The sequence below is a fragment of the Citrobacter sp. KTE30 genome, assembly GCF_000398825.1.
In the GTDB taxonomy this organism is placed as follows: Bacteria; Pseudomonadota; Gammaproteobacteria; order Enterobacterales; family Enterobacteriaceae; genus Citrobacter; species Citrobacter freundii.
On sequence record NZ_KB976057.1, the window covers coordinates 57,672 to 115,342 of the forward strand.

The 57,671-nt window shown below is 52.6% G+C and carries 50 protein-coding genes and 5 pseudogenes (1 of these 55 only partly in view); 25 read left to right on the forward strand and 30 right to left on the reverse strand.

Features of this window, described 5'->3' with window-relative positions; translation table 11 throughout:
• Positions 1–133: 133 nt before the first annotated feature.
• Positions 134–1,117: a 2-keto-3-deoxygluconate transporter gene (gene kdgT / locus WC1_RS00505; protein WP_003028743.1), complete on the forward strand. Its 984-nt coding sequence runs from the start codon at positions 134–136 to the stop codon at positions 1,115–1,117.
• 41 nt (positions 1,118–1,158) lie between these two features.
• Here kdgT and WC1_RS00500 read toward each other — a convergent pair whose 3' ends face one another.
• Positions 1,159–2,055 carry a dihydrodipicolinate synthase family protein gene (locus WC1_RS00500; RefSeq protein ID WP_003847870.1) on the reverse strand — a complete coding sequence of 299 codons (897 nt, stop codon included), beginning with the start codon at positions 2,053–2,055 and terminating at the stop codon, positions 1,159–1,161.
• A 152-nt stretch (positions 2,056–2,207) separates the two neighbouring features.
• On the opposite strand from WC1_RS00500, the gene yiiM reads away from it, so the two are divergent.
• Entirely contained in the window at positions 2,208–2,882 is a 675-nt protein-coding gene (yiiM, locus tag WC1_RS00495; RefSeq protein WP_003028749.1) for a 6-hydroxyaminopurine reductase, read from the forward strand.
• 61 nt (positions 2,883–2,943) lie between these two features.
• Here the strand turns inward: yiiM and cpxA are convergent, their stop codons facing one another.
• Together cpxA and cpxR are read right to left on the reverse strand one after the other, a co-directional pair.
• A complete protein-coding gene (cpxA, locus tag WC1_RS00490) occupies positions 2,944–4,317 on the reverse strand; it encodes an envelope stress sensor histidine kinase CpxA (protein WP_003840485.1) in 1,374 nt (457 codons plus the stop codon).
• A complete protein-coding gene (gene cpxR / locus WC1_RS00485) occupies positions 4,314–5,012 on the reverse strand; it encodes an envelope stress response regulator transcription factor CpxR (protein WP_003028763.1) in 699 nt (232 codons plus the stop codon). The genes cpxA and cpxR overlap by 4 nt, the downstream gene beginning before the upstream one ends.
• Before the next feature lie 150 nt (positions 5,013–5,162).
• Between cpxR and cpxP the strand changes: the two genes are divergently transcribed.
• Entirely contained in the window at positions 5,163–5,663 is a 501-nt protein-coding gene (gene cpxP / locus WC1_RS00480) for a cell-envelope stress modulator CpxP (protein ID WP_003028767.1), read from the forward strand.
• A 188-nt stretch (positions 5,664–5,851) separates the two neighbouring features.
• Here cpxP and WC1_RS24585 read toward each other — a convergent pair.
• Positions 5,852–5,985, reverse strand: a pseudogene (locus WC1_RS24585) (site-specific integrase); the annotation flags it as partial.
• Here WC1_RS24585 and WC1_RS25150 point away from each other — a divergent pair.
• Positions 5,982–6,137: pseudogene (locus WC1_RS25150) on the forward strand (DNA adenine methylase); the annotation flags it as partial. The pseudogenes WC1_RS24585 and WC1_RS25150 sit on opposite strands and share 4 nt — an antisense overlap.
• Positions 6,136–6,573: pseudogene (locus WC1_RS0123055) on the forward strand (DNA adenine methylase); the annotation flags it as partial. The pseudogenes WC1_RS25150 and WC1_RS0123055, both read left to right, overlap by 2 nt.
• A gap of 42 nt (positions 6,574–6,615) precedes the next feature.
• On the opposite strand, the gene WC1_RS00475 reads toward WC1_RS0123055, so the two are convergent.
• The 3 genes and pseudogenes from WC1_RS00475 to WC1_RS00465 form a co-directional block, all read right to left on the reverse strand.
• Positions 6,616–6,990 (reverse strand): helix-turn-helix domain-containing protein, encoded by a 375-nt coding sequence (locus WC1_RS00475; protein WP_016151268.1) that lies wholly within the window; start codon positions 6,988–6,990, stop codon positions 6,616–6,618.
• A 185-nt stretch (positions 6,991–7,175) separates the two neighbouring features.
• Positions 7,176–7,442, reverse strand: coding sequence for a type II toxin-antitoxin system RelE family toxin (locus WC1_RS00470; RefSeq protein WP_016151269.1), 267 nt, complete (start codon positions 7,440–7,442; stop codon positions 7,176–7,178).
• Positions 7,443–7,905: 463 nt separating this feature from the next.
• Positions 7,906–8,942: pseudogene (locus WC1_RS00465) on the reverse strand (phage portal protein).
• 118 nt (positions 8,943–9,060) lie between these two features.
• On the opposite strand from WC1_RS00465, the pseudogene WC1_RS24890 reads away from it, so the two are divergent.
• The 8 genes and pseudogenes from WC1_RS24890 to WC1_RS00435 form a co-directional block, all read left to right on the forward strand.
• Positions 9,061–9,183: pseudogene (locus tag WC1_RS24890) on the forward strand (phage late control D family protein); the annotation flags it as partial.
• A gap of 38 nt (positions 9,184–9,221) precedes the next feature.
• Positions 9,222–9,470 (forward strand): Ogr/Delta-like zinc finger protein, encoded by a 249-nt coding sequence (locus WC1_RS24340; RefSeq protein ID WP_016151271.1) that lies wholly within the window; start codon positions 9,222–9,224, stop codon positions 9,468–9,470.
• Between the two features lie 226 nt (positions 9,471–9,696).
• Complete coding sequence (gene fieF, locus WC1_RS00460) at positions 9,697–10,599, forward strand: CDF family cation-efflux transporter FieF (RefSeq protein ID WP_003028775.1); 903 nt, start codon at positions 9,697–9,699, stop codon at positions 10,597–10,599.
• Between the two features lie 183 nt (positions 10,600–10,782).
• Positions 10,783–11,745, forward strand: a complete 963-nt coding sequence (gene pfkA, locus WC1_RS00455) for a 6-phosphofructokinase (RefSeq protein WP_003028778.1) — start codon at positions 10,783–10,785, stop codon at positions 11,743–11,745.
• Between the two features lie 203 nt (positions 11,746–11,948).
• The gene (gene sbp, locus WC1_RS00450; RefSeq protein WP_003840489.1) at positions 11,949–12,938 is read left to right on the forward strand and encodes a sulfate/thiosulfate ABC transporter substrate-binding protein Sbp; all 990 of its coding nucleotides are present in this window, start codon (positions 11,949–11,951) and stop codon (positions 12,936–12,938) included.
• A gap of 104 nt (positions 12,939–13,042) precedes the next feature.
• Positions 13,043–13,792 carry a CDP-diacylglycerol diphosphatase gene (locus WC1_RS00445; RefSeq protein WP_016151272.1) on the forward strand — a complete coding sequence of 250 codons (750 nt, stop codon included), beginning with the start codon at positions 13,043–13,045 and terminating at the stop codon, positions 13,790–13,792.
• Between the two features lie 73 nt (positions 13,793–13,865).
• Positions 13,866–15,170, forward strand: coding sequence for an SLC13 family permease (locus WC1_RS00440; RefSeq protein ID WP_003840496.1), 1,305 nt, complete (start codon positions 13,866–13,868; stop codon positions 15,168–15,170).
• 113 nt (positions 15,171–15,283) lie between these two features.
• Positions 15,284–16,756: a DASS family sodium-coupled anion symporter gene (locus WC1_RS00435; protein WP_016151273.1), complete on the forward strand. Its 1,473-nt coding sequence runs from the start codon at positions 15,284–15,286 to the stop codon at positions 16,754–16,756.
• Positions 16,757–16,795: 39 nt separating this feature from the next.
• On the opposite strand, the gene tpiA is transcribed toward WC1_RS00435, so the two are convergent.
• Complete coding sequence (tpiA, locus tag WC1_RS00430; RefSeq protein ID WP_003028783.1) at positions 16,796–17,563, reverse strand: triose-phosphate isomerase; 768 nt, start codon at positions 17,561–17,563, stop codon at positions 16,796–16,798.
• 111 nt (positions 17,564–17,674) lie between these two features.
• A complete protein-coding gene (locus WC1_RS00425; protein ID WP_016151274.1) occupies positions 17,675–18,271 on the reverse strand; it encodes a YiiQ family protein in 597 nt (198 codons plus the stop codon).
• Positions 18,272–18,371: 100 nt separating this feature from the next.
• Here WC1_RS00425 and WC1_RS00420 point away from each other — a divergent pair, with 100 nt between their 5' ends.
• Complete coding sequence (locus WC1_RS00420; protein WP_016151275.1) at positions 18,372–18,800, forward strand: DUF805 domain-containing protein; 429 nt, start codon at positions 18,372–18,374, stop codon at positions 18,798–18,800.
• A 57-nt stretch (positions 18,801–18,857) separates the two neighbouring features.
• On the opposite strand, the gene fpr is transcribed toward WC1_RS00420, so the two are convergent.
• The 4 genes from fpr to WC1_RS00400 all read right to left on the reverse strand — a co-directional run bounded on the left by fpr (position 18,858) and on the right by WC1_RS00400 (position 23,221).
• Complete coding sequence (gene fpr / locus WC1_RS00415; protein ID WP_003840504.1) at positions 18,858–19,604, reverse strand: ferredoxin--NADP(+) reductase; 747 nt, start codon at positions 19,602–19,604, stop codon at positions 18,858–18,860.
• 95 nt (positions 19,605–19,699) lie between these two features.
• Positions 19,700–20,710, reverse strand: coding sequence for a class II fructose-bisphosphatase (glpX, locus tag WC1_RS00410; protein WP_003840506.1), 1,011 nt, complete (start codon positions 20,708–20,710; stop codon positions 19,700–19,702).
• 135 nt (positions 20,711–20,845) lie between these two features.
• A complete protein-coding gene (glpK, locus tag WC1_RS00405) occupies positions 20,846–22,354 on the reverse strand; it encodes a glycerol kinase GlpK (RefSeq protein WP_003028792.1) in 1,509 nt (502 codons plus the stop codon).
• 21 nt (positions 22,355–22,375) lie between these two features.
• Positions 22,376–23,221, reverse strand: coding sequence for an MIP/aquaporin family protein (locus WC1_RS00400; protein ID WP_003028793.1), 846 nt, complete (start codon positions 23,219–23,221; stop codon positions 22,376–22,378).
• A 428-nt stretch (positions 23,222–23,649) separates the two neighbouring features.
• On the opposite strand from WC1_RS00400, the gene zapB reads away from it, so the two are divergent.
• Positions 23,650–23,895, forward strand: a complete 246-nt coding sequence (zapB, locus tag WC1_RS00395; RefSeq protein WP_088732415.1) for a septal ring assembly protein ZapB — start codon at positions 23,650–23,652, stop codon at positions 23,893–23,895.
• A gap of 206 nt (positions 23,896–24,101) precedes the next feature.
• Here the strand turns inward: zapB and WC1_RS00390 are convergent, their stop codons facing one another.
• From WC1_RS00390 to priA, 8 genes are all read right to left on the reverse strand, one after another.
• Entirely contained in the window at positions 24,102–24,845 is a 744-nt protein-coding gene (locus tag WC1_RS00390; protein ID WP_003840511.1) for an SDR family NAD(P)-dependent oxidoreductase, read from the reverse strand.
• A gap of 159 nt (positions 24,846–25,004) precedes the next feature.
• Positions 25,005–25,490, reverse strand: a complete 486-nt coding sequence (rraA, locus tag WC1_RS00385) for a ribonuclease E activity regulator RraA (RefSeq protein WP_003028798.1) — start codon at positions 25,488–25,490, stop codon at positions 25,005–25,007.
• Between the two features lie 92 nt (positions 25,491–25,582).
• A complete protein-coding gene (menA, locus tag WC1_RS00380; RefSeq protein ID WP_003028801.1) occupies positions 25,583–26,512 on the reverse strand; it encodes a 1,4-dihydroxy-2-naphthoate polyprenyltransferase in 930 nt (309 codons plus the stop codon).
• A gap of 67 nt (positions 26,513–26,579) precedes the next feature.
• Complete coding sequence (gene hslU, locus WC1_RS00375) at positions 26,580–27,911, reverse strand: HslU--HslV peptidase ATPase subunit (RefSeq protein ID WP_003028803.1); 1,332 nt, start codon at positions 27,909–27,911, stop codon at positions 26,580–26,582.
• A 9-nt stretch (positions 27,912–27,920) separates the two neighbouring features.
• Positions 27,921–28,451, reverse strand: coding sequence for an ATP-dependent protease subunit HslV (hslV, locus tag WC1_RS00370; RefSeq protein ID WP_003028805.1), 531 nt, complete (start codon positions 28,449–28,451; stop codon positions 27,921–27,923).
• A gap of 91 nt (positions 28,452–28,542) precedes the next feature.
• Positions 28,543–29,523, reverse strand: coding sequence for a cell division protein FtsN (gene ftsN, locus WC1_RS00365; RefSeq protein WP_003840513.1), 981 nt, complete (start codon positions 29,521–29,523; stop codon positions 28,543–28,545).
• Positions 29,524–29,616: 93 nt separating this feature from the next.
• The gene (cytR, locus tag WC1_RS00360; RefSeq protein WP_003028807.1) at positions 29,617–30,642 is read right to left on the reverse strand and encodes a DNA-binding transcriptional regulator CytR; all 1,026 of its coding nucleotides are present in this window, start codon (positions 30,640–30,642) and stop codon (positions 29,617–29,619) included.
• 156 nt (positions 30,643–30,798) lie between these two features.
• Positions 30,799–32,997 carry a primosomal protein N' gene (gene priA / locus WC1_RS00355; protein WP_003840515.1) on the reverse strand — a complete coding sequence of 733 codons (2,199 nt, stop codon included), beginning with the start codon at positions 32,995–32,997 and terminating at the stop codon, positions 30,799–30,801.
• A gap of 204 nt (positions 32,998–33,201) precedes the next feature.
• Here priA and rpmE point away from each other — a divergent pair, with 204 nt between their 5' ends.
• From rpmE to WC1_RS00340, 3 genes are all read left to right on the forward strand, one after another.
• On the forward strand, positions 33,202–33,414 hold the full coding sequence (gene rpmE, locus WC1_RS00350) for a 50S ribosomal protein L31 (protein ID WP_003028810.1): 213 nt from the start codon (positions 33,202–33,204) through the stop codon (positions 33,412–33,414).
• 337 nt (positions 33,415–33,751) lie between these two features.
• On the forward strand, positions 33,752–34,432 hold the full coding sequence (locus tag WC1_RS00345) for an oligogalacturonate-specific porin KdgM family protein (protein WP_003028811.1): 681 nt from the start codon (positions 33,752–33,754) through the stop codon (positions 34,430–34,432).
• A 78-nt stretch (positions 34,433–34,510) separates the two neighbouring features.
• Positions 34,511–35,935, forward strand: coding sequence for an MFS transporter (locus WC1_RS00340; RefSeq protein WP_016151277.1), 1,425 nt, complete (start codon positions 34,511–34,513; stop codon positions 35,933–35,935).
• A 52-nt stretch (positions 35,936–35,987) separates the two neighbouring features.
• Here the strand turns inward: WC1_RS00340 and metJ are convergent, their stop codons facing one another.
• Positions 35,988–36,305 (reverse strand): met regulon transcriptional regulator MetJ, encoded by a 318-nt coding sequence (metJ, locus tag WC1_RS00335; protein ID WP_003028816.1) that lies wholly within the window; start codon positions 36,303–36,305, stop codon positions 35,988–35,990.
• 264 nt (positions 36,306–36,569) lie between these two features.
• On the opposite strand from metJ, the gene metB reads away from it, so the two are divergent.
• Positions 36,570–37,730, forward strand: coding sequence for a cystathionine gamma-synthase (metB, locus tag WC1_RS00330; RefSeq protein WP_003028818.1), 1,161 nt, complete (start codon positions 36,570–36,572; stop codon positions 37,728–37,730).
• A gap of 2 nt (positions 37,731–37,732) precedes the next feature.
• Positions 37,733–40,165: a bifunctional aspartate kinase/homoserine dehydrogenase II gene (metL, locus tag WC1_RS00325; protein ID WP_003028820.1), complete on the forward strand. Its 2,433-nt coding sequence runs from the start codon at positions 37,733–37,735 to the stop codon at positions 40,163–40,165.
• 35 nt (positions 40,166–40,200) lie between these two features.
• Here metL and WC1_RS00320 read toward each other — a convergent pair whose 3' ends face one another.
• Positions 40,201–41,376, reverse strand: a complete 1,176-nt coding sequence (locus tag WC1_RS00320; protein ID WP_016151278.1) for a hypothetical protein — start codon at positions 41,374–41,376, stop codon at positions 40,201–40,203.
• Positions 41,377–41,509: 133 nt separating this feature from the next.
• Here WC1_RS00320 and WC1_RS00315 point away from each other — a divergent pair, with 133 nt between their 5' ends.
• Positions 41,510–43,066 carry a bifunctional metallophosphatase/5'-nucleotidase gene (locus WC1_RS00315; RefSeq protein ID WP_016151279.1) on the forward strand — a complete coding sequence of 519 codons (1,557 nt, stop codon included), beginning with the start codon at positions 41,510–41,512 and terminating at the stop codon, positions 43,064–43,066.
• Between the two features lie 38 nt (positions 43,067–43,104).
• Here WC1_RS00315 and WC1_RS00310 read toward each other — a convergent pair whose 3' ends face one another.
• Positions 43,105–43,482: a carboxymuconolactone decarboxylase family protein gene (locus tag WC1_RS00310; RefSeq protein ID WP_003028825.1), complete on the reverse strand. Its 378-nt coding sequence runs from the start codon at positions 43,480–43,482 to the stop codon at positions 43,105–43,107.
• An 89-nt stretch (positions 43,483–43,571) separates the two neighbouring features.
• On the opposite strand from WC1_RS00310, the gene WC1_RS00305 reads away from it, so the two are divergent.
• From WC1_RS00305 to katG, 3 genes are all read left to right on the forward strand, one after another.
• A complete protein-coding gene (locus WC1_RS00305; RefSeq protein WP_016151280.1) occupies positions 43,572–44,480 on the forward strand; it encodes a LysR family transcriptional regulator in 909 nt (302 codons plus the stop codon).
• Between the two features lie 157 nt (positions 44,481–44,637).
• Positions 44,638–45,525 carry a methylenetetrahydrofolate reductase gene (metF, locus tag WC1_RS00300; RefSeq protein ID WP_003028830.1) on the forward strand — a complete coding sequence of 296 codons (888 nt, stop codon included), beginning with the start codon at positions 44,638–44,640 and terminating at the stop codon, positions 45,523–45,525.
• 166 nt (positions 45,526–45,691) lie between these two features.
• Positions 45,692–47,872: a catalase/peroxidase HPI gene (gene katG / locus WC1_RS00295; RefSeq protein WP_003028832.1), complete on the forward strand. Its 2,181-nt coding sequence runs from the start codon at positions 45,692–45,694 to the stop codon at positions 47,870–47,872.
• Positions 47,873–47,958: 86 nt separating this feature from the next.
• Here the strand turns inward: katG and WC1_RS24805 are convergent, their stop codons facing one another.
• The 6 genes from WC1_RS24805 to argE all read right to left on the reverse strand — a co-directional run bounded on the left by WC1_RS24805 (position 47,959) and on the right by argE (position 57,003).
• Positions 47,959–49,062, reverse strand: a complete 1,104-nt coding sequence (locus tag WC1_RS24805; RefSeq protein WP_016151281.1) for a bifunctional L-1,2-propanediol dehydrogenase/glycerol dehydrogenase — start codon at positions 49,060–49,062, stop codon at positions 47,959–47,961.
• Positions 49,063–49,074: 12 nt separating this feature from the next.
• The gene (gene fsa, locus WC1_RS24810) at positions 49,075–49,737 is read right to left on the reverse strand and encodes a fructose-6-phosphate aldolase (protein ID WP_016151282.1); all 663 of its coding nucleotides are present in this window, start codon (positions 49,735–49,737) and stop codon (positions 49,075–49,077) included.
• 247 nt (positions 49,738–49,984) lie between these two features.
• The gene (locus WC1_RS00280) at positions 49,985–50,833 is read right to left on the reverse strand and encodes an AraC family transcriptional regulator (RefSeq protein WP_016151283.1); all 849 of its coding nucleotides are present in this window, start codon (positions 50,831–50,833) and stop codon (positions 49,985–49,987) included.
• A gap of 151 nt (positions 50,834–50,984) precedes the next feature.
• Complete coding sequence (locus WC1_RS00275; protein ID WP_003840540.1) at positions 50,985–52,718, reverse strand: phosphoethanolamine transferase CptA; 1,734 nt, start codon at positions 52,716–52,718, stop codon at positions 50,985–50,987.
• Positions 52,719–52,930: 212 nt separating this feature from the next.
• On the reverse strand, positions 52,931–55,582 hold the full coding sequence (gene ppc / locus WC1_RS00270; RefSeq protein ID WP_003840542.1) for a phosphoenolpyruvate carboxylase: 2,652 nt from the start codon (positions 55,580–55,582) through the stop codon (positions 52,931–52,933).
• Positions 55,583–55,851: 269 nt separating this feature from the next.
• Positions 55,852–57,003, reverse strand: coding sequence for an acetylornithine deacetylase (gene argE, locus WC1_RS00265; RefSeq protein ID WP_003028848.1), 1,152 nt, complete (start codon positions 57,001–57,003; stop codon positions 55,852–55,854).
• Positions 57,004–57,158: 155 nt separating this feature from the next.
• Between argE and argC the strand changes: the two genes are divergently transcribed.
• Positions 57,159–57,671, forward strand: the 5' portion of a protein-coding gene (gene argC / locus WC1_RS00260) for an N-acetyl-gamma-glutamyl-phosphate reductase (RefSeq protein ID WP_016151284.1). 492 nt of this gene lie beyond the right edge of the window; only the first 513 of its 1,005 coding nucleotides appear in the window; it begins with the start codon at positions 57,159–57,161; the stop codon falls past the right edge of the window.

A 57,671-nucleotide genomic window follows, 5' to 3' on the forward strand; every position in this document is an offset into this window, starting at 1 on the left:
TTATTATGCGAGTGGGATCACTTTTATAGTCTCTATGAATGTCTATCTTCTTTTCATCAAGACGGGCGCATCTCAAAGCAAGATGCAATCGCCCATAAAAATTGCCCCATTTTTATGTCTACAGGTGATGGAAATGCAGATCAAACGTACGATAGAGAAAATCCCAGGCGGTATGATGCTGGTGCCGCTTTTCCTGGGCGCGTTGTGTCACACCTTTTCCCCCGGCGCCGGGAAATACTTCGGCTCCTTTACCAACGGTATGATCACCGGTACGGTACCTATCCTGGCGGTCTGGTTCTTTTGCATGGGGGCGTCGATCAAGCTAAGCGCCACCGGCACCGTGCTGCGTAAATCAGGTACGTTAGTCATAACCAAGATTCTGGTGGCGTGGGTGGTTGCAGCGATTGCCTCACGCATTCTGCCGGAACATGGCGTAGAGGTCGGATTCTTCGCTGGGTTGTCTACGCTGGCGCTGGTGGCCGCGATGGATATGACCAACGGCGGGTTGTATGCCTCGATTATGCAGCAGTACGGCACCAAAGAAGAGGCTGGGGCGTTTGTCCTGATGTCGCTGGAGTCTGGCCCGCTGATGACCATGGTGATTCTGGGAACTGCCGGGATCGCGTCGTTTGAACCGCACGTATTTGTTGGCGCAGTATTGCCGTTCCTGATTGGTTTTGCGCTGGGTAATCTGGATCCTGAGCTGCGGGAATTCTTCAGTAAGGCCGTGCAGACGCTGATCCCGTTCTTTGCCTTCGCATTAGGTAACACCATTGATTTGAGCGTGATTGCTCAGACCGGCGTGCTGGGTATTCTGCTGGGCGTGGCAGTGATTATCATCACTGGTATTCCATTGATTATCGCCGATAAACTGATTGGTGGTGGCGATGGTACGGCGGGGATTGCGGCTTCCAGTTCTGCGGGGGCGGCGGTTGCTACGCCTGTGCTGATTGCTGAAATGGTTCCGGCATTTAAACCGATGGCACCGGCAGCAACTTCCCTGGTCGCCACGTCGGTGATTGTGACCTCCATTCTGGTGCCGATTATCACGTCTATCTGGTCGAAAAGGGCCAAAGCAAGGGCGGCAGAAATTGATCTTCGTGGCACCGTGAAGTAAGTCTCTTAAGCCGGATGGTCTGCACCATCCGGCCTAATTATTTACCCTTTGACGACAAACACCTCATCGATTGTTCTACACTCACTCTCGTTCAACTCTCCACCGGCATTACGTGACACGCCGGAGCAATAGCCAAACTTACGCGATACCACGGTTTTGATGGTGGTGACAAAATCTTCGCCGATGGCATAGATGGACATGTAGGTGCCAATCTGGTCCTGAATATCGCGAAGCGCTGCCAGGTCGCCCTGTTTAAACGCTTCCCGCGCGCTGACAAACAGTTCCGGCATGACGTTGTTCAACCCTGAAATAATCCCTGCGCCACCTGCCAACAGGTTGGGTATATAGTATTCGTCGTAGCCGGACAGCACGGCAAAATCCTCCCGCACGGCGCGGGTGGTCTGAATCATACTGCGAGTATGAGACTGGCAGTCGACGGTGTCTTTGATACCAGCGAAATTCGGGAACTCAGCGGCGAGGGAGGCAACCAGCTCTGGGGTTAAATCGCAGCCGGTGCGTGCCGGGAAGTTATAGGCAAACCATTTGCCGCTGAGTTTCTGCCCCAACTGACGGAAGTAGCTCAGCAGCTGTTTCGCCGTTTGTCCGTAGTAGTAGGGCGGCAGGATCATCACGGCATCGTAACCTGAGCGATACGCTTCCTGCGCCATCAACAATACATCATTCTGGCAGGTGGATGAGACGTTGGCGACCATCTTCAGCGAGCTCATGGCGCGGGCCTCGCGGATCAGCAACAGCCTTTCTTCGAGCGTAAAGGAAGCAAATTCCCCGATGCTGCCCATCAGCAAAATCACATCGATTTTGGCCTCGGTAAGGCGTTTGAGATGCTGGTTTAGACCGTTGAGATCGATCTTACCGTCATTGTCCATTGGCGTAATGGAAGGACACCAGACGCCAGCAAATTGCGATTGACCAGTCACGTTGTCGACTCCTTATTTGAAATGATGTTTCAAAACCAGCTTACATTGATAGCATGTGTCCCTAAGTTTCATGTGAACCGTGCTCTCATTTTGAGCGACTGGGGTAAAATAAATGTGGTGTAATGGGGGAAATTTATCGGGAGAGGGAACAGATGCGATATCCGGTCGATGTTTTTACGGGCAAAGTTCGGGACTACACGGGAAGCCGTCCCAGCGCGATTGCTAAAGTCCAGATTGACGGTGAGCTGATGCTGACCGAACTGGGGCTGACGGGAGATGAACAGGCGGAAGCGAAAATTCATGGCGGGCCGGATCGCGCGCTGTGTCACTATCCGCGTGAACACTATCAGCACTGGAGACAAGCGTTTCCGGAGCAGGCGGAGCTATTTGTCGCGCCCGCGTTTGGTGAGAACCTCTCTACTGAGGGGCTGACTGAAGAGAATGTGTATATTGGTGACATTTTCCAGTGGGGAGAGGCGTTGATTCAGGTCACGCAGCCGCGCTCGCCGTGCTTTAAGTTGAATTTCCATTTTGGCATCAGCGATATGGCCTGCCAGATGCAGGATGCAGGTAAGACGGGCTGGCTGTGCAGCGTCGTCGCGGCAGGGCTGGTATCTGCAGACGCGCCGTTGATCCTGGCGTCACGCGTGAGCGACGTCAGCGTGCGGGAGGCAATTGCTATCGCCTGGCATATGCCGTTTGATGATTCGCAATATCACCGTTTACTGTCGGCTGCCGGGTTATCAAAAAGTTGGACCAGAACGATGCAAAAGCGTCGTTTAAGCGGCAAGATCGAAGACAATTCCCGCCGTTTGTGGGGGAAATAATTCCCCCTGTCCGTGGAGGCCGGATGAGGCATTACGCCGCCATCCGGCAACACAGAGAGACTCAGGAACGCTTATACAACGGTAACCAAATTACCAGCCGTAAACCACCCAGCGGGCTGTCTTCGGCCTTCACCCAGCCACGATGCTGCTGGATTGCGGTTTCAACAATCGCCAGACCCAGACCTGTTCCGCCAGACTCGCGATCGCGTGCCTCATCGGTACGATAGAACGGACGGAAAATCTGTTCTCTGTCTTCAGGGCTTACACCTGGGCCATCGTCGTCCACGGTGATGGTAATCCCGTCGATATCCACCGCGAAGCCAACTTCAATCTTCGTATGTGAATAGCGCAGGGCATTGCGCACAATGTTTTCCAGCGCACTTTCCAACGCATTTGGGTTACCGTACAGCGGCCACGGACCCGGCGGGAAATTCACCGTGAGCGATTTACCCATCTGCTCAGCTTCAAAGGCGGCGTTATCCAGCACTTCGCCCCACAGCTGATTAGCTTTCACCGTTTCACTGACCAGCGCGTTTTTCTGCTGATTACGCGACATCACCAGCAGGTCGTTGATCATGCTGTCTAGTCGGTGTGCTTCTGTTTCAATGCGCTCCAGCTCTTTGCTCTCACCGCTACGACGGCGCAGCAGAGCGGTGCCCAGTTGCAGACGCGTTAGCGGTGTTCTCAGCTCGTGAGAGATGTCCGACAGCAAACGTTGCTGCGTGGTCATCATCCGTTCCAGCGCCGTCACCATCTGGTTAAAGCTGGCACCTGCCGCCAGAAACTCCTGCGGACCGGCTTCCAGCTCCGGATGTTGACGCAGGTTGCCCTGGGCCACTTCATCCGCCGCGTTTTTCAACTTACGCGCTGGTTTCGCCAGACTCCAGGCAAGCCAGAGCAATAGCGGAGAGCTGACTAACATGGTGACGATCAGCAATAACAGCGGTCGGTCAAACAGCAGGTTGATAAAGTCAGATTGTGAGCTGCTGGCTGGTCGAATGAGATACAGCTGGTAGTTATCTTCACCGTCTCTGACGGAGAAAGGCCCGACCATCTCAACGCGACCGTATTTTTTCTTTTGCGGATGGTCTGCGTTATCGGCCTGACCAATAAAGTTACGAATGATCTGCATTTCATTGCGTTCTGCGCCGATCACGCGTCCTTCCGTCGTAACAAGTAATAACCGCTGTCCTGGCGGCGCCCACTTGTCTATCGCCCGAAACAAGCGACGCCACCACATCAAATCGTTGGGTGGATCGTTCGCCAGTTCAGCTTCAACGTGTTGCTCAATCATTAACCCCTGGCGCTGCTCGCTGTCCAGTAGCTCGGTCATCTGGCGTGAGTCGAGCTTGGGTAACATCAGCACCAACATCAACACCAGTGCCAGCGTCAACCAGAAGATGGCAAAGATGCGCGCGGTTAAGCTCCCTATCATGAAGCGGAAACCATCAGGTAGCCGCGACCACGCAGGGTTTTAAACCACGGGTGTCCGTCTTTACGCTCTGGCAGCTTACGACGCAGGTTCGAGATATGCATATCGATAGCGCGATCGAAAGGCGTCAGGCGTTTACCCAGCACTTCCTGGCTCAGGTGCTCACGCGAAACCACCTGACCGAGATGCTGTGCCAGCAAATAAAGCAGGGTGAATTCGGTGCCGGTTAACTCCAGAATTTGCCCGTCAAAGCTGGCTTCCTGGCGACCCGGATTAAGGCTTAACGCATCTACTTCCAGAGTCGGCGAGCCGTTATCGCTGTTCTGCTGCTGTTCGCTCCAGTGTGAGCGACGCAGAATAGCGCGGATGCGCGCGACCAGTTCACGGTCGTTAAACGGTTTGGGTAAATAGTCGTCCGCGCCCAGCTCAAGGCCAAGTACGCGATCCAATTCGCTGCCGCGAGCGGTCAGCATGATTACGGGTGTCTGGTGTGTCTGACGAAGTGCTTTCAGCGTATCAATGCCGTTTTTCTTCGGCATCATGACGTCGAGCAAAAGTAAATCGATGCTGTCATCCAGAAGCTCAAGCGCCTGTTCCCCATCATAGGCAACCAGCACATCGAAACCTTCCATTTCGAGCAACTCCTTTAACAGGGAAGTCAGCTCTCGGTCATCATCAACTAACAGGATTTTATTCATTGTTTACGTACCTCCGAGGCAGAAATTACGTCATCAGGCGTCGCTAATCTATGACTTTACGTTGTTTTACACCCCCTGACGCATGTTTGCAGCCCGAATCGTAAACTGTCTCTCGTTGAATCGCGACAGAAAAGATTTTGGGAGCAAGTGATGGGCAAAGTTAGCGCTGCCGTCATGGCCTCAACGCTGGCACTTAGTACATTTAGCCATGCAGCTGAAGTCGTCACAGGCGATCACTGGCACCTGGGTGAAGGCTCATCGCAACGTAGCGTTCAGAGCCACATGTTTGACGGTATCAGTTTAACCGAACATCAACGTCAACAGATGCGAGATTTAATGCAGCAGGCAAGACACGAACAGCCTCCTGTTAATGTTAGCGAAATGGAGACAATGCATCGCCTTGTCACCGCAGAGAAATTTGATGAAAGCGCAGTGCGCGCTCAGGCAGAAAGAATGGCGCAAGAACAGGTTGCCCGCCAGGTTGAAATAGCCAGGATCCGCAACCAGATGTATCGCCTGTTAACGCCCGAGCAGCAAGCGGTTTTAAATGAGAAACATGAACAACGAATGGAGCAACTGCGCGACGTAGCGCACTGGAAAAAAAGCTCATCGTTGAATTTATTGAGTAGTAGCAACTCACGTTCCCAGTAGTAACCCTGTTTTCCTTGCCATAGACACCATCCCTGTCTTCCCCCACATGATGTGGGGGTTTTTTTTATCAATAACTTACGTATAACCTCAAGTAAAAACAGCTACTTATAAAAAGCTGGAGCCAGCCTGAGCCGTTTTGAATTTCCCAGAGTGTGGACACAATGTGGACACTCCGGGTCACTCCTATCTTAAAGCGATACGCCACCGGCAAGCGGATTTAGTGAGACAGCATTTGCAGATAGTCTGGCGACAGATGCGCGTAAACCATCGTTTGCTGGATGCTGGCATGTCCTAAGATCTGCTGTAGCGCGATAATGTTTCCGGTACACCATCCCTGTTGCTAGCCGCATATTTGAGCACACAGTAATTTACTGTGATCCGCCTTACCTGCCAGCGAGCAAAACGGCTGATTTTACCGCGTACGGTAAACCCTTCACTGTCGATGATCACCGTGACCTAGTTGAGTCGTTGATTACTTTACGTTGATCCGCCGTACCTGCTTGAAACCCGTACCAGTAACGCGCGCTATCGCTATGAATACTCGAAAGCAGATCATGAGCGCCTTTTGTCATGCCTGCTTAATTTGCCGGGTAACGTTTCCGTCATTTTGTCCGGCTACCCATCTCAGTTCTATGAGACGCGGTTAACTGAATGGCGTAGTAAGGAATTCTAGGTAATGACACGAGGCGGCGTTCGCACAGAAAAAATCTGGATGAACTACCCCGAGGGGCGCGCCTATTCCAGTTCATTTGCCGGAAAAGATTACAACGATCGCCAACGCATAAAGCGTAAGGCCGCGCGTTGGCGCGCAAAATATTCTGCGCTTCCACCGGCAGAAAGGCTGGCAATCATGGTGGCCCTCAGTGAGGTGGATGGAGGTGTGTGCGATTTGGCTGTTGAAGCAAGTTAGAAAGGATAAATAGAAATGCCCCGTTACCGGGGCATTTTTTTACTACTCGAGCGTTAGTTGCTCGGGACTGCATTTGTACAGTGTAGCTAGCCGTTCAAGGTTGTCTTTGCGAGGGCGCTCAGACTTTTCGAACTCGGACACTGTAGATTGCTTAATTCCCAATGCTTCAGCGACTTGTTTTTGTGTCAAGCCTCTGTAAACACGCCATGCAGCCTGCATGGTGCAACCCTTCTCAGAAAGAATGTTGATAACTTCGTTTGGGTATCGAACGTTATCAGATGTGCCGGTTTCGTTTTGAACAGGCTCGTATAACTCGGCGATATCACTATCACGGGTCAATTTTTCGAACAGTTCAATCGGCACGACAGCAGAAATTCTTTGCCCTCTACTGTCTGTGATGAATTGAATGTTAGCCATCACTATTTAGTCCTACGTAGATTGTTAAAAAATAATGATTTTTAACTTGTACATCTTCGACTGCCTAAACCGATAGGTATAATTTTTAACATGCAGTACTCCTCATCAATTAATTGAAATTTAAAATTTTTTCTCTTTAGCATCTACCGTTTGAGTTGACGGGGCGGGGTTTCCCCCGCCACACATCAATATGTCGTGGACGTTCGGCGCAAGATGCGCTGAATCTCGATCACTACAGGAGCATTGTTGCTTAAAGCGTACAACACTCTGTAGTTTCCAACCCTCAGTCGATACTGACCATCGCTATCAGTGAGCTTTTTAACATCAAGCCCCTTCAGGTCTGGATATGACTGCATCGCGTTGACCTTCTCGCGAACAGCTTTTTGATCTTTTGATGGTAGCGAGCGTAAGTCCTTAGCGGCCTTACCAGTCCATTGAATGTTTGTCGCCATGACGAACCTCAAAGGTAAATTGTTAAAGAACGCATCCCGAAAATCGGAATATCCACAATATAGGACTTCAACCCTATATTGTCAATAAACTCCTATATTATTCCCTATATTTATTTCTTCCCTATGCCAGCAAGGTTGTTGCACGACACTGCGCAAAATTGCACAAAAAAATCAGCTCTTTTTTGTGGATCTCCCAAGGACCTATGCTGGTTAGAGGTGAATCTGTAAGTGCACGAAAACACATGTGATCGCTGCGTGCAGGTGACGGGGGGAAAGCCCGCGCGCCGGGGTAGGCAGGGGCATCACTCAAATATAGGAAATTTGGCCCAATTCTGGCGCGCTGCTGCGTTCTGTGTATTGTGTGCGGGTAATGCGTGTTTAGATGGTGGGGCGCTGAGAATGGCGCTTGCGCGCCGTGTGTTGATATGCGATGAAGGCCGCCGCCAGAGAGACGGCGGGGTTGTTATGTGGATGATTCAAGTAGGGCGTAAGGTTTAAAGCGGATCACTTCTTCGCCAAGCCAGTCGTTGACGTGCTTCAGTGCTTCAGTGCTTCCATTGCTGGCATTAGTTCGTTGATGGCAAACACGCGCGCGGCCTTTTCCACGTCACCGAATGAGCCGTTGCCGTCCGGCATGGCTCCCATCAGTTGCGGTGGTACACGGTGTGCGGCAAGAATGTCATCACGCGTGACTGATTTGATATTTAAAAACTCATCCTTCGCAGATATCTGGCTGAAGGGCATCAGTTGCACCCCGTCTTTGCCGCCGCCTGGCGCGTGGATCACTACGTTCTTAAATGCGCCTTTGTTCCTGGCTCCTGCTAGGGTTTGCTGTATGACTTTTACGCCCGCGTCGTCAACCTGTGATGTGCCGATATACAGAATGCATCCGGCATGAGATCCGTTTTCGTAATACATCTTGCGGAACATATCCGCCGAGTGTGACAGGCTGGCTGACAATAGCGCGCCCATGTACTCCGGCATCCCGTAAATCTCCTGATGAATATCAGGATTCAACACATGGCAGACTGAGCCGGTTTTAAAAGCGCATTCGTCTTTCCACTGCCTGATAAACCAGTATGTGTCCAGGTCAGTGCCGCGCCGGGTGTACTTCGCCGGGGAATGACGGAGCGGTAGCCGCCCGCCTAGTCGGTTCTTTCGTTCTTCCAGGTAGAAGTTACCAAACACAAACCAGTCAAGCGCCAGGGCGGAGAACGTCTGGCGAGACAGTAGCGGGTGTGGGATAAAGCAGCCCGCCAGCGCGTTGCGCTTGAAGTACAGCGCTGACTGGCGCCAGGACGCTTTGCCAAATGAGCGAGCAAGCCCGTACCAGTCCACCGGCGTTTCGTAATATCTGCCGTTGTCGGCGCAATACATATTGTCGAGCAGGTCGTAAGCGTCAGTGACCTGGTATGGCCCATCAAAGGTGAAGGCGCTAAGGGCTGGATCGCGCTTCAGTGCTTCACCAATATCATGTTGCGGTGTACCGTCAGTAAGCATAGTCAGGCCGCTTTCGTGTGTTGTTGTGTTCATTAAAACTCCCTTACGGAACCGCCGCCGCTGCCGTTCTCGCGTCCAAGTGGCTCGTTGATGATTGCCAGCATATTTGCCCAGGCTAAGTCACCGTGACGCCCAGGACTGGATAATCAGCAAGGTACAGCATGACGTTGATAGCAATGGATTTACAACACAGCTTAACTTTGAAGCAAAAATATCTGACTGGATTGCAGAAACTGAATAGAATGGCGGTGAGTTCAACTCCCTAGGGGAGTCACCATTATGTTCAAATGTCCACATTGCGGCGCTACGGCTCGCACCCGCACCAGTAAGCCTCTCAGTGAAGTAACGATCCGTCAGTACCATCAGTGCCAGAACATGGAATGCGGCTTGTCATTCACGACGCTTAACAGCGTTGAAAAGATAGTCACGAAACGTGAGCGCCGCGAAGAGTTATCCCCTGATTTTATCCCTGCCGGTGTTTTTCCTGCCTCGCATTACGGACGCGATCAGCTAAATTTAGCGATATAATGAAGGCCCCGCAGATGCGGGGCTTTTTTTTCGATGTGGACGATGTGTGGACATCATATGAGACAAATCCTTTTGTTTCATTGCGTTATGGTGATAATTAAATCACCACCCATGTCTTCCCCCACATGATGTGGGGTTTTTTTTTGCCCAAAATTTGTCACTCGGTTATTGCCTGACTGTTTTACTTCATCCGTTATACTAGCGGCATATTCTGGCTGGAGTGTTTATGAATCATACCTATGGGCGGCTGGTGAGCCGGGCGGCAATCGCGGCGACCGTGATGGCATCACTGTTACTTTTGATCAAAATTTTCGCGTGGTGGTACACCGGATCGGTCAGTATTCTGGCTGCACTGGTGGATTCTCTGGTGGACATCGCGGCGTCGTTAACCAACCTGTTGGTGGTGCGCTATTCGCTGCAACCGGCCGATGATGAACATACGTTCGGACACGGAAAAGCGGAATCACTGGCGGCGCTGGCGCAAAGCATGTTTATTTCCGGTTCGGCGCTGTTTTTATTCCTGACCGGGATTCAGCATCTCATCCAACCGACGCCGATGAAAGATCCCGGCGTTGGGGTGGTTGTCACCATCATTGCGTTAGTGTGTACAATCATTCTGGTCTCGTTTCAGCGCTGGGTAGTGAAGCGTACGCAAAGTCAGGCCGTTCGGGCAGATATGCTTCATTATCAGTCTGATGTTATGATGAACGGTGCGATTCTCATTGCGCTCGGGCTGGCATGGTACGGCTGGCATCGTGCGGATGCCTTGTTTGCGCTCGGGATTGGCATCTATATTTTATATAGCGCATTACGCATGGGGTATGAGGCAGTGCAATCTTTGCTGGATCGCGCTTTACCCGATGAGGAACGTCAGGAAATTATTGATATCGTGACGTCATGGCCTGGGGTCAGCGGCGCTCACGATCTTCGCACGCGGCAGTCAGGGCCGACCCGCTTTATTCAGATTCATTTGGAAATGGAAGATAATCTGCCGCTCGTTCAGGCGCATTTAGTGGCTGAACAGGTTGAGCAGGCAATTTTACGGCGTTTCCCGGGATCGGATGTCATCATTCATCAGGATCCCTGTTCAGTCGTACCCAAGGAAGGCAAGGTGTTTGAGCTTTCATAATTCGTTGTAAAAAGTGAACCGGGCCAGCATTTTGTGTATAAATTACCACCATTTGGCCTGACCTGAATCAATTCAGCAGGAAGTGATTGTTATACTATCTGCATATTCGTTGGATCGTTTCGATATGCGGAATCGACTTCCGGCAGCAGATTTCATTTTGCATTCCAAAGTTCAGAGGTAGTCATGATTAAGAAAATCGGTGTGTTGACAAGCGGCGGTGATGCGCCGGGCATGAACGCAGCAATCCGTGGTGTTGTACGTGCAGCGTTGACGGAAGGGCTGGAAGTCATGGGGATCCATGATGGCTACCTGGGTTTGTATGAAGACCGTATGGTCCAGCTTGACCGCTACAGCGTATCCGACATGATCAACCGCGGCGGTACTTTCCTCGGTTCAGCTCGCTTCCCGGAATTCCGCGACGAAAACGTGCGTGCGGTGGCTATCGAAAACCTGAAAAAGCGTGGCATTGATGCGCTGGTTGTTATCGGCGGTGACGGTTCTTACATGGGTGCGAAACGCCTGACTGAAATGGGCTTCCCATGCATCGGTCTGCCGGGCACTATCGACAACGATATCAAGGGCACCGACTACACCATCGGTTACTTCACCGCTCTGGGTACTGTAGTAGAAGCGATTGACCGTCTGCGTGATACCTCTTCTTCTCACCAGCGTATTTCCATCGTTGAAGTGATGGGCCGCTACTGTGGCGATCTGACCCTGGCGGCTGCAATTGCCGGTGGTTGTGAGTTCGTAGTGGTTCCGGAAGTGGAATTCAGTCGCGACGATTTGGTTGCTGAAATCAAAGCGGGCATCGCGAAAGGTAAAAAACACGCAATCGTAGCGATCACTGAGCACATGTGTGACGTTGACGAACTGGCGCATTACATCGAGAAGGAAACGGGCCGCGAAACGCGTTCGACCGTGTTGGGTCACATTCAGCGTGGTGGTTCCCCGGTTCCTTACGATCGTATTCTGGCATCCCGTATGGGCGCATATGCTATTGAACTGCTGCTGGCAGGTCATGGCGGTCGCTGTGTCGGTATTCAGAACGAGCAACTGGTTCACCACGATATCATCGATGCTATCGAGAACATGAAGCGTCCATTCAAAGGTGACTGGCTGGACTGCGCGAAAAAACTGTACTGATTGTTTTTTGTTGCCCGGTGGCGCTTCGCTTACCGGGCCTACAGAGTGTACTCTTGTAGGCCGGATAAGGCGTAAGTCGTCATCCGGCACAACCTTCCTCATTTATTCCCCGAAGTTATAGCAAATCTTTTTTTATTCTTTAATGTTTGGATGCCTTTCTGGCACGCTTTGCTCATCACAACATCACATAAGAGAGCTGGGCGATGAACAAATGGGGCGTAGGGTTAACATTATTGCTGGCATCGACCAGCGTTCTGGCAAAGGATATTCAGTTACTTAACGTATCGTACGATCCAACACGTGAACTGTACGAGCAGTACAATAAAGCCTTCAGCGCGCACTGGAAGCAGGAGACGGGCGATAACGTCGTGATCCGCCAGTCACACGGCGGCTCTGGTAAACAGGCGACCTCTGTCATCAACGGTATTGAAGCCGATGTCGTGACGTTGGCACTGGCATATGACGTGGATGCCATTGCTGAACGTGGTCGAATTGATAAAAACTGGATTAAGCGCTTGCCGGATAACTCTGCGCCTTACACCTCCACCATCGTGTTCCTGGTCCGCAAAGGCAACCCCAAACAAATTCATGACTGGAACGATTTGATCAAACCCGGCGTGTCAGTGATTACACCAAACCCGAAAAGCTCAGGCGGCGCACGCTGGAACTATCTGGCGGCATGGGGCTATGCCCTGCACCACAACAACAACGATCAGGCCAAAGCGCAGGACTTCGTCAAGGCCCTGTATAAAAACGTTGAAGTGCTGGATTCCGGTGCACGTGGCTCAACCAATACTTTCGTTGAGCGTGGTATCGGTGATGTGCTGATCGCCTGGGAAAACGAAGCGCTGCTGGCAACGAACGAGCTGGGTAAAGACAAATTTGAGATAGTGACGCCGAGTGAATCTATTCTCGCGGAGCCGACCGTTTCCGTGGTCGATAAAGTGGTGGAAAAGAAAGACACCAAAGCGGTGGCGGAAGCTTACCTGAAGTATCTCTACTCTCCGGAAGGCCAGGAAATTGCAGCGAAAAACTACTATCGTCCACGTGATACAGACGTTGCGAAGAAATACGAAAATGCATTTCCGAAGCTGAAGCTGTTCACCATCGATGAAGAGTTTGGCGGCTGGACGAAAGCGCAGAAAGAGCACTTCTCTAATGGCGGTACGTTCGACCAGATCAGCAAACGCTAAATAAGTCTGTGATTTACCGACCCGGTGGCCTAACGCGACCGGGTTTTTTATTTGCCATGGTTTTGCGTTACTCTTGCCCTTCAATGGGATACAGGAAACGCGTAATGAAAAAAGCAGGCTATCTTTTACTGGCGGTGATTGTGGTCGCCGCCGCTGCAGGCATCGGGTACTGGAAATTCACCGGCAACCCGGACGCATTACGCCAGATCGTCCTTCAACAATGCTTGCCGCACCAGTTGCAGCAGCAGGATCCTGCACCATGCGCAGAAGTGAAGACGGATGCCGGATATGTGGTGTTCAAAGACCGTAACGGCCCTTTGCAATATTTGTTGATGCCCACTTATCGCATTAACGGTACGGAAAGCCCACTGCTGTTGAAATCAGGCACGCCGAACTTTTTCTGGCTGGCCTGGCAGGCGCGTAGCTTTATGAGCCAAAAATACGGCCAGGAAATCCCTGACAAAGCAGTCTCTCTGACCATTAACTCACGTAGCGGGCGTACTCAAAATCACCTGCATATTCATATCTCCTGCCTGCGAACCGATGTCAGAAAACAGCTGGATGACAACCTGGCGAAAATCAGCACCCGCTGGCTACCTCTACCAGGTGGGCTGCGCGGTCATGAATATCTGGCGCGTCGCGTCACGGAAAATGAACTGGCACAACGCAGCCCATTTATGATGCTGGCAGAAGAGGTGCCGGATGCACGTGAGCATATGGGCAGCTATGCGTTGGCGATGGTGCGTCAGAGCGATGAATCCTTTGTTCTGCTGGCTACTCAGCGCAATCTGCTGGCGCTGAATCTCGCCTCCGCTGAGGAAATTCAGGATCATCAATGTGATATTCTGCGTTAACCCCACCTAATCTGGCGTTTACTCCGCATGCCTGTCCCCGTATTCTTGTTGAAAAAAACAACAGGAGACAGGCATGTCGCTCTGGCTTACACACCCTCTGTTTATCCCCTCTCTGGTGGTTGGCATCACCATTCTGCTCTGGGCTACGTCGCTGCTGCCGGAGTTTATAACGGCGCTGCTGTTCTTTGCCGTGGCGATGGTCGCCAAAATCGCGCCTCCGGATGTGATCTTTGGCGGCTTTGCGTCCTCCGCATTCTGGTTGGTGTTTAGCGGCTTTGTGCTGGGTATCGCGATTCGTAAAACGGGGCTGGCGGACAGGGCGGCGAGGGCGCTGTCATCACGGTTGACCGACTCCTGGCCGTTAATGGTGGCGAGTGTGGTGCTGTTGAGTTACGCGCTGGCGTTTGTAATGCCATCCAACATGGGCCGCATTGCGCTGCTGATGCCGATTGTCGCAGCGATGGCGAAACGAGCTGGAATTAACGATGGTACGCGCGCCTGGTATGGTCTGGCACTGGCCGTTGGGTTTGGGACATTCCAGCTTTCTGCGACGATTTTACCCGCAAACGTACCGAATCTGGTGATGAGCGGCGCGGCGGAAGGCTCTTACGGCATCCACCTCAATTATCTTCCCTATTTGCTGCTGCATACGCCGGTTCTGGGTTGGCTTAAAGGCGCGGTTCTCATCGTGCTTATCTGCTGGCTGTTCCCTGGCAAGCCCCATGCGCCGCGCGATCTCACGCCGTCGGAACCGATGAGTGGAGATGAAAAACGTCTGGCCTGGATGTTAGCAGTGGTGTTGCTTCTTTGGGTAAGCGAAAGCTGGCACGGCATTGGCCCCGCGTGGACCGGGCTGGCGGCGGCAGTTATCACATTGCTCCCACGGGTTGGCTTTATCAATGGCGACGAGTTTTCCACTGGGGTCAACATTCGTACCTGTATTTATGTGGCGGGTATTCTGGGGCTGGCGATCACCGTCACGCAGACAGGTATTGGTAGCGCCGTTGGCGAAGCGCTGTTACAGGTGATGCCGCTGGATGCGGAAAAGCCGTTTACCAGTTTCCTCGCGCTGACCGGTATTACCACGGCGCTTAATTTTATTATGACGGCGAACGGTGTTCCGGCGCTGTATACCACGTTGGCGCAAAGCTTTGCCGATGCGACGGGATTCCCGCTGCTGTCGGTGATTATGATCCAGGTGCTGGGTTATTCCACACCACTGTTGCCGTATCAGGCTTCACCGATCGTGGTGGCGATGGCGCTCGGGAAAGTACCTGCAAGGGCAGGGATGCTGCTGTGTATCGCACTGGCGGCGGCAACGTATTTGATTCTTCTGCCGCTGGATTACGCCTGGTTTACGGTGTTGGGAAAACTGTAGCTGTATCAAAATGTTAATTTTATGTTTTGTGAGTGAGTGAATTGTATTATGCGCGGCAATATCGGTTAATGCCTGAGCGCAGATTTGCGCACTGGAAACTCAAGGATTGATTCATGGACAGTTTGACCCCCATCCGCCGCTGGCCTGCCATCATCTCGCTTGTGATTACGCTGACCATCTGGTTTGTTATCCCGTGTCCTCCTGACGTAACCCCGCAAGCATGGCACCTGCTGGCACTGTTTATTGGTACGATCGCCGCGATTATCGGTAAAGCTATGCCCATTGGTGCAATTGCGATTGTGGCGATTATGCTGGTGGCGATGACAGGCGTTACTAACCCAGGCAAACCCTCGGCGGCATTGAACGATGCATTGAGTGGTTTTTCTAACCAGCTAATCTGGCTGATTGGTTTATCCATTATGCTGTCGCAAAGTCTGTTAAAGACCGGCCTGGGCGCGCGTATTGGCTACGGGTTTATTGCGCTATTTGGTAAAAGAACGCTGGGTATTGCGTGGGCATTAACCCTTGCGGAAACGCTAATTGCACCCGTAACGCCAAGCAATACCGCGCGTGGTGGTGGCATTATCCACCCGGTAATGCGGGCGATTGCGGAGAGCCTCGGCTCGCAGCCAGGCCATGCCGAGAATGGCTCAACGGGCCGTTATCTCGCGCTGGTGAACTACAACATTAACCCGATCAGCTCGGCAATGTTCATCACCGCGACCGCACCTAATCCGTTAATCGTCAGTTTTTTGACAAAGGGGACGGATGGCGTGCTGAACATGACCTGGGGAATGTGGGCTATTGCGGCGCTTCTTCCCGCACTGGTATCACTGGTTGTTATGCCGATTGTAATCTGGTGGCTCTATCCGCCAGCTATCACGCGCACGCCAAATGCGCCGCAGTTTGCGCGGCAAAAACTGGATGCGCTGGGTCCACTTTCTTTGGCAGAGAAAATCACCCTGGGGGTGTTCATTTTGCTGCTCTGTCTATGGGCGGGTGTTCCAGCAATGCTGATGGGCAGTGCCTGGAGCGTAAACCCCACTAGCGCCGCGTTAATTGGATTGTCGATTCTATTGATGGCGGGTGTATTGAGCTGGGATGACATTCTTAAATGCCGCGGGGCATGGGATACGATAGTCTGGTTTGCCGCGCTGGTGATGATGGCGGATTTTCTCAGCAAACTGGGATTGGTGGGATGGCTGGCAACCAGCGTGGGTAGCGCAATCGACCATCTTGGCGTGCACTGGAGTGTTGCGACGCTGCTGTTAATCCTGCTTTACGTCTACTCGCACTACTTTTTCGCCAGCACAACTGCGCATATTACGGCTATGTTCGCTGCGTTCTTCGCCGCAGGCTTAGGCCTCGGCGCGCCGCCAGCGCTGCTTGGTTTAATGCTCGGTTTCTCCTCCTCCTTGATGATGTCGCTCACGCACTATGGCACGGGTACTGCGCCTATTATCTTTGGTTCGGGCTATGTCACGTTGGCGGAGTGGTGGAAAACGGGGCTGGTGATGAGTGTGGTCAACCTGACCATTTGGGGTGTGACCGGCGCCTTCTGGTGGCACTGGTTGGGATACTGGTAGTTAATACAGCGGGAGGAGGGTTCCTCCCGCCTTAACAACTTAAGCCTGTTTAGCGGCTTCTGCTGCTTTAACGATGACTGCGAAGGCGTCTGCTTTCAGAGAAGCACCACCAACCAGCGCACCGTCGATGTCCGGCTGAGCGAACAGTTCTGCCGCGTTAGCTGCGTTTACAGAACCGCCGTACTGGATGATAACTTGCTCAGCGATTTTCGCGTCAGCTTTAGCAATGTGGTCACGAATAAATTTGTGAACAGCCTGAGCCTGAGCAGGAGTTGCAGATTTGCCGGTACCGATAGCCCATACTGGTTCGTAAGCGATAACGACGCCTTCGAATGCTGCTGCGCCCTGAGTTTTCAGAACCGCGTCGATCTGACGTGCACAAACTTCTTCAGTTTTGCCCGCTTCGTTTTCTGCTTCGGTTTCACCGATGCACAGAACTGGAGTCAGACCCTGCTCTTTCAGCACGGCGAATTTTTTAGCGATCAGCTCGTCAGATTCTTTGTGGTAAGTACGACGCTCAGAGTGACCGATAATGATGTACTGCGCGCCGATGTCTTTCAGCATTTCAGCACTTGTTTCACCAGTGAATGCGCCAGACAGGTTCAGGTCAACGTTCTGCGCGCCCAGAATGATGTGGCTACCGGCAGCGGCGTGTTTCGCCAGGTCGATATACATTTCCGGCGGAGCAATCGCTACTGCACAGCCAGCAACGCCAGCCAGTTCTTTACGCAGGTTAGCAACCAGTTCGTTTACCATGTGGCGGCTGCCGTTCAGTTTCCAGTTACCCATCACTAAAGGATGTCGCATTTCATTTCTCCACGCTTGTCAGCGAATTAAGGAATATGGCCGCCCGTGAGGGCAGCATGGTCTGTGAAACAGTATAGAGATTCATCCCCTGAAAGGCTTTGCTTTTTGTCATCAATTCGCCTTCTCAAGACTTTCTGATAGTGCCAGCTTAATCGGTTCAACAGCGAAGGTCAGTCCTTTTTCACCGTTGTCAGCAACAACATAGCGAATTGCGCCTTCTGTTTCAGCGTAATAGCGCTTACCTTTGCCTGCGGCGAGCAGTTTTTGCAGCTTTTTCTGGCTCTGTTCCTTCGTCAGTAGCGGTGCGACGGTGCGGATGACGGCGGTCATGTATTCCAGCGCTTTCACTTTGGCTGCCTTTTGTTCTGGCCCCTGAATGGGTAACCAGGTTATCTGCATGCTTTTGATTTTAAGGGTGCCGCGTTCAAGAGCGGAAGACGCATACAGGTTTTCATTGATTTTACTGGCTGCGCGGGTGAGATTTGCTCGATCGCGACTGCTGTCGATGGCGCGGAACTCATTCAGAATAAGCTTCGGATTCTGCGTATTAAAGTTTTCACGAAACTGGCTAATCGACAGGTCAAAGGTCGGCGCGCCCGCCAGTAAATAGGGGGCCGTGGTTGCCGTCGATGGCTCTTCCGCCAGTACCGCAGTGCTCGCGGTTAAGGCTGAAAACAATAATAAAAACAGTGTAAATCCTTGCTTCATCAATCGTACCTTTCATTCTCATTGCTCACGATTAAAACGGTAACCGTCGAGCTTGTCAAAAGGGTAAACTGTTCTGGAAGGTAATAATAAAGGAACTTACATGACCATACAGCAGTGGTTATTCTCATTTAAAGGGCGCATCGGGCGCCGTGATTTCTGGATTTGGATTGGCCTATGGATCGTCAGCATGCTGGTTCTGTTTTCGCTGGCGAGCAAACAATTACTCGATATTCAGACCGCGGCTTTTTGTCTGGTGTGTCTGCTATGGCCAACGGCGGCAGTGACGGTAAAACGTCTGCATGACCGGGGGCGCTCCGGAGCGTGGGCGCTGTTGATTATCCTGGCGTGGATGCTGCTGGCCGGAAATTGGGCGATATTACCCGGCGTCTGGCAATGGGCGGTAGGCCGCTTTGTTCCAACGTTGATTCTGGTTGGTATGCTTATCGATCTGGGGGCGTTCATTGGCACCCAGGACGCAAATAAATATGGTAAGGATACGCAGGACGTAAAGTACAGAGCTGACTCGTAGGCCGGATAAGCGCCATCCGGCAAAATGCCCGGGTGTTTACCGGGCATTAAAACGTTCTTACCAGTAGTGCTCTGCGGTCATATGGCCCGGTCGACGGCGCAGGTGTTTGGTCATTTGCCGGGTCTCTTTCAGCAACTGCTGCGTGTCGCGTACCATTTGCGGGTTTCCGCACAGCATCACATGGCTGGTTTCTTTATCCATTGGCAACCCGACTGCTTTTTCTAGCTCACCGCTTTCAATCAACGCCGGTACACGTCCGGTCAGCGAATCTGCGGCTGTTTCACGGCTGACAACCGTCTGGATGCGTAATTTACCTTCGTAGCGTTTTTCCAACGCCTGCATCAACGGTAGATAGCTCAAATCGGCGGCATAGCGCGCGGCGTGGACCAGCACCAGATTTTTAAAGCGATCCAGGTCCTTGCCTAACTGCAGAATCGACAAATATGGGCCGATAGCCGTGCCGGTCGCCAGCATCCATAGCGTTTCGCAATCGGGGACTTCATCCAGCACGAAGAAACCAGCAGCTTCACTCACCACCTGCACTTCATCGCCTGGCTTCAGTGCTGCCAGACGAGGGCTGAGTTTGCCGTCGGGAACCGTCACCAGATAAAACTCTAAATCGGGGTTATCAGGGGCATTTACGTAAGAATAGGCGCGCTGGACGCGTTCGCCGTCGATCTCAAGGCCAAGTTTAGTGAACTGACCTGCAGTGAAAGGAAGAACTGGAGCTCGCACGGTCAAACTAAACAGGGCATCGGTCCAGTTTTGCACCTTTGTGACTTTGCCTGTTACCCAATCTGCCATGGTTTTCTCCTGTCTGTTTTGATTGCCTTATCTTCGTTCGTTGGACGAAAGATTTCCAGCCCATATGGGCTGGAAGGCTCTATTGATCAAATCAATTACAGGATGTGCGCCTGCACATCGGGATCTTTACGATCGAGGTAGTGAATCGACTGAATGCGACGGATCGTACGTGATTTGCCGCGGATCAGCAGCGTTTCGGTGGTGGCGATATTACCTTTGCGGCTAATCCCTTCCAGCAAATCGCCTTTGGTGATGCCGGTGGCGGAGAAAATGACGTTGTCGCTACGCGCCATTTCATCGAGGCGCAGCGCTTTACCCGCTTCAATGCCCATGGCGGCGCAACGAGCCAGTTCTTGTTCGCCAATGCGACGGTTTTCTTCGCTGTCGCCTTTGACGTCATGACGCGCCAGCAAACGGCCCTGCATGTCGCCGTCCAGTGCGCGGATCACAGCTGCGGAAACCACACCTTCAGGTGCGCCGCCAATGCCGTACAGCACGTCAACTTCACTGTCTGGCATGCAGGTCAGAATGGAGGCCGCAACGTCGCCGTCTGGAATAGCGAAGACGCGCACGCCCAGTTTTTGCATTTCGGCGATCGTTTCATCATGGCGTGGTTTGGCCAGAATGGTTACGGTCAGCTCACTCAGCGGTTTATTGAGTGCAGCGGCAACGTTATGCAGGTTGGCTTCCAGCGACAGGTTCAGGTCGATAGACCCTTTTGCGCCTGGGCCGACAATCAGCTTTTCCATGTACATATCTGGCGCATTCAGGAAGCAGCCTTTATCGCCCACAGCCAGTACGGCCAGCGCGTTTGCCTGACCCATTGCCGTCATGCGTGTGCCTTCAATAGGATCGACGGCGATGTCGACCGCATCGCCAAGACCGGTCCCGACTTTTTCACCGATAAACAGCATCGGCGCTTCATCAATCTCACCCTCGCCAATCACGATGGTGCCGTCGATGTTGACCTGGTTGAGCATAATACGCATGGCGTTCACTGCCGCGCCGTCAGCGGTATTTTTATCGCCGCGGCCCAACCATTTATAGCCAGCCAGCGCGGCCGCTTCGGTCACGCGTGAAAATTCAATGGCAAGTTCTCGTCTCATTGCAAACTCGTAGCTGAAAGGAATGGCGCGAAGTGTAGCACAGGGGAGGGGGCGAGATTATTGATGTGTGTGCGGGGTTGCCCCCGCACGAAGATTTTGCCGGATAAGCCAAAGTAGCCATCCGGCAATGACGTATTACTCGTCGTGATCTTCCCATGCCATGGCGCGTTTGACCGCTTTTTTCCAGCCGCTGTAACGGAAGTTACGCTCGGTGGTTTCGATGCCTGGACGGAATTCACGCTCGATGACCGCTTTCTCCTGCAACTCATCCAGATTCTGCCAGAAGCCTACTGCCAGGCCAGCCAGGTACGCTGCACCTAATGCGGTGACTTCGCGAACTTCCGGACGCTCTACGCGGGTGCCCAGAATGTCAGACTGGAACTGCATCAGGAAGTTGTTGGCGACCGCACCGCCGTCAACGCGCAGGGCGTGCAGACGAATACCGGAGTCAGCCTGCATCGCTTCCAGAACATCACGCGTCTGATAAGCGATAGACTCAAGCGTTGCGCGGATGATGTGGTTGGAGTTTACGCCACGGGTCAGGCCGAAGATGGCGCCACGTGCATACGGGTCCCAGTACGGTGCACCCAGGCCAGTAAATGCCGGAACGACGTACACGCCGTTGGTGTCTTTCACTTTGGTGGCGAAATACTCAGAGTCGAATGCATCGCTGATGAGTTTCATTTCATCGCGCAGCCACTGAATGGATGCGCCAGCCATAAATACCGCACCTTCCAGCGCGTAGTTCACTTCCCCGGTCGGTCCGCAGGCGATGGTGGTCAGCAGTCCGTTTTCGGACTTAACGGCTTTCTCACCGGTATTCATCAGCATGAAGCAGCCGGTACCGTAAGTGTTTTTCGCCATCCCTTCCTTTACGCACAGCTGGCCAAACAGAGCTGCCTGCTGGTCACCGGCGATACCGGAGATAGGAATACGAATGCCGCCTTTACCACCAATGTTGGTCTGACCGTACACTTCAGAAGAGCGACGCACTTCTGGCAGCATGGCGCGCGGAATATCCAGCGCATCCAGCATCGTGTCATCCCAGTCCAGGGAGTGGATGTTGAACAGCATGGTACGTGAAGCGTTGGTGTAATCCGTGACGTGTACGCGTCCCTGCGTCATTTTCCAGATAAGCCAGGTATCCACGGTACCAAACAGCAGTTCGCCGCGACGAGCGCGTTCACGCGAGCCTTCAACGTGGTCGAGGATCCATTTCACCTTGGTGCCAGAGAAGTACGGGTCAATCACCAGGCCGGTGTTGTTACGGATGTATTCTTCCATGCCATCGCGCTTGAGCTTTTCGCAGATATCTGCGGTACGACGACACTGCCACACAATGGCGTTGTAGATTGGTTTACCGGTCTCACGCTCCCAGACGATGGTGGTTTCACGCTGGTTGGTAATACCGATCGCTGCAATTTCATCGGAACTGATATCGGCTTTCGCCAGAACTTCAACCAGCGTAGAGCTTTGGGTTGCCCAAATTTCCATTGGGTCGTGTTCTACCCAACCTGCTTTCGGGTAGATTTGCTCGAATTCGCGCTGTGAAACGGCAACGATATTCGCATCGTGGTCCATTACGACCGCGCGGGAGCTGGTGGTGCCCTGGTCGAGCGCAACGATATATTTTTTTTCAGTCATAATTTTTGTCCCGTAGTCACATTACAGCGAAGCTTTTTGTTGAGTGTTGGCCGCCGCGTCTTTTTCTTCAATCACGCAGACATCGCACGGTAAATGGCGACCAATCAGTTTGCGATATGCCCATGCGCCCAAAATCGCGCCGGTAATCGGGCCAAACACCGGAACCAGGAAGTAAGGGATATCGCGACCACCTGTGAAGGCAATCTCACCCCATCCGGCCATCCAGGCGAAGAGTTTCGGTCCGAAGTCACGTGCCGGGTTCATCGCAAAACCTGTCAGCGGCCCCATGGAAGCACCAATAACGGCAATTAATAAGCCAATCAGCAGCGGTGCCAGCGGACCACGAGGTACACCGTTACCATCGTCGGTCAGAGCCAGAATCAGCCCCATTAGAATAGCGGTAATGACCATTTCAACCGCGAAGGCCTGCACAAAATTGATATGCGGATTCGGATAGGTGGAGAAAGTACCCGCCAGACCCAGGCTTTCGGTAGTGCCACGCACGATATGGTTGGTTTGTTCAAAATCGATGAAAAGATTGTAATAAAGCCCGTAAACCAATGCCGCTGCGCAAAAGGCGCCGGCAATTTGCGAAATAATAAAAGGAACAACTTTGCGTTTATCAAAACAGGCGAACAGCCAGAGTGCGATGGTTACCGCGGGATTCAGGTGTGCACCAGAAACACCTGCGGTCAGATAGATAGCCATCGCTACCCCCAGACCCCAGATGATACTGATTTCCCACTGACCAAAAGTAGCACCAGCTACTTTGAGTGCAGCGACACAGCCCACACCGAAGAAAATCAACAACCCGGTACCGAGGAATTCAGCAATGCACTGGCCTTTTAAGGTTGAGGTTTGACTCATAATCGGATCCTGAAGAGAGTTTAATGTTTATTGTGTGCGAGAAGGTCACTGACATCCCCGGAGCCGGTAGGCACACTGTTAATTTATCGTTAACGCTCAAAAACGAGAAATATCGAAATTAAAATGTGTGTACTGCATCAACAAAATGAGCGTTTTCGCGCCATTGTGCGGTATTTGTTATACAAAAATAGTGTGAGCTGAATCATTTCACTGATCAATCTGTTAACACTTAAGAGTTATGACAGTCATGTCACCAGGAGAAAGACTAAAAGTGTTGCAAACCGCAATCTGCGCGGGATGCCGCTGGACAGCGATGACGCGGCTTCATACAATCGGTGTTAAGTAGAGTGCGCTCGTTTTTATTAAGGCGTCGCCGGTTATCGGGACGAGGATTTTTATCCATCAACGCCTTGCAATTCAGGAGAGGTATGACGATGTCATTAGAAGTGTTTGAGAAACTGGAAGCAAAAGTACAGCAGGCGATTGATACCATCACGTTGTTACAGATGGAAATCGAAGAGCTGAAAGAAAAGAACAACTCACTGTCGCAGGAAGTTCAGACTGCACAGCAGCAGCGTGAAGAGCTGGAGCGTGAGAACAACAACCTGAAAGAACAGCAGAATGGCTGGCAGGATCGTCTGCATGCCCTGCTGGGTCGTATGGAAGAAGTCTAATTACGCTTCATCTTTCGTGCCGTAGCTGCGTTGGCTGCGCTCAGTTACCCCAGCCACGTAGTTAAGTTACTACGCTCCTGGGGATACCTTCGTTTGCCGCCTTGCTACAACACGAAATCTATTGCGTAATCGTTCCTGTGTAGGCCGGATAAGGCGTAAGCCGTCATCCGGCAATACAATCGTTTTACCGCAACACAACGTTAATTTCAGGCATTCAACCCCCCATCTACGTCCAGACCGGTGCCGGAAATCTGCCCAGCCGCTGGGCTTGCCAGAAACGTCACTGCCGCTGCAACATCCTCCGGTGTTCCGTAATGCCCTGTCGCAATAAGCTGTCGTTGGGATTCTGCCTGCTCGCCATCTGCCGGGTTCATATCACTGTCCGTTGGGCCGGGATGGACAAGATTAACGGTAATGCCTCGTGGGCCGAGATCACGAGCCAGGCCACGGGTTAGCGAGTTGAGCGCTGATTTAGTCATCGCGTAGACGGCAATCCCCGGCTGGGCGACGCGGTTGGCAAGACAACTGCCAATATTGATGATTCGCCCACCTTCAGGGAGATGCGGTAGCGCGGCCTGTATGGCAACTACCACGCCACGGATGTTCACGTTAATCAATGCGTCGATGTCTTCCAGTGACAGCGACTCCAGCGGGCCGCCGCGTGCGATCCCTGCGTTGTTGACCAGGATATCCAGTCCTCCGAGTGACTGTACCGTGCGGTTTACGGCATTCTGAATCGCCTGAGCGTCTGCACTGTTTGCCTGAATCGCCTCACCATGGCGGCCAAGTGCTGTAATTTCATCGGCAACGGCCTGGGCTTTCTCCGCGGATTTTTCATAGGTTATAACAACATCAGCACCGGCTTTCGCCAGCGACAGTGCAATGGCGCGCCCTAATCCACGACTGGCTCCGGTGACCAGCGCTTTTTTACCTGTCAGATCGATATGCATGATGACCTCGTGATGAGAGTGATGAGATTCATCATTAGGTATAGAGAGAGTTTTTTCTTCGTCAATGCGCTGGATGGGGGAATCGGAAGGGTGGTGTGGCAAAAAAAAGCCAGTCAGTTGTTTAACCGACTGGCATCACACCGAATTGCGGTGTTTTCTTTACTCGATATCGAGCGGGTCTTCGGAGAGGATTATCCCGGTGTTGTCGGCGTACAGGTGGTCTCCAGAGAAGAACGTTACACCGCCAAAGTTGACGCGTACATCGCTTTCTCCAATACCTTCCCCTGCGGCACCGACCGGAATGGCGGCAATCGCCTGAATGCCGATATCCAGTTCTTCCAGATCGTCTACCTGACGGACTGAGCCGTAGATGACCAGACCTTCCCATTCATTCTGTACGGCCAGTCGAGCCAGTTCGGCATCGACCAGCGCACGACGGACAGAACCGCCGCCATCGACCAGCAGAATGCGACCACGGCCGTTTTGTTCGAGCAGATCGTACAGCAACCCGTTGTCCTCGAAACATTTTACCGTGATGATTTGTCCGCCAAACGACGACCGTCCTCCAAAGTTAGAGAACAGTGGTTCCACGACGTTGACATCTTCCTGATAGATGTCACAAAGCTCGGATGTATCGTATTTCATAGGCTCAACGTTCAGTTGCTGCGAGAATTTTTAGTATATCGCGCTATGTGTACTGTTGGCAAAATCATCAATTGTTAATTGATATTTGTCAGTTAAAGAGACCACTGACTTAAGAAAATTCCAACGACAAACAGCAGGTTAGTTAACAATGCCGCTTTTACGGTGCGTTCCAGCATTGGGCGCATTGCCGCAGGATCCATCTCACGCATCACGTATCGCGCCTGTTTAATCAGCAGCGGAGCGGCGAGGATAAACAGCCATCCCCACAGGCTTTGCAGTGAGAACAGGTTAAACAGGGCCAGGCAGACCAGCGTGCCCATCAGCAGACAGGCGTGGTAGCGGCGGGCATTGACAGCGCCTAAACGCACGACCAGTGTGTTCTTGCCGTTCTCTCTGTCGCTGTTGATATCGCGCAGATTGTTGACGTTGAGCACGGCAGTTGCCAGCAGGCCGCAGGCGGTAGCAGGCAGAATGAGCGCCGGAATCAACGTATGCGCCTGCAGATACCAGCTTCCCATAACGCTCAGCCAGCCGAAGAACACCAGCACGGAAATATCGCCCAGACCGATATATCCGTAAGGGCGATTGCCTACGGTATAGGTGATTGCGGCGATGATCGACAGGCCGCCGAGCACCAGGAAGCCGACAAAATCTGCCAGCGTGTGACAGGCCACAGCAACCAGGGCCAGACCGGACAGGCAGATCAAGACCACGGTGACGATCAGCGCCCGCTTCATCTGCTGTTGGGTGATGACCCCTTTTTGCATACCGCGCAGCGGTCCTATGCGGTCGGGCTTGTCGCTGCCTTTGACGGCATCGCCATAGTCGTTAGCGAGATTGGACAGAATTTGCAGTAATCCCGCCGTAATCAATGCCAGCAGAGCAACCAGCGGATTGAAGTACCCTTGCCACCATGCTAATGCCGTACCGACGATGATCGCCGCGAAGGCGAGCGGTAAGGTCTTAGGTCGTAAACTTTCCAGCCAGGCTTGTGAGCGGCTAATTTGTTGTTGTTCAGTCATATTTAGCGCCAATAAAAATGGGGCTTTATCAGCCCCATCAACAGTGATGAAAATGCATTGAACGCGATTATAGGATAAAACGGCTCAGATCTTCATCTGCGACCAGCGCATCCAGATGTTTGCTCACATATTCGGCATCAATTGTGATGCTTTGGCCGTTCAAATCGCTCGCATCATAGGAAATATCTTCCATCAGACGTTCCAGAACGGTATGCAGACGACGTGCACCGATGTTTTCGGTGGTTTCGTTAACCTGCCAGGCCGCTTCGGCAATGCGTTTAATACCGGATTCAGTGAAGTTGATGTCCACACCTTCAGTCGCCATCAGAGCTTTGTACTGCACGGTGATGGAGGCATTCGGTTCGGTAAGGATACGCTCAAAATCGCTGGTGGTCAGCGCCTGCAGCTCGACACGAATCGGCAGACGACCCTGTAGTTCTGGGATCAGGTCGGACGGTTTCGCCACCTGGAATGCGCCAGAGGCGATAAACAGAATATGATCTGTTTTCACCATACCGTGCTTGGTGGAGACCGTGCAGCCTTCAACCAGCGGCAGCAGGTCGCGCTGTACGCCTTCGCGGGACACGTCCGGGCCGGAGGATTCACCGCGTTTACAGATTTTGTCGATTTCGTCGATAAACACGATCCCGTGCTGCTCAACGGCGTCGATAGCTTCTTGTTTCAGCTCTTCCGGGTTCACCAGTTTGGCCGCTTCTTCTTCAATCAGCAGTTTCATCGCGTCTTTGATTTTCAGCTTACGCGGTTTTTGCTTCTGACCGCCCAGGTTCTGGAACATGGACTGCAGCTGGCTGGTCATCTCTTCCATTCCCGGAGGTGCCATAATTTCAACGCCCATCGGTGCGGCCGCGAGATCGATTTCGATCTCTTTATCATCCAGCTGGCCTTCACGCAGTTTTTTACGGAACGCCTGACGCGCTGCAGAAGGTTCCTGCGGCTGTTCAGACTGTCCCCAGTTATTTTTAGCCGGTGGGATCAGCACGTCGAGAATGCGCTCTTCCGCCATCTCTTCAGCGCGGAAGCGGTTTTTCTCGATTGCCTGAACGCGAACCATCTTAATGGCAGCATCGGTCAGATCGCGGATGATTGAGTCAACTTCTTTACCAACATAGCCAACTTCGGTGAATTTGGTTGCTTCAACTTTGATGAACGGCGCGTTGGCCAGTTTTGCCAGGCGACGGGCGATTTCGGTTTTACCGACGCCGGTCGGGCCAATCATCAGAATGTTTTTCGGCGTGACTTCATGGCGCAACTCTTCGTTGAGCTGCATACGACGCCAGCGGTTACGCAGGGCAATCGCCACGGAACGCTTAGCGTTATCCTGGCCGATGATGTGTTTGTTCAGTTCGCTGACAATTTCGCGTGGAGTCATTTCAGACATGGGGGATCCTTACGCTTTGGAGTTCAATTCTTCGATGGTATGGAAGTGGTTGGTATAAATGCAGATATCCCCTGCAATATCCAACGCTTTCTCAGCAATCTCGCGTGCGCCAAGCTCGGTGTTTTCCAGCAGAGCGCGTGCAGCAGCCTGGGCGTAGGGACCGCCGGAGCCGATGGCAATCAGATCGTTTTCTGGCTGGATGACGTCGCCGTTACCGGTGATGATGAGCGATGCCGTTTCATCTGCGACGGCCAGCAGCGCTTCGAGTTTGCGCAGCATACGGTCTGTACGCCAGTCTTTTGCCAGTTCAACGGCAGCCTTCACCAGGTGGCCCTGGTGCATTTCCAGCTTGCGTTCAAACAGTTCAAACAGCGTGAATGCATCCGCAGTACCGCCCGCAAAGCCCGCGATGACTTTGTCGTTGTACAGACGGCGGACTTTCTTCACGTTGCCTTTCATTACGGTGTTACCCAGTGTGGCCTGACCATCACCGGCGATTACCACATGGCCGTTACGGCGTACGCTTACTATTGTTGTCACGAGCAGACCCCTTGGTTACAAATGCAATGTACAGGCCCCGCACAGTGTGCGGGGCGTAATGCAAGTATAGATGGGGGGGATTTTGGGGGTTTCAACCCCCAGTGGCGAGTCGAATGCAGTTTGTGTGACCAGCCACCTTCAGGCGGCTGATGGTGTTGTCGGCATTCTCTTTGCCTTTGACCGGACCAATGACCACGCGATTCCAGCCGTTATTGGTGGTAATACGCGAGTTGAACCCTTCAAAGGCCAGCTGCGCGCGCACGGTTTCTGCCTGCTCAGCGCCTTTAAATGACCCGCACTGAACCATCCAACGGCGTTCATCTTTTTTCTCCGCTGTCTGTTTTGGCGGTTGCGTTTCATTCGTTATTGGCGCGGCCGGTTGCGTTTTCGGCTGAGCGGCGGTGGTATGCGCAGGCGTTTGCAGCAAATCCTGATACGGCTGTTGCGCCGCCGGTTTTGGCTGTGCTTTCGGCTGCTGTACCGGCGCGGTTTGCGCCGTACGCGTTTGCGGCTGCTGGTAAGGCTGTTCCGCTACCCGTGGTTGCGTGCGCGGCTGTTGAGCCTGCTGCTGCGTGTTGGCCCATTGCTGTTGCTGTACCTGACGCTGGCGCTGCAGCGTTTGCTGACGCTGTTCAGGCGTTTGTTCGTTCCACGGCACTTCGTTGAGCTGCGTTGGCTGTTGACGCATATCAGCCTGCATCTGCGCCAATAGCTGGCGCTGCTCATTGGTTAGCTGATCGGCGTTCAGCACCTCGCCGCCGGCAGACGGTTCGGTAGGCGCACGTACGCCAGGCTGACGGCTTTCCAGCTCTTTAATGTATCGCCAGCGCTCTTCCGGTTTTGGCGGGATGCCATTACCGGTGACTTTCTGGTTTTGCAGCGTTTCGGACTCTTCTTTCTTGTGATGCGTAATGAAGTACAGACCACCGATAAAGGTCACGAGTACGGCTGCAGCAATAGCAACCATTGCGGGCGATACCGCAGGCGTATTGCGTTGTTTTTTCCGTGATGTGCTCTTCTTGCGCCGCGAAGGTGCCGGTTGGCCGCGACGTACATAATCTCGTTGTGCCACTATCGTTTCGCTGTATTTATTCGTTCGTCAGCCCGCCATGTTACTTAAGCGGCGGGCCTTTGACCAGACAGGGGAGTCCGAAAGCACTTTACTTTACGTCAGTGCCCGGGTAGTACCCCGAATAATAAGCTCGCAGTCCAGTAAACGTGAGCCACTGCTGACGTTCTGTCCTTGTAATTGATCGAGCAGTAACAGCATAGCTTCACGTCCGATATCGAAACGCGGCTGTGCGACGGTTGTCAGGGGTGGATCACAAAATTCCGCGAGCGAAATGTTATCGAAGCCGATAATCGATAAATCGTCGGGCACCTTCAGACCCTGACGTTTGGCGTAAGAGAGGGCGCCAAGCGCCATGACATCGCTGTGACAAAAGACCGCGGTAGGCGGCTGTGGTAGCGCCAGGAGCTGTTTAAGCGCATTGGCTCCCGCTTCATAGGTAAAGTCACCGCGCGCGATGAAATGCGGATCGACCGTAATTCCGCTGCGACGTAGTGCCTGAACGTAACCTTGCAGACGGTAATGGCACAGCGGCATATCTTCGGGCCCGGCGATACAGCCAATGCGTTTATGCCCCAGTTCCAGCAGATAGTTCATCGCGTTGAAGGCGGCGGTGAGGTTATCAATGTGCACGGTGGGCAGTTCCAGCTCTGGCGCGAACTCGTTGGACATAACCATCGGTGGCAAGTTGCGTTGCTCTTCCACACTGGCATCAAACGGCAGGCGCGAGCTGAGCAGCACCATGCCATCGATCTGCTTGGTAATTATGAGGTTGAGGAAGGTCTTTTCCTGCTGGTTCTGGTGCGCGCAATCGCCGATAAGAACCAGATATCCCTGTTCTGCGGCGGTGACTTCGATGCCACGAATCACTTCGCTAAAAAACGGATCGCAGATATCCGGCACAATCACCAGAATGGTACGCGATTCATTACGCTTAACGTTACGTCCCATTGATTGGGGTAAATATCCCACTTCAAGCGCTGCCTGCTCAACCTTGTTACGGGTTGACTGCGAGACTTTGTCTGGGTTCATTAATGCGCGGGATACGGTTGCCGTTGAGACTTTCGCCTTCAGAGCAACATCTTTCATCGTAGCGGCGGCAACCTGCTTATTCGGTTTCACTCTTTCTCCTCGCCAGAGAGCTGCTGGCACAGACTCGTCCTTGAATAGCCTTCATCTGAAACATTTTTATCAGATAGTGAATGGAAGCGGTTACAGAATTTTCATAAAAAGTGTGATGGATATTTAATTTTACGATCCGCCTCGCATCGTGAGGGATTATCCCTCGATGGGATCGACATCCAGCACCCATTTAACCTTACGTGCATCGGGTAACGTATTAATCAGCGCCAGCGTTCCGCTGACGATATGCTGCAGGCGAATTCGCGACGGGTGCTGCAACAAAATTTGCCAGCGATAGCGACCGCCACGTTTGGGCGCCAGGGCGGGAACTGGGCCTAACACCCACAGTTTTTCATCGGCCAGTGGACTGGCCTGAATCAGATTTCGTAACTGCTGTAAGAACATCGGCGCATGCTGGTTGTTGTGATCTTCTGCCCGCACGATCACATGGCTGGTCCATGGGGGAAGCTGGAGCGTTTGTCGCTCTGCCAGCGCCTGCTCGGCAAAGGCGTCATACCCTTTATACAGCAAGGTTTGCAGCAGCGGATGTTCAGGGTGGTGCGTTTGCAGTACCACTTCGCCCTGCTTCCCGGCGCGACCGGCACGCCCGGAAACCTGCGTGTAGAGCTGGGCGAAGCGTTCTGCCGACCGGAAATCTGCGGAGAACAGCGCGCCGTCAACGTCCAGCAACGCCACCAGGGTGACGTCCGGGAAATGGTGGCCTTTCGCCAGCATTTGCGTGCCGATCAGGATTCGCGCGCCGCCGCGATGCACTTCCGCCAGATGCTGCTCCAGCGAGCCTTTGCGGCTGGTAGTGTCGCGATCGATGCGTGAGATTGGCACGCCGGGGAAAAAAGGCGCCAGAGCCTGCTCAAGCTGTTCGGTGCCGAGTCCTACCGGAACCATATGCGTTGAGCCGCAGGAAGGGCATTGACGCGGTATCGGACGCTGACTGTCGCAGTGATGGCAGCGCAGATGGTGTTGCGCCTGATGCAGCGTGTAGTAGTGATCGCAGCGCGGGCATTCAGCAATCCAGCCACAGTCGTGGCACAGCAGGGCAGGCGCAAAACCCCGGCGGTTTAAAAACAGGATCACCTGGTTATCCGCTTGCAGATGCTGACGCATACGGGCGATAAGCGCAGGGGCGAGCCCGGCCTGTACCTGCTGACCTTTGAGATCCAGCACGTGCTGAGTGGCTGGGCGTGCATTCCCGGCACGGCGCGTCAGGCGCAACATGCGGTATTTTTTCTGCCGCACGTTGCACAGCGTTTCCAACGCTGGGGTAGCTGAGCCGAGAATGATGGGAATTTGTTCGCTATGGGCGCGATAAACCGCGAGGTCGCGCGCATGATAGCGCCAGCCTTCCTGCTGTTTATAAGAGCTGTCGTGCTCTTCGTCGATGACAATCACGCCCAGATTTTTAAACGGCGTAAACAGCGACGAGCGCGTGCCGATAACAATTGCCGCTTCGCCATTTTTCGCCTTCAGCCATGCCGAAAGACGTTCACTGTCATTTAAACCCGAGTGCAGGACTTCGACCGGCGCATTGAAGCGTTCGCGAAAACGGGCAATAGTTTGCGGCGTCAGGCCAATCTCCGGCACCATTACCAGCGCCTGTTTGCCCTGGGCGAGCACATTTTCCAGTACGCTTAAATAGACCTCTGTTTTACCCGATCCTGTCACGCCCGCTAATAGCCAGGCGCTAAAACTGTCAGAAGCGCTGTGGATCGCCCCGACGGCGGTGGCCTGTTCGGTATTCAGCCGCAGACGCTCACCGGAAACCGCGTAGTGCGTACGCCAGTCGCTAAAGCCTGGCGTTTCGCTCGCCAGGGAGCACAGCCCTTTTTTCCGCAGTGCCTGTAATGCGGCGTCATTAAATTCCAGTTCAGCCACCTGGTCGCGCCAGATTTTTCCCTGGCGTAGCGCAGCCAGCGCCTGTTGCTGCTTGGGAGAACGCTTCAGGCTGTTGAGGTCAATAACCTGGCCTTCTTCAGTGGCAAACCAGTACCACATGGGCGCGTTTGTCGCCGGACGTCCCTGGCGCAGTAAAATTGGCAGAGCGTGAAACAGTACGTCACCGATAGGATGATGATAATAATCCGCCGCCCACAACAGCAGACGCCAGACAGAGGTTGAGTAGACCGGTTCGCTGTCCAGCACTTCGAGAACGGCTTTCAATTCGCTCCGCGGTAGTTCACTGTGCTCGCTGACGGACAGGACGATACCCACGCGCTCCTGCTGCTTGCCAAAAGGCACGCGTACACGACACCCGGCTTTGGCGCTCAAGCCTTCCGGCAGGAGGTAGTCAAAGGTGCGAGGTAGCGGAACAGGTAAGGCAACGTGCGCAACGGGCATTGAATCATCCTGACTTGAAATCTGGCGGGTTAGTATACACATTAGTGGAGGGTAGAATGCGGATCAGTTTGCATGAGCAGGTTAATTTCTGTATGATTCGCCGCCTTTGATACAAATTTGTATCACTGACCTATACTATTAACATCGCGTGGTGTCTGGCGTTAGGGCTGGAAGAGCGACGCGGCCTTAAACCGAGGTTTTCCCATGAAAAAAGATATTCACCCGAAATACGAAGAAATTACTGCAAACTGCTCTTGCGGTAACGTCATTAAAATCCGCTCTACTGTCGGTCACGATCTGAACCTCGACGTGTGCAGCAAGTGCCACCCGTTCTATACTGGCAAGCAGCGTGATGTTGCTACCGGTGGCCGTGTTGATCGCTTCAACAAGCGTTTCAGCATCCCAGGCAGCAAGTAAGTTCAGCTGTCAGAAAAAAGCGCCTTATGGCGCTTTTTTTGTATCTGCGCTTGAAGACTAAAATTTATATTGATGTGTTGAATAGTGTTTTTTATTTAACAAATGAAACGGTGTTTTTATTTTTTAGGTAAAATGTTTCTACTGGTGATCTGCGTCATTTTTATCTTCTGATTTCTGCCACTCATGCCAATTGTTGGCAAAATACCAAAGGTTTCTGCTTTCTTTCTAAAATACACTTTCATGGAAATATAAAATTATTCTTAATCCTTCATCGTTTCCCATTAATGGACGGGACGAGTTGGGTAATTTCCGTTGTTGAGTGTGAAGAGGGATTGTCATGAAATTTAAATCTGCGTTATTACTGATTCCATTATTCTCTGCGGCCGCACAAGCGGGTTATGTTGATTACCGGCATGAATATTATGACGATGGGCGTAATTACGATCGTGTTTATATGTCTCACCGTTTTGCGACTGGTTTTGGTGTCGCAGTCGAAGCCATTTCACGTTCCGAAGATACGCAATCTAATGATGCGTGGAATAATATGGAAAGTAATGGCAACGAGTATACTGCAAGCTATCAGTTTACCTGGCGGGATCTTATCTGGCAGCCAGGTATTGCGATCGAAACGGGCGATAACATCACGATTTATAAACCTTATATCCGCGTGCAGTACAACATTAACGACAGCTGGTGGACCGCGTTCCGCTATCGTCAGGAGTACATGCGCAGAAACACTGACGGCAAAGATGACCGCATGGTCTATCGTCCGGAAGCCTGGCTTGGTTATAACGTCAATGACTGGATGTTTGAGCTAAATGGTATTTATAAAATTGCCGATAGCGAAGATTTATATAACAACCGGAAAGATGATTATGAATATAACTTCCGCGTGGCGTATAAACTAGGCTCCTGGGTTCCATTTGTTGAGGTTGGTAACGTTTCCTCGGGTTATAACACAACAACGACAGACGATCGTCAGACCCGTTATCGTGTCGGTCTTGGTTATAACTTCTAACCGGTAATAGCTTTCATATCGACTGATTACATCGATAAGCATAGTTTGTGTGAATAATATGTCTAAGGAGTTGACATCATGTCTAATGATGGAACTATTATCGGAAATAATGAACCCACTGCCGTCAGACCTTTCGGAATTCGAGATAAAATTGGTTATTTATGTGGTGACCTCGGAACCTGTTTTATTCTTGGCTTAGTTAATAGTTTTTTAATGATTTATTACACTAACGTCCTCGGTATTTCCGGCGTTATTGTTGGCTCACTCTATTTTGTGACCAAACTCTTTGATGCGTTCGTTGATGTTGGTGTAGGACGCTTATGCGATACCTCTAAATTGACGGTACATGGACGTTTTAACCCGTGGGTGCGTCGCATGAAGTATCCATTTTGCATCATTGCAGTTGTCCTGTTTCTGCCGTTTGTAAATGATTTTTCTTATACGGCGAAAATTATCTACATCTGTTGCTCCTATTTCATTTACGGTTCGCTGTTATCGACCGTGAGTATTCCGTACGGCGCTATGTCTGCGGCGATTAGCTCGAATCCGGATGATCGTGTCTCGCTGTCAACCTGGCGCAGCGTTGGGTCAGCTATCGGCGGTGGGGCAACTGGCTTTTTCATTCCGATCCTGATGTACACCACCCTGGTGGACGGAAGCCAGGTGATTTCCGGGCAACACTTCTTCTGGATTTCCATTGGTTGCGCAGTGCTGGGCTTTATCTTTTTATCCTTGACCTGTCAGTTAACGACCGAACGCGTGCGCGTGGAGAGAAAAGAGAGCATGCCTGTTTCGGTGTTGCTGAAGGGACTGGCACGCAATAAGGCGCTGATTGTTTTAGTGGTTGTGGATTTGCTGATTGTGATTAATCAGGGATTGTCCGGTACCAATATGACTTATCTGTTTAATGACTATTTCCACAATAAAGAGGCGATGTCAGTCGCGTTGCTGTTTACCTTTGGTTCCCTGGTTTTGCTGGCACCATCGGCATCCTGGCTCACAAAGCGGTTTGGTAAAAAAGAGGCCAGCGTCGGCGCGCTACTCTTTGCAGTAGCGATGTATTTGATTATGTTCTTCATCCACATTACCGACGCGAAAGTCTATTTGGTTTTCCTGTTCCTGGCGACGTTGGGGGCCGGACTATTCAACCTGATGATTTGGGCGTTTATGACCGATGTTTGTGATTATCACCAGTATGTCACCGGCGATCGCGAGGATGGTACCGTCTATGGTGTGAACTTCTTTGCCCGCAAGGTTGGTCAGGCGTGTGCAGGGGCCATTGGCGGTTTTATGTTGGCCATCATTGGTTATCAATCATCTTCAACAGGTGGCGCTGTGCAAACCAGCATCGTGCAGGAAAACATCTATACGATGGCGAATCTTTTACCGGCGTTATGCCTGTTTTTGGCCGCGGTTATTCTGATTTATTTCTATCCATTGAACCGTAAAGAGACGCTCAAAATGGAAGAAACATTGAATAAACTTAATGGTATCAGTAAGTAACATAGCGAGAAAAGGCGGGAGCAATCCCGCCTTTTCTCATCTGTTCTAACAATCAGTATTCCCACGTTTCCGGGTTGATACCCAGTTCACGCATGATTACCTTTGCTTCTTCCGGGATTTCATCACTGCGCTCTTTACGCAGGTCTTCATCGTTGGGTAATGGTTGCCCGGTAAAAGCATGCAGAAACGCTTCACACAGCAGTTCACTGTTGGTGGCGTGGCGCAGGTTGTTCACCTGACGACGCGTGCGTTCATCGGTAAGGATTTTTAACACCTTCAGAGGAATGGAAACCGTAATTTTTTTGACTTGCTCACTCTTCTTACCGTGCTCAGCGTATGGGCTGATATATTCGCCGCTCCATTCAGCCATGAGATACCTAATCCTCTTTGTCATTAATATTGAGGCCAGAACCTGAGCCCGGACCATAATTGCGCGTAGTTTATCGTAGTGGCGCGGCCCTGACACGAAGTAGCCGACGCAGATGTACGCTAATGCATATAATTTTAACGGCTATTTCCAGTTTGCTCAATCTATACGCAAAGAAGTTTAGATGTCCAGATGTATTGACGGCTATAGTAACAATGATTACTCTGGTGCCTGACTTTTCACCGACTCAGCCAGGATCTTCTCAATATGACGCGTAAACAGGCCACCATCGCAGTGCGTAGCGGGTTAAATGACGACGAACAGTACGGTTGCGTTGTCCCGCCGATTCACCTCTCCAGCACCTATAACTTTACCGGATTTAATGAACCTCGTGCTCATGACTATTCGCGTCGCGGCAACCCAACGCGTGATGTCGTTCAACGTGCGCTGGCGGAACTGGAAGGTGGTGCAGGTGCTGTACTGACCAATACTGGCATGTCGGCGATTCATTTGGTGACCACTGTCTTCCTTAAGCCTGGCGATCTGCTGGTTGCACCGCACGACTGCTACGGCGGGAGCTACCGACTGTTTGACAGTCTGGCAAAACGTGGCTGTTATCGCGTACTGTTTGTCGATCAAGGCGATGAACAGGCGTTGCAGGCGGCGCTGGCAGAAAAACCGAAGCTGGTGCTGGTAGAAAGCCCAAGCAACCCGCTGCTGCGCGTGGTGGATATTGCGAAAATCTGCCAGCTGGCGCGCGAGGCTGGCGCGGTCAGCGTGGTGGACAACACTTTTTTAAGCCCGGCACTGCAAAATCCACTGGCATTAGGCGCCGATCTGGTGTTGCATTCATGCACGAAATATTTAAACGGTCACTCAGACGTGGTGGCTGGTGTGGTTATAGCCAAAGATCCGGAGACGGTCACTGAACTGGCATGGTGGGCGAATAATATTGGTGTGACCGGCGGCGCGTTTGATAGTTATCTGCTGTTGCGCGGCCTGCGTACTTTGTCTCCTCGTATGGAGGTGGCGCAACGTAATGCTCAGGCGATAGTCGATTATCTGCAAACTCAGCCGCTGGTGAAAAAATTGTATCACCCGTCATTGCCGGATAATCAGGGCCATGAGATTGCTGCGCGTCAGCAAAAAGGCTTTGGCGCGATGTTAAGTTTTGAACTGGATGGCGATGAGCAAACGCTGCGCCGTTTCCTCGGCGGGTTGTCATTGTTTACGCTGGCGGAATCGTTAGGGGGCGTTGAAAGTCTGATCTCCCACGCCGCAACTATGACACACGCGGGCATGGCACCAGAAGCGCGTGCTGCTGCCGGAATTTCCGAAACGCTGCTGCGTATCTCCACCGGTATTGAAGATGGCGAAGATTTAATTGCCGACCTGGAAAATGGCTTCCGGGCTGCAAACAAGGGGTAAACATGAGTGTGATTGCGCAGGCAGGGGCGAAGGGTCGTCAACTGCACAAATTTGGTGGTAGTAGTCTGGCAGACGTGAAATGTTATCTGCGTGTCGCAGGCATTATGGCGGATTACTCGCAGCCTGATGACATGATGGTTGTTTCAGCCGCAGGCAGTACCACTAACCAGTTGATTAGCTGGCTGAAATTAAGCCAGACCGATCGCCTTTCTGCGCATCAGGTTCAACAGGCGTTACGTCGCTATCAAAGTGAGCTTATCAGCGGTTTGTTACCTCCCGAGGTGGCGGATGGACTGATTGGCGCGTTTATTCACGATCTGGAACGCCTGGCTGGGTTACTCGACAGCGGCGTGAACGATGCCGTCTATGCTGAGGTTGTTGGGCATGGTGAGGTATGGTCCGCGCGTTTGATGTCTGCCGTCCTTAATCAACAGGGGCTGGAGTCAGCCTGGCTGGATGCGCGCGATTTTTTACGTGCTGAACGCGGTGCCCAGCCGCAGGTAGATGAAGGTCTTTCTTACCCATTACTGCAGCAACTGTTGGCGCAGCATCCGGGTAAACGCCTGGTGGTTACCGGCTTTATTAGCCGCAGCAATGCCGGTGAAACAGTGCTACTGGGGCGTAACGGTTCTGACTACTCGGCGACGCAGGTTGGTGCGTTGGCGGGCGTTTCCCGAGTAACCATCTGGAGCGATGTCGCCGGGGTTTACAGCGCGGATCCGCGTAAAGTAAAAGACGCCTGTTTGCTGCCGCTGTTGCGTCTGGATGAAGCCAGCGAGCTGGCGCGTCTGGCGGCACCGGTTCTCCATGCCCGTACCTTACAGCCGGTTTCCGGTAGCGATATCGATCTCCAGTTGCGTTGTAGCTATACCCCAGAGCAGGGTTCAACGCGTATTGAACGAGTACTGGCCTCCGGTACCGGGGCGCGTATTGTGACCAGTCATGATGACGTCTGCCTGATTGAGTTTCTGGTTCCGACTGGCCAGGATTTTAAGCTGGCTTATAAAGAGATTGACCAGGTTTTAAAACGTAGCCAGGTGCGTCCGCTGGCAGTGGGCGTGCATCCTGACCGCCAGCTATTGCAATTTTGCTACACCTCCGAAGTCGCTGACAGCGCGCTGAAAATTCTGGATGAAGCTGGCCTGCCAGGCGAGCTGCGTCTGCGCCAGGGGCTGGCGCTGGTGGCGATGGTCGGGGCGGGCGTCACCCGTAATCCGCTGCACTGCCACCGTTTCTGGCAACAGTTGAAAGGTCAGCCGGTTGAATTCACCTGGCAGTCGGAAGAGGGAATCAGCCTGGTCGCGGTACTGCGTACTGGGCCAACGGAGAGCCTGATTCAGGGTCTGCATCAGTCAATCTTCCGTGCTGAAAAACGCATTGGTCTGGTGTTGTTCGGCAAAGGTAACATTGGGTCGCGCTGGCTGGAGCTGTTCGCTCGCGAGCAGAGCACGCTCTCGGCGCGTACCGGATTAGAGTTTGTGCTGGCGGGTGTGGTTGATAGCCGTCGTAGCCTGCTGAATTACGAAGGGCTGGATGCCAGCCGCGCGTTAGCTTTCTTTGATGACGAGGCGGTAGAGCAGGATGAAGAGTCTCTATTCCTGTGGATGCGTGCTCACCCGTATGATGATTTAGTGGTGCTGGATGTGACCGCGAGCGAGCAACTGGCGGATCAGTATCTGGATTTTGCCAGCCATGGTTTCCACGTCATCAGCGCCAACAAACTGGCCGGGGCGAGCAGCAGTAATAATTACCGCCAGATTCATGACGCTTTCGAAAAAACGGGTCGCCACTGGTTATATAACGCCACCGTGGGTGCAGGTTTGCCGATCAACCATACCGTGCGCGATCTGATTGATAGTGGCGATACCATTTTGTCGATCAGCGGGATCTTCTCCGGCACGTTGTCGTGGTTGTTCCTGCAATTTGATGGCACGGTCCCATTCACCGATCTGGTGGATCAGGCATGGCAACAGGGTCTGACTGAACCCGATCCGCGCGTAGATCTTTCCGGCAAAGATGTGATGCGTAAGCTGGTGATTCTGGCGCGTGAAGCGGGTTACGACATCGAACCGGACCAGGTTCGCGTGGAATCGCTGGTGCCTGCGCATTGTGAAGAAGGCTCTATTGACCATTTCTTTGAGAATGGCGATGAGCTGAACGAGCAGATGGTGCAGCGTCTGGAAGCGGCGCGTGAAATGGGGCTGGTGCTGCGCTATGTGGCGCGTTTTGATGCTAACGGCAAAGCTCGCGTTGGTGTTGAAGCGGTTCGCCCTGAACACCCGCTGGCGGCGCTGTTGCCGTGCGATAACGTATTCGCCATAGAGAGCCGCTGGTATCGCGATAACCCGCTGGTGATCCGTGGACCGGGCGCGGGCCGTGACGTTACCGCAGGGGCGATTCAGTCTGACATCAACCGTTTAGCGCAGTTGCTGTAGTTTGTGTTGCCGGATAGCGCTTACGCTTATCCGGCTTACATATGGCATGAACCGTAGGCCCGGTAAGCGGCAGCGCCACCGGGCAAATCGCGCTGGGTGATCAGGGTGTTGTATTGCTCCGCCAGCGTCCTTATCGTCTGAAACACCGAATGAGCCGAGTAACGGGCGCTATCCCGAAACTCCGCCTGCTGCTGTAACCAGGCGAGAAAATGGTGGCCTGCCGCCAGTGTGATTGACGCCCCTTTTTCAACCTGACCCTCCGTTAACAGACACACCATTTTGCGTGTGTCGCCTTGTTGCCAAATTTGCCACTGGTTTCGCCACCACCCCTGCCAGGTTTTACCCAGCAATCGCCAGGGCAGTGTGCACTTATCGCTATTGATCTCTTCATCAATAAACCAAAGCGAAGCGTGATGATCGCGATATTGCTGCGCCCATGCGGTAATCGCCGCGCCGCGCAGAAAACATTCGTGGGCAATAATGTGCGTTTTTACCTCAGGCCAGAGATGGCTCAGTATGCGGAAATGTCCGTGCGCGGTAATGACCGGGCGTAAAACTGCGCCATTGGCATTTCGTTTGAGCATGGCACTGCCGTACTGGATTTCATCAAACTGGCTGCGGCGTAAAAACAGGGTTTCCCTCTGTCTTACTCGTTCAACGATATCGTCATGAATGACCGCGGGTTCAACGTTGTTACGCCAGCGGTATCGTAATGTATCCCCTACGAGATGGGGCGTGAAATTACTGGAAATATGCAAAATATTGCCGCGAATAGCGTCAAAACTGAGTAATACATAAAGTTTCTGGTCGGTGCAGGCTCCCTGAAAAGGGACGATTAAGGGAACCGTCGCTATTTGTTCTGGTGGAACAATGGTGGTGAGCGGCTGCTGCTTTGGTGTCCAGACATGTTTGCAGCTCCGGCACTGAACGCGTTGGCTGCCCTGAGGATTATGCCCATAGAGGATGGTTTCCCGCTGATAACATCGTGGGCAAAAATGACCGCTTTGGGCGGCAAAATCCGTTAAATATGCTGACAACCACCCACCAAACTGTTCCTCATTAAACAGCGGGGGATAGCTGCCGCATGCCCGGCAATGCAGCGCAGCATAACCCAACCGATACTCGGGCCAGCTGTAATCTGGTGAGCTCGCCAGCCCCAGATTTTTACAGCCGAAGGACTTACAGCAATTGATGGTGAACAGTGACGTCATCGTATTACCAACGATTTTTAATGGTCGTTGATTTTGACCCGCGACTATCACCAGTGGATGTGAGTTTTCTCACATAAAAAAACCTTTCAGAACGTAACGTAGCGATTCTTTATATGACTGAAAGGGATTGATTATGAAGTTAAAAATGCTTGCTGTTGGTGTTCTGGTATCGTTGCCGCTTTGGGCGAGTGCCAAAGATGTCACGATTATCTATACCAACGATCTTCACGCCCACGTTGAACCTTATAAAGTCCCATGGATTGCTAATGGCACGCGTGATATTGGTGGTTGGGCTAATATCACGACGATGGTGAAGCAGGAAAAAACGAAAAATAGCGCCACCTGGTTTTTTGATGCCGGTGATTATTTTACCGGGCCGTATATCAGCAGCCTGACCAAGGGTAAGGCGATTATCGATATCATGAACACCATGAATTTTGATGCTGTAACCATGGGTAATCATGAATTCGATCACGGTTGGGATAACACGCTACTACAACTGAGTCAGGCGAAATTCCCCATCGTGCAGGGTAATATCTTTTATCAGAACAGCAGCAAAATGTTCTGGGATAAGCCTTACACCATTATTGAAAAAGATGGCGTGAAGATTGGTGTGATTGGCCTGCACGGCGTGTTTGCTTTTGATGATACGGTTTCTGCTGCGACACGTGTCGGTATTGAAGCGCGGGATGAAGTGAAGTGGTTGCAACGCTATATCGATGAGCTTAAAGGTAAAGTCGATCTCACTGTGGCGCTGATCCATGAAGGTACGCCAGCGCGTCAGTCTAGCCAGGGAAGTACAGATGTGCGCCGTGCATTGGATAAAGACATCCAGACCGCAGGTCAGGTAAAGGGGCTGGATATCCTGATTACCGGCCATGCGCATGTGGGCACGCCGGAGCCGATTAAAGTCGGTAACACTCTGATTCTTTCTACCGACAGCGGCGGTATTGATGTGGGTAAACTGGTGCTGGATTATCAGCAGAAACCGCATCAATTTACCGTGAAGAACTTCGAGCTGAAGACCATTTATGCTGATGAGTGGCAGCTAGACCCGCAGACGAAACAGGTCATTGATGGCTGGAATAAAAAGCTTGATAAGGTGGTACAACAGACGGTTGCAAACTCTCCGGTTGAGCTGACGCGTGCTTACGGTGAATCTTCTTCGTTGGGCAATCTGGCGGCGGATGCGTTGCTGGTGGCGGCAGGTAAAGATACTCAATTAGCGCTCACTAATTCGGGCGGTATCCGTAATGAAATCCCAGCAGGTGCTATCACGATTGGTGCAGTCATTAGCACCTTCCCGTTCCCCAACGAGCTGGCAACAATGGATCTCACCGGTAAACAGTTGCGTAGCCTGATGGAGCACGGCGCGGGTTTAAGCAACGGTGTATTGCAGGTGTCCAAAGGACTGGAGATGAAGTATGACAGCAGTAAACCAGTCGGTCAGCGCGTCACCGTACTAACGTTAAACGGTAAACCGATTGAGGATGCCACGGTTTATCACATTGCCACCAATAGCTTCCTGGCAGACGGCGGTGATGGTTTTACGGCATTTACCGAAGGAAAAGCGCGAAATACCTCCGGAGGTTACTATGTCTCTAATGCTGTCGTTGACTATTTCAAGGCGGGAAATACGCTGACGGATGAGCAGCTTAAAGGCATGCGTGTGGCAGATGTGAAACCATAGTGAGCTCAGGCCAGCAGACAATCCGCTGGCCTGTTGTTTTAGCCTCTGTGAGAGGCAAATACCTCTTTCGCGGCGAACAAACCATTGAGTGCGGCAGGGAAGCCGGCATATACGGCCATCTGCATAATCACTTCAACGATCTCATCCTGCGTTAAACCAACGTGTAATGCCGCGCCAATATGCACTTTCAACTGCGGGGCGGCATTGCCCATTGCCGTTAAAGCGGCGACAGTGGCAATTTCTCGGCTGCGCAGGTCCAGACCTGGACGTGCATAGATGTCGCCAAACGGAAATTCCAGCAGGTAGCGGGCAAAATCCGGCGCGATATCCTTCAGGCTCTCAACGACGGCCTCTCCCCCTTTACCATCTACCTGTTGCAGCATTTTCTGGCCGGTAATAAAACGTTCTGATTCCATGATTTTTCCCTCGTAGGTGTGGCGTATGGCGAGAGAATAGGGGGCGTAGAATGATTTGGATAATACCGTTTCCGTGATACCTTTTCGGTATGACAACATCGCCATTACACTCTCTGGATATTCGCCTGCTGCGCTACTTTTCCGTAGTAGCGGAAGAGAACAATATGAGCCGGGCTGCGCAGCGCTTGTTCATGTCGCAACCGCCGTTGAGCCGCCACATTCGCCAGCTTGAAGATCGCCTGGGGGTCATACTGTTTGTCCGTCATACCCGTGGATTAACGCTGACGGAGGACGGCCAGCACGTACTTGAAATGGTGCGCCCGCTGCTTGATCTCCAGGACAAAACCTACGCTGCGTTGAGTCAATTAACGCAAATCGGGGAGCCATCTCTGCGCTTAGGGCTAAGTACAGCGTTTGAACAGGGCGTTTTTGCGGCGCTTGAGTCACAGCTGACTACGCATATGCAGAAGCGACATATTGTCCGTCATGGTTCGCCTGAACTCGCGCGTCTGGTGCGTCGTGGAAAGCTGGATGCCGCGCTGGTGGCGTTACCGCTTGAGACTTCGGGGCTTAGCGTCACGCCGCTCGGCTGGCAAGAATCGTTGATCGTCGCCTTACCCGCGCTCTGGCCAGAGGCAGCGCTGCCTTCGCTCTCGTTAATGTCGCTGAGCCACCGACCACTGTTCTGGTTCAAACGTGAACGTAACCCCGCCTTTTTTGATTACACCCGACATATTTTTAGTCATGCTGGTTACTCTCCTGCCTGTATTGAAGAACCGCTGGAACATGATGTGTTGTTGGCGCGGATCGCGCAGGGTGAAGGTCTGAGCCTGCTTCCGGCCTCCTTTTCCGCTATCCAACGTCGGGGGGTGATATTCCTGCCGCTTACCGATACCGAATTGCGTATTAGCACGGGGTTGCTGATGCTGCCTGAAAACGTAAAGAAATTAGAGTGGCTGCAGACGGTCATGGCGCAATCCCTCATCAATTCAGACTGATGTGAATTTTTTTCACGTTGGCTGAGTATTCCTCACCTTTAGCGATGATTTTTGTGTTGACGCCAGCATGCTTTTCCGTCATTTTTACATCTAGACGTCTAAACGTATAGCAGTTCACAACACAACATATAACGACAAAAGATTGATGAGGTAAGGTATGAGCTTTTTTCACGCCAACCAGCGGGAAGCCCTGAATCAGAGCCTGGCAGAAGTTGCCGGTCAGATTAACGTTTCATTTGAGTTTTTCCCGCCGCGCACCAGTGAAATGGAGCAAACCCTGTGGAACTCCATCGATCGCCTGAGCAGCCTGAAGCCGAAGTTTGTTTCAGTCACTTACGGTGCAAACTCTGGTGAGCGCGACCGTACGCACAGCATTATTAAAGGCATTAAGGATCGCACTGGCCTTGAAGCAGCGCCGCACCTGACCTGTATTGATGCGACCCGTGATGAGCTGCGTACCATTGCTCAGGACTACTGGAACAACGGTATTCGTCATATTGTTGCCCTGCGCGGTGATTTGCCGCCGGGAAGCGGTAAACCGGATATGTATGCTTCTGACCTGGTGACGCTACTGAAAGACGTTGCAGACTTTGATATCTCCGTTGCGGCTTACCCGGAAGTGCACCCGGAAGCGAAGAGCGCTCAGGCTGATTTGCTGAACCTGAAGCGTAAGGTTGATGCCGGTGCGAACCGGGCGATCACCCAGTTTTTCTTCGATGTAGAAAGCTATCTGCGTTTTCGCGATCGCTGCGTGTCTGCGGGTATCGATGTGGAAATTATTCCGGGTATCCTGCCAGTCTCCAACTTTAAGCAGGCGAAAAAATTTGCCGACATGACCAACGTCCGCATTCCGGCGTGGATGTCGACCATGTTTGATGGTCTGGATGATGACGCGGAAACCCGCAAGCTGGTGGGCGCTAATATCGCCATGGACATGGTGAAGATTCTCAGCCGCGAAGGGGTGAAGGATTTTCACTTCTATACCCTTAATCGTGCCGAGATGAGCTACGCTATTTGTCACACACTGGGTGTAAGACCGAACTAAACAGATCCCAGCCCTCTACGGAGGGCTTTTTGTTGATCATTTTGATCTACATCTCTGTAACGTAAAATATAAAAGGAATTAGCTATCGAATCTGTGGGTTATTTCGACTATATCTTATCACTGGTGGTGTATATCGTAGTCAGAACACTGTAAAGGGAGCATATAGATGAGCATGTCCGACGATAGCCAGAACACATCAACTGCCGGTAAGTGTCCTTTTCATCAGGGCGGTCACGACCAGAGCGCGGGAGCAGGAACGAACAACCGCGACTGGTGGCCAAATCAACTGCGCGTTGATCTTTTAAACCAACATTCCAACCGTTCTAACCCGCTGGGTGAGGACTTCGACTACCGCAAAGAGTTTAGCAAACTCGACTACTCTGCCCTGAAAGGGGATCTCAGAGCCCTTCTGTCCGAATCTCAACCGTGGTGGCCCGCTGACTGGGGAACCTATGCTGGATTGTTTATCCGCATGGCATGGCACGGTGCAGGGACCTATCGCTCCATCGATGGACGCGGTGGCGCGGGTCGCGGACAGCAGCGTTTTGCACCACTGAACTCCTGGCCGGACAACGTAAGCCTTGATAAAGCGCGTCGTCTGCTGTGGCCAATCAAGCAGAAATATGGCCAGAAAATTTCCTGGGCCGACCTGTTTATCCTCGCGGGTAACGTGGCGCTGGAAAACTCCGGCTTCCGCACCTTCGGCTTTGGTGCTGGTCGTGAAGATGTCTGGGAACCGGATCTCGACGTAAACTGGGGTGATGAAAAAGCCTGGCTGACTCACCGTCACCCGGAAGAACTGGCCAAAGCGCCGTTGGGCGCAACCGAAATGGGCCTTATCTATGTGAACCCGGAAGGACCGGACCATAGCGGCGAACCGCTTTCAGCGGCAGCGGCTATTCGCGCGACCTTCGGTAATATGGGTATGAACGACGAAGAAACCGTGGCGCTGATTGGCGGTGGTCATACGTTGGGCAAAACCCACGGCGCTGCACCGGCTTCGCACGTAGGCGCCGATCCTGAATCCGCACCGATTGAAGCACAGGGCCTGGGCTGGGCGAGCAGCTACGGCAGCGGCGCGGGCGCGGATGCCATTACATCCGGTCTGGAAGTGGTCTGGACGCAGACGCCAACCCAATGGAGCAACTATTTCTTCGAGAACCTGTTCAAATACGAGTGGGTACAAACTCGCAGTCCGGCAGGTGCTATTCAGTTTGAAGCGGTTGACGCGCCAGAAATTATTCCTGATCCGTTTGATCCATCGAAAAAACGTAAGCCGACGATGCTGGTTACCGACCTGACGCTGCGTTTCGATCCTGAGTTCGAGAAAATCTCCCGCCGTTTCCTGAACGATCCGCAGGCGTTCAACGAAGCGTTTGCTCGTGCGTGGTTTAAACTGACGCACCGTGATATGGGGCCAAAAGCGCGTTACATCGGACCGGAAGTGCCAAAAGAAGATTTGATTTGGCAAGACCCGCTGCCGCATGCGTTCTTCAACCCAAGCGAAGAAGATATCCTGAAGCTGAAGGCGACCATCGCCGCTTCCGGGCTGTCCGTGGGCGAACTGGTATCGGTAGCGTGGGCGTCGGCATCGACTTTCCGCGGTGGGGATAAACGTGGCGGCGCTAACGGTGCGCGTCTGGCGCTGGATCCACAGCGCGGCTGGGATGTGAATGCCACCGCAGCACGCGTTCTGCCTGTGCTGGAAGGGATTTATAAGTCTGCCCATACCGCCTCGTTGGCCGATATTATCGTGCTGGCAGGTGTTGTCGGTATCGAGCAGGCGGCAAGTGCTGCGGGTGTCAGCATTAAGGTACCTTTTGCGCCGGGCCGCGTGGATGCGCGCCAGGATCAAACGGATATTGAGATGTTTGAACTGCTTGAGCCAATCGCCGATGGCTTCCGTAACTACCGCGCCCGTCCTGACGTATCGACCACCGAGTCGCTGCTGATCGATAAAGCACAGCAGCTGACGCTAACCGCACCGGAAATGACCGTGCTGGTGGGCGGTATGCGCGTACTGGGCACCAACTTTGATGGTAGCCAGCACGGTGTCTTTACCGATCGTCCAGGCGTACTCAGCACTGACTTCTTCGTCAATCTGCTGGATATGCGCCATGAGTGGAAGGCGGTTGATGAGTCACAAGAGCTGTTTGAAGGTCGTGACCGTCTGAGTGGCGAAGTAAAATACACCGCAACCCGCGCCGATCTGGTATTTGGTTCTAACTCTGTACTGCGCGCAGTGGCTGAAGTTTATGCCTGCAGCGATGCCCACGAGAAGTTCGTGAGAGATTTCGTGGCCGCATGGGTGAAAGTGATGAACCTGGATCGTTTCGATCTGCTGTAACAGACGATGCCGGATGTCGCTTGTGCGGGTCCGGCATGGTAGGAATAAAAAAATCCCCGCATTTGCGGGGATTTTCTATTTGCAGGTTATTCCCACTCTTGCAGGTAACGTTGACCGTACTGGTCAGCCACAAGCAGGGCGGCATACACCTGGTCCGGCGTTGCGCCGCCAGGCATGTTGTGGATGGTTTCGCCTTCGGCACAGGCTGCCTCAGCCACAATGCGCATTTTCGCCTGAATATCCTGTTTGATATCCAGTTGCGCCAGGGTAATCGGCAAGCCAACGGAATGGCACAGCGCGGCAACGGTTTCAATTTCATCGACCGGCGCGTTTTCCAGCACCAACTGCGTCAGCGTACCGAAAGCCACTTTCTCGCCGTGGTAATAATGATGTGCATCCGGGATTGCGGTCAGACCGTTATGAATGGCGTGAGCCGCTGCCAGACCACCGCTTTCAAAACCGACGCCACTCAGATAGGTGTTGGCTTCAATAATGCGCTCCAGTGCTGGTGTAACCACGTGCTGCTCTGCAGCCAGCATCGCTTTTTCACCTTCTTCGATCAGCGTATTAAAGCACAGCTCTGCCAGCGCCAGCGCCGCCTGAGTACACTGACCGCCCGCCATGGTGGTTGCGCCGCTGCGTGAACAGGCACGCGCTTCGAACCAGGTCGCCAGCGCATCGCCAATACCCGCAGCTAACAGACGCGCCGGTGCGCCCGCGACAATTTTGGTATCAACAATGACCCTGTCCGGGTTATTAGGCAGCAGCAGATAGCGATCGAATTCACCGGCATCGGTGTAAATGACGGACAGCGCGCTGCACGGCGCATCGGTAGAGGCGATGGTTGGCGCAATGGCGACAGGCACGCCCATAAAGTGCGCCAGCGCTTTGGCGGTATCCAGCGTTTTACCGCCACCAATACCAAGTACTGCCGCACACTGCGCTTTTTCCGCTACGACGCGCAGACGGTCGATTTCGTTTTGTGAACATTCGCCGCCAAACGGTGCAATTTCCAGCGCCAGTCCGGCATCCTGGAAGCTTTTTTCCAGTGCCCCCTGGGCAAAGCCTAAGACAAACTTGTCTCCAACGACCAGCCAGCGCTCTGCCAGTGGTTTGAGGTAGCTGCCAAGACGGGTAATAACATCGGCACCCTGGATGTACTTACCAGGTGATTGAATAATGCGATCCATACTTTATTTCCCTCACAGGTTGATGTGACCAAATGCGTTGTTCCAGTCCTGCTCAAACTTCTCTATTGCTGACTCTACCGCAGGGGTATTGAGCATTTGTTGCGCTACGTCTAATGGCAGGGTGATTGCTTCACATCCTGCCAGCAAGCAATCCAGCGCCTGACGTGGAGTTTTAAAGCTGGCCGCCAGTACCATGCTGTTCGGTGCATGCAGTTCCAGCAATGTTTGCAGTTCCTGTACTGTGCGAATCCCGTCGCCGCCCTGCGCGTCGATACGGTTAACGTAAGGCGCGATATATTTCGCTCCTGCCAGCGCAGCCAGTAGCCCCTGAGAAGCACTGTAAACGGCGGTTCCCAGCGTGGTGATACCCTCTTTTTTCAGCATCTTGATCGCGGCCAGACCTTCGGATGTCACCGGGATTTTCACTACCAGACCGGGCACCGCATTGCTCAGGCGTTTAGCTTCTTCCACCATGCCCTGCGCATCCCGGCTCATGGTCTGGGCAAACAGAATGCCCTCTTTGCCAATGGCGTTCTGCAGGCGTGGCAGCACATCCCAGATGGATTCTTTGCTTGCTGCCACAATGCTTGGGTTGGTGGTGACGCCCGCGATAGGGAAGATGCGGGCCAGACGTTCGACTTCCGCGACGTTGGCGGTATCAAGATAAAGTTCCATACAAAAACACCCTCTACGTTTTCCGTTAGCTACCCGTTGCCGGGTTGCTTTGCTATGCACAGGATAAGAGTGTTTCGTCACGCGGCGCTATCTGACAAATCTGCCAAAAGCTGGATAAATGTAATATGACTATAAAAGTGGGAGATACTTCACATGTAAGCGATATGTGCTGGCATATGTTTTTTGATAATACAAAAATCCAGTAAATGTTACCTTTGTCTCCGTTTTCTGTCCCAGTATGCGATGATTACTGGTCAGTTTTTTTCTCCGTCAGCTGGCTGTGATACTGCCGACGATACTCTGACGGCGAACGCTCAGTATTCTTGCGAAACAGGCGGCAGAAGTAGTTGCTGTCAATAAACCCACAGGTGTGCGCCACGTCTTTGATCTTCAGCTCGTAACCCTTTAATAGCGTTTTTGCATGTTCCAGTCGCGTATGATTCAGGTATTCGTTAAAACCGATAGCGCCCGTTTTTTGAAACAGGTGGGAGAGGTAATTGGGTGAAATGTAAAACGCCTGCGCGACGGATTCTCGGGTGAGCGGCGAAGCGTAGCGTTCGTCAATATAGCCGCGAATGGCGTCGAAAAGCGCCTGACTACGTGATGCGGTTTGGATCTGGCTGCCGAGTAGATCGCGACAGTGACTCAGCAAGCTTGCAACGATTAGCCTGGCCGTTTGCTGCTCCTGCGGCTGCATTTGCATCTCATGGAGCGTTTGCAGCAGAAAAGAGCCAATACGCGGCCCACGCCGTGCGACGTGCTGGCGGGTAAGGTTTTGATATTGCTTGCCGTCCCATTGGACGACGCTGAAACCCAGTTGCTGTTTGCCGAACAGAATGCTGAGTGTCGTGACCGGTGTGACCCACTGCGGAATATTCCAGCCGCCAGCCGGAACAAACAAGACATCGCCGGGGGTAAGCACCTTATCGATGCCAGAATCCGCAAATTCACCTTCCAGCACAATTTCCAGCCGGGGAAAATCGACCTGATACGCCAGTTCCGGCGTTGTGCTATTGGTGCTGGCGAAATAAATCTGCCGCAGCGGCGTGGGGCCGTTAATCAGGCGGGAGAGAAGATGGCTGACGTCGTGACACATGTTAATCCCTTGCAGGCAGCAGACAGGGAAACAGTAACGTTGAAAACAATCGCCCTCAAGTGATTATTGCCGGATGGCGGCTAATGCCATATCCGGCCTACAAGTCTTTGCGAGCTGTAGGCCGGATAAGCGTAGCGCATCCGGCAGACGGTTATTGATTACCGATTTGATCGCCGTAAGGCAGGGAATCGTAATCTATCAGGGCATTTTTCTTGTACGGATTGCCAATCCAGCGGGTTGTCTCTTTGAACTGCGGACTGGTAATGGCGCGAGTTGGATCGAAGCCATCGTAGGTGAAGCCCGCTAAGTCAGACCATGTATGGATAAGCTCTGAGCTGCTGTATTTACGATTCACATCCTGTGAGAAGTCGCGCGGGTGCGCGGCCTGCCATTTTTCCGAAGTCCACAACAGGAACGGCACCGTGTACATATGACGCGTTGGGTTGTCTTCATTACGACCCTGCGTTTTGTGTGGTGGCGTATCGTAAACCTCTTCGCCATGATCGGAGAAGTACAGCAGGAAGCCGTTCGGATCGGTCGCTTTATAGTCTTTGATCAGGCTGGCAATAATATGATCGTTATAAACATTCGCGCTGTCGTAATCGTTGTAGGCTTCCAGCTCATCGTTACTCAGGCCTGCGGGAACATGGTCGATATTATTGTCGAACTTACCCTGGCCATCCGGATAGCGGAATTTGTACTTAATATGCGTACCCAGCAGATGCACGATGATGAACTTTTTCGGTGCCGGGTCGGCCAGGACTTCTTTAAATGGCGCCAGCACGTTGCTGTCATATTCGCGCGCACTTTGCGTACGCTGCTGGTTCATATAGAACTGTTTATCCGTCTGCTTAGAGAACACCGTCAGCATGGTGTTGCGGGCGGTCATCGTCTGCTGATTAGTGATCCAGAAGGTTTTATAACCCGCCTGTTTCATCATGTTCATCAGGGACGGCTGAGTCAGATACAGATCCGGGTTCTTCTCGTTAGCGAAGGTCAGCGCCTGCTGCAGGATTTCAATGGTGTACGGACGGGAAGTCACGACATTATTGAATACGGTGAAGTTAGGATCGGATTTATGCAGCGCATCCAGTTCTGGCGTCGTTTCACGCGGGTAGCCATACAGGCTCATGCGGCCACGTTGCGTTGACTCACCAATCACCAGTACCAGCGTACGCGGTGCGTCACCTGAGCTGTCTTTAAAGTTAGCCAGCGGCGGCAGGGCATTGTTCTCATTCAGCAGGCTATTGAGCGAGGTCAACTGCTGACGATATTGATAATACCCGGAGATGAATTGCCACGGCGCGGCGGGCTCCATACGTGAAGCGAGCCCATCCAACGTTTTTTCAAACGGCTTATGTTTGATAAATGTGTTCACTGTCATCGGATGCAGAATCAATCCGTATAACAGTGCAAACGACACCAGATAGCGCCAGGGTGATGGAATATGTACCGGACGCAAACGTGTCCATAGCAGAATTGCCATTGCTGTATATGCCAGCGCAATTAAGACGATCTTCAGGCTGAAGTATTGACTCAGGTACTCGCTGGCTTCGTTCGCATTGGTTTCAAACATTACGTACAGAACGCTTTGCGAGAACTCTTGCCCGTAAATGACGTAATAGCTCAGAGCTGCCAGCGAGGCCGCCCATAGAATTACGCCAATGACGGCAGCAATAATGCGGATACGGTTTGGAAATAAAAATACCGGGATCAACCACAGCGAGCTGAACAGCAGGGAGTCGCGTAGGCCGGTAGATCCGCTATAGCCGCTAAAATAGATAACGGCCTGCAGTAATGAGGAAAAAAACCAAAAATAGAGGAGCGCCCAACCCAGGGCTTTCCAGCTAAAGGCGGGTTTAGACTGGAGTTGTAAGGATTGCATAATGTGAGCCTGTCTTTAATCGTAGCGCCAAGAGTAGCGACTAAACATTAAGAGGAACTGAAGCATCACGATCTCAGGATCGTGTTTTGCTGTTGTAATATTCACGTAGTGAATATGTTCAGGCAGGAATATATTGAAAATGAAGTGGTTGTAACAGCGGTTTTTACTGTCGCCTTCGTACAGTAGCACGAAGGCGACAGCAGGAGGGGACGTTAGCCTGTATTGCGCATACCGGCGGCGACACCCGCGATGGTCACCATCAGCGCTTGTTCAACGCGTGGATCCGGTTCATGGCCTTGCTCTTCGGCCTGGCGTGAGCGGTGTAACAACTCTGCCTGTAAGACGTTCAGCGGGTCAGTATAAACATTCCTTAACTGAATGGACTCGGCAATCCACGGCAGGTCGGCCATCAAATGTGAGTCGTTGGCAATCGCCAGTACGACATCGATATCTGCTGCCAGGCGTTGGCGTAGCTCTTCACCCAGCGGCCACAGCTCTTTTTTGACCAGGCGCTGATCGTAATACTCTGCCAGCCACAGGTCTGCTTTCGCGAAAACCATTTCCAGCATGCCAAGGCGTGTGGAGAAGAATGGCCAGTCGCGGCACATCGCTTCGAGTTCGCTTTGCTTACCATCTTCAACCACTTTTTGCAGCGCGGTACCAGCACCAAGCCAGGCCGGGAGCATCAGACGGTTCTGCGTCCAGGCAAAGATCCACGGTATAGCACGCAGAGACTCAACGCCGCCGGTCGGACGGCGTTTTGCCGGACGTGAACCGAGCGGCAATTTACCCAGTTCCTGCTCCGGTGTAGCTGAGCGGAAATAAGGGACAAAGTCTTTGTTTTCACGCACATATCCACGGTATAGCTCGCAGGAAATATCGGAAAGCTCATCCATGATATGACGCCAGTTATCCTTCGGTTCTGGCGGTGGTAACAGGTTGGCCTCCAGAATTGCTCCGGTATACAGCGACAGGCTGCTGATGGTCACTTCCGGCAGGCCGTACTTAAAGCGGATCATCTCCCCTTGTTCTGTCACGCGCAGACCGCCTTTCAGACTGCCTGGCGGTTGAGAGAGCAGCGCCGCATGCGCAGGCGCGCCGCCGCGACCAATGGATCCGCCGCGACCGTGGAACAGCGTCAGTTCGATACCGGCTTTTTCGCAGGTTTTGATCAGCGCGTCCTGAGCCTGGTATTGCGCCCAGGACGCCGCCATCACGCCCGCGTCTTTTGCGGAATCAGAGTAGCCGATCATGACCATCTGTTTGCCCTGAATAAAGCCGCGGTACCAGTCGATATTCAGAAGCTGGGACATGACGTCATCGGCATTGTTGAGGTCGTCCAGCGTTTCAAATAGCGGAGCGACCGGCATAGCAAAACCAATTCCGGCTTCTTTCAGCAGCAGATGCACGGCCAGCACATCCGACGGCGTTTTCGCCATCGAGATAACATAGGCGGCAATGGAGCCATACGGGGCTTCGGCAATGACCTGACAGGTGTCGAGCACTTCACGGGTGTCATTGCTCGGCTCCCAGTTACGCGGCAGGAGCGGACGCTTGGAATTCAGTTCGCGGATCAGGAAAGCCTGTTTATCTGCTTCCGACCAGTTTTCGTAGTCGCCAATGCCCAGATAACGAGTCAGTTCACCCAAGGCTTCAGTATGACGGGTGCTTTCCTGACGAATATCAATACGCACCAGCGGCACGCCGAAACACTTCACGCGGCGCAGGGTGTCGAGCAATTCGCCATTGGCGATGATGCCCATACCACAGGCCTGTAGAGACTGGTAGCAGGCGTAAAGCGGGTCCCAGAGCTGTTCGTTTTGGGTGAGAAGTCCCGCAGGTTTCGGCAATTTCTCGCCTTTCAGACGAGCTTCAAGCCAGGCCTGGGTCGCCATCAGACGAGAACGCAGGGTTTTCATCAGATAGCGGTAAGGTTCCGCTGCGCCTTCTTCACCTACCAGTGCCATCAGCTCCGGTGTAGCATCCACCATCGACAGCTCAGAAATCAGAAACTGGATGTCTTTCAGGAACAGGTCTGTCGCTTTCCAGCGGCTGAGCAATAGCACGTGACGGGTGATATCCGCCGTTACGTTCGGGTTGCCGTCACGGTCGCCGCCCATCCAGGAGGTAAATCGAACCGGGACAAAATCAACCGGCAGCTTATATCCAAGATGCTCTTCCAGTTGTTCATTCAGCTCGCGCAGGTAGTTCGGCACACCTTCCCACAGGCTGTTTTCAACAACCGCGAATCCCCATTTGGCTTCATCAACCGGGCTTGGGCGCAGTTTGCGGATTTCATCCGTATGCCAGGACTGAGCAATGAGCTGACGCAGACGGCGCATCAGTTGGTTGCGTTCATAATCGACGAGGTCTTTGTTATCAAGCTGCTTGAGGCAGGCGTTCACTTCACCCATTTTATGGATCAGCGTACGACGAGTGATCTCGGTCGGGTGGGCGGTGAGTACCAGCTCCAGAGAGAGTGATTCTACGGCTTTCTTGATGGTGGCGTCATTGAGGTTGGGCTGCTCTTTCAGTTTACGCAGAGTGCGAGCAATCACTTCCGGGTTGCTGGCGGCTTCGCCTTTTGGCGAAATGCTGTGGTGCTGCTCGGCGGTGTTGGCCAGGTTCAGGAACTGGCTAAATGCGCGGGCAACCGGCAGCAGCTCGTCGTTAGACAGATTTTGCAGTGTGGTGAGCAATTCCTGGCGATTAATTTCATTGCCAGCGCGAGATGATTTGGACAGCTTTCGAATTGTTTCTACGCGATCAAGAATGTTCTCTCCCAACGCATCCTTGATGGTCTCTCCCAGCACTTTGCCGAGCATACTGACATTACTACGCAACGCGGAATATTGTTCGTTCATATTAACCCAGACACCCCATCTATTTTGAATATGTCCTGTATCTTTCGCGCCTGACTATCACGCAAAATCTTGCGGACTTAACTTTTTAGCCGTCTTTTATAAAGCCACGTAAAACACGTGACGTCAATTGCTGCGAAATCGGTTCAGCAAACGAATAAATGCCGTGAATTTACGTTATTTAATTCACATCCAATCAAATAAGCGTTGCTTATGGAAATGTTAAAAAATCGCCCCGCTTACCACTAAGGGATTAGCGGGGTGACAAGCAGTTAATGCCAGCAGAAATGGTGCACAACCTGAGTGATTAATTCGCGGGTTGGCTTAATAAAGCGCGTTTCCAGATACTCATCCGGCTGATGCGCCTGATTAATGGAGCCTGGACCCAACACCAGCGTTGGGCAAAGCGTCTGGATAAACGGCGCTTCGGTGCAATAGTTCACCACTTCAGTCTGTGCGCCCAGCAGTTTCTCAACCACCTCTACCAGTTGATGGTCAGGTGGGCACTCATAGCCGGGAATCGGCGGATGCAGTTCCGATACGGTCAGGCGACCCGGCCAACGTTCGCTGACAGGGGCCAGCGCTTCGTTAAGTAACCCATTGAGATCGTTTAGCGTCATACCCGGTAGCGGGCGAATATCCATATGCAGTTCGCAGCAGGCGCAGATTCGGTTGGCGGCGTCACCGCCGTGGATGTGGCCCAAATTTAACGTTGGATACGGGACGGTAAAGGCATCATGGTGATAGCGCGCTTTCAGGTCATCGCGCAGATGCATGATATGGCCGATGGCATCATGCATCAGTTCAATCGCATTAACGCCACGCGCCGGATCGCTTGAATGACCCGACTGTCCCAGAATGCGTATCGCATTAGAGATATGGCCTTTGTGCGCGCGCACCGGTTGCAGGGATGTGGGTTCGCCAATGATCGCGCAGTCCGGGCGCAGAGCGGTAGTTTCAGAGAAGTAGCGAGCTCCCGCCATGCTGGTCTCTTCGTCAGCAGTGGCCAGAATGTACAGGGGTTTTTTCAGTTTCGTGACGTCGACATCACGCAACGCGTCGAGGATAAAGGCGAAGAAGCCTTTCATATCCGCCGTACCCAAACCATACAGCTTATTGTCATGCTCGGTTAGAGTGAACGGATCGCGGGTCCAGCGTCCGTCGTCAAAGGGTACGGTATCGGTATGGCCCGCCAACAACAGGCCGCCAGCGCCCTGTCCAATGCTCGCCAGCATATTGAATTTATTTCGCGTATCGGGAACCGGTTGGACCTCCACATTGAAGCCTAAATCTTTAAACCAGCCCGCCAGCAGAGTGATTAAACCTGCATTGCTTTGATCGAGTGCTTCTTCGGTGGCACTGATCGATGGCGTGGCAATCAGAGCGCGGTAAATCTCGATAAATGGCGGTAAATTGTTTTTCATTGTTGACACACCTCGGGTCATGATAGTATCAATATTCATGCAGTATTTGTGAATAAAAATACATTAACGTTGAGCGTAATAAAACCCACCAAGTGTAAGGTGAGGTGATAAAGGCTTATACCTGGCAACAGAATCTAAGAAGGTGAGCTGCCCCGATGTTGAATACGCTGATTGTGGGCGCCAGTGGCTATGCCGGCGCAGAGCTTGTGACCTATGTAAATCGCCATCCTGATATGACCATAACCGCTTTGACCGTCTCAGCGCAAAGCAATGATGCAGGAAAATTAATCTCCGATTTGCATCCGCAGTTGAAAGGCATTGTCGATTTACCGTTGCAGCCAATGTCAGATATCAGCGAGTTTAGCGCAGGGGTGGATGTTGTGTTCCTCGCAACGGCTCATGAGGTGAGTCATGACCTGGCTCCGCAGTTTTTGCAGGCCGGTTGCGTGGTGTTTGACCTTTCGGGCGCGTTTCGCGTAAACGACGGCGCGTTCTATGAAAAATATTATGGCTTTACGCATCAGCATCCTGAGCTGCTGGAGCAGGCCGTTTATGGGCTGGCGGAGTGGAACGCGGACAAACTGAAAGAAGCGAATCTGATTGCTGTGCCAGGTTGTTACCCGACGGCGGCGCAGCTTTCGCTGAAACCGTTGATTGATGCCGGGCTG

Bases quoted from the DNA above. Each gene is read 5' to 3' on its own strand.
- kdgT (WP_003028743.1), top strand. From the start codon at position 134: ATGCAGATCAAACGTACGATAGAGAAAATCCCAGGCGGTATGATGCTG.
- yiiM (WP_003028749.1), top strand. From the start codon at position 2,208: ATGCGATATCCGGTCGATGTTTTTACGGGCAAAGTTCGGGACTACACG.
- cpxA (WP_003840485.1), bottom strand. From the start codon at position 4,317: ATGATAGGGAGCTTAACCGCGCGCATCTTTGCCATCTTCTGGTTGACG.
- cpxR (WP_003028763.1), bottom strand. From the start codon at position 5,012: ATGAATAAAATCCTGTTAGTTGATGATGACCGAGAGCTGACTTCCCTG.
- cpxP (WP_003028767.1), top strand. From the start codon at position 5,163: ATGGGCAAAGTTAGCGCTGCCGTCATGGCCTCAACGCTGGCACTTAGT.
- WC1_RS00475 (WP_016151268.1), bottom strand. From the start codon at position 6,990: ATGGCTAACATTCAATTCATCACAGACAGTAGAGGGCAAAGAATTTCT.
- WC1_RS00470 (WP_016151269.1), bottom strand. From the start codon at position 7,442: ATGGCGACAAACATTCAATGGACTGGTAAGGCCGCTAAGGACTTACGC.
- WC1_RS24340 (WP_016151271.1), top strand. From the start codon at position 9,222: ATGTTCAAATGTCCACATTGCGGCGCTACGGCTCGCACCCGCACCAGT.
- fieF (WP_003028775.1), top strand. From the start codon at position 9,697: ATGAATCATACCTATGGGCGGCTGGTGAGCCGGGCGGCAATCGCGGCG.
- pfkA (WP_003028778.1), top strand. From the start codon at position 10,783: ATGATTAAGAAAATCGGTGTGTTGACAAGCGGCGGTGATGCGCCGGGC.
- sbp (WP_003840489.1), top strand. From the start codon at position 11,949: ATGAACAAATGGGGCGTAGGGTTAACATTATTGCTGGCATCGACCAGC.
- WC1_RS00445 (WP_016151272.1), top strand. From the start codon at position 13,043: ATGAAAAAAGCAGGCTATCTTTTACTGGCGGTGATTGTGGTCGCCGCC.
- WC1_RS00440 (WP_003840496.1), top strand. From the start codon at position 13,866: ATGTCGCTCTGGCTTACACACCCTCTGTTTATCCCCTCTCTGGTGGTT.
- WC1_RS00435 (WP_016151273.1), top strand. From the start codon at position 15,284: ATGGACAGTTTGACCCCCATCCGCCGCTGGCCTGCCATCATCTCGCTT.
- tpiA (WP_003028783.1), bottom strand. From the start codon at position 17,563: ATGCGACATCCTTTAGTGATGGGTAACTGGAAACTGAACGGCAGCCGC.
- WC1_RS00425 (WP_016151274.1), bottom strand. From the start codon at position 18,271: ATGAAGCAAGGATTTACACTGTTTTTATTATTGTTTTCAGCCTTAACC.
- WC1_RS00420 (WP_016151275.1), top strand. From the start codon at position 18,372: ATGACCATACAGCAGTGGTTATTCTCATTTAAAGGGCGCATCGGGCGC.
- fpr (WP_003840504.1), bottom strand. From the start codon at position 19,604: ATGGCAGATTGGGTAACAGGCAAAGTCACAAAGGTGCAAAACTGGACC.
- glpX (WP_003840506.1), bottom strand. From the start codon at position 20,710: ATGAGACGAGAACTTGCCATTGAATTTTCACGCGTGACCGAAGCGGCC.
- glpK (WP_003028792.1), bottom strand. From the start codon at position 22,354: ATGACTGAAAAAAAATATATCGTTGCGCTCGACCAGGGCACCACCAGC.
- WC1_RS00400 (WP_003028793.1), bottom strand. From the start codon at position 23,221: ATGAGTCAAACCTCAACCTTAAAAGGCCAGTGCATTGCTGAATTCCTC.
- zapB (WP_088732415.1), top strand. From the start codon at position 23,650: ATGACGATGTCATTAGAAGTGTTTGAGAAACTGGAAGCAAAAGTACAG.
- WC1_RS00390 (WP_003840511.1), bottom strand. From the start codon at position 24,845: ATGCATATCGATCTGACAGGTAAAAAAGCGCTGGTCACCGGAGCCAGT.
- rraA (WP_003028798.1), bottom strand. From the start codon at position 25,490: ATGAAATACGATACATCCGAGCTTTGTGACATCTATCAGGAAGATGTC.
- menA (WP_003028801.1), bottom strand. From the start codon at position 26,512: ATGACTGAACAACAACAAATTAGCCGCTCACAAGCCTGGCTGGAAAGT.
- hslU (WP_003028803.1), bottom strand. From the start codon at position 27,911: ATGTCTGAAATGACTCCACGCGAAATTGTCAGCGAACTGAACAAACAC.
- priA (WP_003840515.1), bottom strand. From the start codon at position 32,997: ATGCCCGTTGCGCACGTTGCCTTACCTGTTCCGCTACCTCGCACCTTT.
- rpmE (WP_003028810.1), top strand. From the start codon at position 33,202: ATGAAAAAAGATATTCACCCGAAATACGAAGAAATTACTGCAAACTGC.
- WC1_RS00345 (WP_003028811.1), top strand. From the start codon at position 33,752: ATGAAATTTAAATCTGCGTTATTACTGATTCCATTATTCTCTGCGGCC.
- WC1_RS00340 (WP_016151277.1), top strand. From the start codon at position 34,511: ATGTCTAATGATGGAACTATTATCGGAAATAATGAACCCACTGCCGTC.
- metJ (WP_003028816.1), bottom strand. From the start codon at position 36,305: ATGGCTGAATGGAGCGGCGAATATATCAGCCCATACGCTGAGCACGGT.
- metB (WP_003028818.1), top strand. From the start codon at position 36,570: ATGACGCGTAAACAGGCCACCATCGCAGTGCGTAGCGGGTTAAATGAC.
- metL (WP_003028820.1), top strand. From the start codon at position 37,733: ATGAGTGTGATTGCGCAGGCAGGGGCGAAGGGTCGTCAACTGCACAAA.
- WC1_RS00320 (WP_016151278.1), bottom strand. From the start codon at position 41,376: ATGACGTCACTGTTCACCATCAATTGCTGTAAGTCCTTCGGCTGTAAA.
- WC1_RS00315 (WP_016151279.1), top strand. From the start codon at position 41,510: ATGAAGTTAAAAATGCTTGCTGTTGGTGTTCTGGTATCGTTGCCGCTT.
- WC1_RS00310 (WP_003028825.1), bottom strand. From the start codon at position 43,482: ATGGAATCAGAACGTTTTATTACCGGCCAGAAAATGCTGCAACAGGTA.
- WC1_RS00305 (WP_016151280.1), top strand. From the start codon at position 43,572: ATGACAACATCGCCATTACACTCTCTGGATATTCGCCTGCTGCGCTAC.
- metF (WP_003028830.1), top strand. From the start codon at position 44,638: ATGAGCTTTTTTCACGCCAACCAGCGGGAAGCCCTGAATCAGAGCCTG.
- katG (WP_003028832.1), top strand. From the start codon at position 45,692: ATGAGCATGTCCGACGATAGCCAGAACACATCAACTGCCGGTAAGTGT.
- WC1_RS24805 (WP_016151281.1), bottom strand. From the start codon at position 49,062: ATGGATCGCATTATTCAATCACCTGGTAAGTACATCCAGGGTGCCGAT.
- fsa (WP_016151282.1), bottom strand. From the start codon at position 49,737: ATGGAACTTTATCTTGATACCGCCAACGTCGCGGAAGTCGAACGTCTG.
- WC1_RS00280 (WP_016151283.1), bottom strand. From the start codon at position 50,833: ATGTGTCACGACGTCAGCCATCTTCTCTCCCGCCTGATTAACGGCCCC.
- WC1_RS00275 (WP_003840540.1), bottom strand. From the start codon at position 52,718: ATGCAATCCTTACAACTCCAGTCTAAACCCGCCTTTAGCTGGAAAGCC.
- ppc (WP_003840542.1), bottom strand. From the start codon at position 55,582: ATGAACGAACAATATTCCGCGTTGCGTAGTAATGTCAGTATGCTCGGC.
- argE (WP_003028848.1), bottom strand. From the start codon at position 57,003: ATGAAAAACAATTTACCGCCATTTATCGAGATTTACCGCGCTCTGATT.